General features: G+C 54.3%; 53 protein-coding genes and 5 pseudogenes (1 of these 58 cut by a window edge). 26 read left to right on the top strand and 32 right to left on the bottom strand.

Features of this window, described 5'->3' with window-relative positions:
• Nucleotides 1-143: 143 nt before the first annotated feature.
• The 3 genes from LIX15_RS31025 to LIX15_RS31015 all read right to left on the bottom strand — a co-directional run bounded on the left by LIX15_RS31025 (nt 144) and on the right by LIX15_RS31015 (nt 2,717).
• Complete coding sequence (locus LIX15_RS31025) at nt 144-1,394, bottom strand: MFS transporter (RefSeq protein ID WP_227779254.1); 1,251 nt, start codon at nt 1,392-1,394, stop codon at nt 144-146.
• A gap of 51 nt (nt 1,395-1,445) precedes the next feature.
• Nucleotides 1,446-1,841 (bottom strand): VOC family protein, encoded by a 396-nt coding sequence (locus LIX15_RS31020; RefSeq protein ID WP_227779253.1) that lies wholly within the window; start codon nt 1,839-1,841, stop codon nt 1,446-1,448.
• Between the two features lie 171 nt (nt 1,842-2,012).
• Nucleotides 2,013-2,717 (bottom strand): helix-turn-helix domain-containing protein, encoded by a 705-nt coding sequence (locus tag LIX15_RS31015; protein ID WP_227779252.1) that lies wholly within the window; start codon nt 2,715-2,717, stop codon nt 2,013-2,015.
• 633 nt (nt 2,718-3,350) lie between these two features.
• Between LIX15_RS31015 and LIX15_RS31010 the strand changes: the two genes are divergently transcribed.
• The 3 genes from LIX15_RS31010 (at nt 3,351) to LIX15_RS31000 (ending at nt 7,458) form a co-directional block, all read left to right on the top strand.
• Nucleotides 3,351-5,411 (top strand): oxidoreductase, encoded by a 2,061-nt coding sequence (locus tag LIX15_RS31010; protein ID WP_227779251.1) that lies wholly within the window; start codon nt 3,351-3,353, stop codon nt 5,409-5,411.
• 263 nt (nt 5,412-5,674) lie between these two features.
• Nucleotides 5,675-5,848: a hypothetical protein gene (locus tag LIX15_RS31005; protein WP_227779250.1), complete on the top strand. Its 174-nt coding sequence runs from the start codon at nt 5,675-5,677 to the stop codon at nt 5,846-5,848.
• Nucleotides 5,845-7,458: a sodium:solute symporter family transporter gene (locus LIX15_RS31000; RefSeq protein WP_227779249.1), complete on the top strand. Its 1,614-nt coding sequence runs from the start codon at nt 5,845-5,847 to the stop codon at nt 7,456-7,458. The genes LIX15_RS31005 and LIX15_RS31000 overlap by 4 nt, the downstream gene beginning before the upstream one ends.
• A 194-nt stretch (nt 7,459-7,652) precedes the next feature.
• On the opposite strand, the pseudogene LIX15_RS30995 reads toward LIX15_RS31000, so the two are convergent.
• The 4 genes and pseudogenes from LIX15_RS30995 to LIX15_RS30980 all read right to left on the bottom strand — a co-directional run.
• A pseudogene (locus LIX15_RS30995) lies at nt 7,653-8,189 on the bottom strand (transposase); the annotation flags it as partial.
• A 77-nt stretch (nt 8,190-8,266) separates the two neighbouring features.
• Nucleotides 8,267-8,887: a helix-turn-helix domain-containing protein gene (locus LIX15_RS30990; RefSeq protein WP_227779248.1), complete on the bottom strand. Its 621-nt coding sequence runs from the start codon at nt 8,885-8,887 to the stop codon at nt 8,267-8,269.
• Between the two features lie 19 nt (nt 8,888-8,906).
• On the bottom strand, nt 8,907-9,326 hold the full coding sequence (locus tag LIX15_RS30985; RefSeq protein ID WP_227779247.1) for an ester cyclase: 420 nt from the start codon (nt 9,324-9,326) through the stop codon (nt 8,907-8,909).
• 137 nt (nt 9,327-9,463) lie between these two features.
• Nucleotides 9,464-9,778 carry a hypothetical protein gene (locus tag LIX15_RS30980; RefSeq protein WP_227779312.1) on the bottom strand — a complete coding sequence of 105 codons (315 nt, stop codon included), beginning with the start codon at nt 9,776-9,778 and terminating at the stop codon, nt 9,464-9,466.
• A 113-nt stretch (nt 9,779-9,891) separates the two neighbouring features.
• On the opposite strand from LIX15_RS30980, the gene LIX15_RS30975 reads away from it, so the two are divergent.
• From LIX15_RS30975 to LIX15_RS30965, 3 genes are all read left to right on the top strand, one after another.
• Nucleotides 9,892-10,311 carry a VOC family protein gene (locus tag LIX15_RS30975; RefSeq protein WP_227779246.1) on the top strand — a complete coding sequence of 140 codons (420 nt, stop codon included), beginning with the start codon at nt 9,892-9,894 and terminating at the stop codon, nt 10,309-10,311.
• 271 nt (nt 10,312-10,582) lie between these two features.
• Nucleotides 10,583-11,551 carry a nucleoside hydrolase gene (locus LIX15_RS30970; protein WP_227779245.1) on the top strand — a complete coding sequence of 323 codons (969 nt, stop codon included), beginning with the start codon at nt 10,583-10,585 and terminating at the stop codon, nt 11,549-11,551.
• 96 nt (nt 11,552-11,647) lie between these two features.
• Complete coding sequence (locus LIX15_RS30965) at nt 11,648-11,875, top strand: hypothetical protein (protein ID WP_227779244.1); 228 nt, start codon at nt 11,648-11,650, stop codon at nt 11,873-11,875.
• Nucleotides 11,876-12,144: 269 nt separating this feature from the next.
• On the opposite strand, the gene LIX15_RS30960 is transcribed toward LIX15_RS30965, so the two are convergent.
• The 5 genes from LIX15_RS30960 to LIX15_RS30940 all read right to left on the bottom strand — a co-directional run bounded on the left by LIX15_RS30960 (nt 12,145) and on the right by LIX15_RS30940 (nt 17,190).
• The gene (locus LIX15_RS30960) at nt 12,145-13,683 is read right to left on the bottom strand and encodes an aldehyde dehydrogenase family protein (protein ID WP_227779243.1); all 1,539 of its coding nucleotides are present in this window, start codon (nt 13,681-13,683) and stop codon (nt 12,145-12,147) included.
• A gap of 55 nt (nt 13,684-13,738) precedes the next feature.
• Nucleotides 13,739-14,536, bottom strand: coding sequence for an ATP-binding cassette domain-containing protein (locus LIX15_RS30955; protein WP_227779242.1), 798 nt, complete (start codon nt 14,534-14,536; stop codon nt 13,739-13,741).
• The gene (locus LIX15_RS30950) at nt 14,529-15,539 is read right to left on the bottom strand and encodes an ABC transporter permease (RefSeq protein WP_227779241.1); all 1,011 of its coding nucleotides are present in this window, start codon (nt 15,537-15,539) and stop codon (nt 14,529-14,531) included. The genes LIX15_RS30955 and LIX15_RS30950 overlap by 8 nt, the downstream gene beginning before the upstream one ends.
• Before the next feature lie 30 nt (nt 15,540-15,569).
• Entirely contained in the window at nt 15,570-16,724 is a 1,155-nt protein-coding gene (locus LIX15_RS30945) for a sugar ABC transporter substrate-binding protein (RefSeq protein WP_227779240.1), read from the bottom strand.
• 253 nt (nt 16,725-16,977) lie between these two features.
• Nucleotides 16,978-17,190, bottom strand: coding sequence for a hypothetical protein (locus tag LIX15_RS30940; protein WP_227779239.1), 213 nt, complete (start codon nt 17,188-17,190; stop codon nt 16,978-16,980).
• Between the two features lie 373 nt (nt 17,191-17,563).
• Between LIX15_RS30940 and LIX15_RS30935 the strand changes: the two genes are divergently transcribed.
• The 5 genes from LIX15_RS30935 to LIX15_RS33920 all read left to right on the top strand — a co-directional run bounded on the left by LIX15_RS30935 (nt 17,564) and on the right by LIX15_RS33920 (nt 20,175).
• Nucleotides 17,564-17,800 (top strand): hypothetical protein, encoded by a 237-nt coding sequence (locus tag LIX15_RS30935; RefSeq protein WP_227779238.1) that lies wholly within the window; start codon nt 17,564-17,566, stop codon nt 17,798-17,800.
• 296 nt (nt 17,801-18,096) lie between these two features.
• On the top strand, nt 18,097-18,264 hold the full coding sequence (locus LIX15_RS30930; protein ID WP_227779237.1) for a hypothetical protein: 168 nt from the start codon (nt 18,097-18,099) through the stop codon (nt 18,262-18,264).
• 80 nt (nt 18,265-18,344) lie between these two features.
• A complete protein-coding gene (locus tag LIX15_RS30925) occupies nt 18,345-19,310 on the top strand; it encodes a CPBP family intramembrane glutamic endopeptidase (protein ID WP_227779236.1) in 966 nt (321 codons plus the stop codon).
• Nucleotides 19,311-19,474: 164 nt separating this feature from the next.
• Nucleotides 19,475-19,819 carry a ZIP family metal transporter gene (locus LIX15_RS33925; protein WP_438267247.1) on the top strand — a complete coding sequence of 115 codons (345 nt, stop codon included), beginning with the start codon at nt 19,475-19,477 and terminating at the stop codon, nt 19,817-19,819.
• A 149-nt stretch (nt 19,820-19,968) separates the two neighbouring features.
• Nucleotides 19,969-20,175 (top strand): hypothetical protein, encoded by a 207-nt coding sequence (locus LIX15_RS33920; protein ID WP_438267246.1) that lies wholly within the window; start codon nt 19,969-19,971, stop codon nt 20,173-20,175.
• 280 nt (nt 20,176-20,455) lie between these two features.
• Here the strand turns inward: LIX15_RS33920 and LIX15_RS30915 are convergent, their stop codons facing one another.
• Complete coding sequence (locus LIX15_RS30915; RefSeq protein ID WP_438267249.1) at nt 20,456-21,700, bottom strand: epoxide hydrolase family protein; 1,245 nt, start codon at nt 21,698-21,700, stop codon at nt 20,456-20,458.
• 409 nt (nt 21,701-22,109) lie between these two features.
• Nucleotides 22,110-22,175: a hypothetical protein gene (locus LIX15_RS33085; RefSeq protein WP_265338475.1), complete on the bottom strand. Its 66-nt coding sequence runs from the start codon at nt 22,173-22,175 to the stop codon at nt 22,110-22,112.
• 1,419 nt (nt 22,176-23,594) lie between these two features.
• Between LIX15_RS33085 and LIX15_RS30900 the strand changes: the two genes are divergently transcribed.
• Both LIX15_RS30900 and LIX15_RS30895 read left to right on the top strand, forming a co-directional pair.
• Nucleotides 23,595-26,621, top strand: coding sequence for a glycoside hydrolase family 2 TIM barrel-domain containing protein (locus LIX15_RS30900; RefSeq protein WP_227779234.1), 3,027 nt, complete (start codon nt 23,595-23,597; stop codon nt 26,619-26,621).
• Between the two features lie 46 nt (nt 26,622-26,667).
• Nucleotides 26,668-28,299, top strand: coding sequence for a beta-galactosidase small subunit-related protein (locus tag LIX15_RS30895; RefSeq protein WP_227779233.1), 1,632 nt, complete (start codon nt 26,668-26,670; stop codon nt 28,297-28,299).
• A gap of 1,751 nt (nt 28,300-30,050) precedes the next feature.
• On the opposite strand, the gene LIX15_RS30890 is transcribed toward LIX15_RS30895, so the two are convergent.
• The 6 genes and pseudogenes from LIX15_RS30890 to LIX15_RS30865 form a co-directional block, all read right to left on the bottom strand.
• Nucleotides 30,051-30,494: a universal stress protein gene (locus tag LIX15_RS30890; RefSeq protein ID WP_227779232.1), complete on the bottom strand. Its 444-nt coding sequence runs from the start codon at nt 30,492-30,494 to the stop codon at nt 30,051-30,053.
• A 183-nt stretch (nt 30,495-30,677) separates the two neighbouring features.
• Complete coding sequence (locus LIX15_RS34140) at nt 30,678-30,809, bottom strand: PIN domain-containing protein (protein ID WP_486327148.1); 132 nt, start codon at nt 30,807-30,809, stop codon at nt 30,678-30,680.
• A gap of 207 nt (nt 30,810-31,016) precedes the next feature.
• Nucleotides 31,017-31,598 carry a DUF7437 domain-containing protein gene (locus LIX15_RS30885; RefSeq protein WP_227779231.1) on the bottom strand — a complete coding sequence of 194 codons (582 nt, stop codon included), beginning with the start codon at nt 31,596-31,598 and terminating at the stop codon, nt 31,017-31,019.
• A 182-nt stretch (nt 31,599-31,780) separates the two neighbouring features.
• Nucleotides 31,781-32,278 (bottom strand): annotated as a pseudogene (locus tag LIX15_RS34135) (DUF8154 family protein).
• The gene (locus LIX15_RS30870) at nt 32,268-32,948 is read right to left on the bottom strand and encodes a nucleotidyltransferase domain-containing protein (RefSeq protein WP_227779228.1); all 681 of its coding nucleotides are present in this window, start codon (nt 32,946-32,948) and stop codon (nt 32,268-32,270) included. Before LIX15_RS30870 ends, LIX15_RS34135 begins: the two are co-directional and overlap by 11 nt.
• A 409-nt stretch (nt 32,949-33,357) precedes the next feature.
• Nucleotides 33,358-33,558, bottom strand: a pseudogene (locus tag LIX15_RS30865) (DUF8008 family protein); the annotation flags it as partial.
• Nucleotides 33,559-33,713: 155 nt separating this feature from the next.
• Here LIX15_RS30865 and LIX15_RS30860 point away from each other — a divergent pair.
• The 3 genes from LIX15_RS30860 to LIX15_RS30850 all read left to right on the top strand — a co-directional run bounded on the left by LIX15_RS30860 (nt 33,714) and on the right by LIX15_RS30850 (nt 36,361).
• Nucleotides 33,714-34,439 (top strand): helix-turn-helix domain-containing protein, encoded by a 726-nt coding sequence (locus tag LIX15_RS30860; RefSeq protein ID WP_227779226.1) that lies wholly within the window; start codon nt 33,714-33,716, stop codon nt 34,437-34,439.
• A gap of 58 nt (nt 34,440-34,497) precedes the next feature.
• Entirely contained in the window at nt 34,498-34,641 is a 144-nt protein-coding gene (locus tag LIX15_RS30855; protein ID WP_438267248.1) for a hypothetical protein, read from the top strand.
• A gap of 121 nt (nt 34,642-34,762) precedes the next feature.
• The gene (locus LIX15_RS30850) at nt 34,763-36,361 is read left to right on the top strand and encodes an N-acyl-D-amino-acid deacylase family protein (protein WP_227779225.1); all 1,599 of its coding nucleotides are present in this window, start codon (nt 34,763-34,765) and stop codon (nt 36,359-36,361) included.
• A gap of 159 nt (nt 36,362-36,520) precedes the next feature.
• On the opposite strand, the gene LIX15_RS30845 is transcribed toward LIX15_RS30850, so the two are convergent.
• On the bottom strand, nt 36,521-38,119 hold the full coding sequence (locus LIX15_RS30845) for an N-acyl-D-amino-acid deacylase family protein (protein ID WP_227779224.1): 1,599 nt from the start codon (nt 38,117-38,119) through the stop codon (nt 36,521-36,523).
• Between the two features lie 191 nt (nt 38,120-38,310).
• On the opposite strand from LIX15_RS30845, the gene LIX15_RS30840 reads away from it, so the two are divergent.
• On the top strand, nt 38,311-39,843 hold the full coding sequence (locus tag LIX15_RS30840) for a M81 family metallopeptidase (RefSeq protein WP_227779223.1): 1,533 nt from the start codon (nt 38,311-38,313) through the stop codon (nt 39,841-39,843).
• Nucleotides 39,844-40,176: 333 nt separating this feature from the next.
• Here LIX15_RS30840 and LIX15_RS30835 read toward each other — a convergent pair whose 3' ends face one another.
• From LIX15_RS30835 to LIX15_RS30805, 7 genes are all read right to left on the bottom strand, one after another.
• Nucleotides 40,177-40,614 (bottom strand): hypothetical protein, encoded by a 438-nt coding sequence (locus LIX15_RS30835; protein ID WP_227779222.1) that lies wholly within the window; start codon nt 40,612-40,614, stop codon nt 40,177-40,179.
• Nucleotide 40,615: 1 nt separating this feature from the next.
• Nucleotides 40,616-41,755 carry an ABC transporter ATP-binding protein gene (locus LIX15_RS30830; RefSeq protein ID WP_227779221.1) on the bottom strand — a complete coding sequence of 380 codons (1,140 nt, stop codon included), beginning with the start codon at nt 41,753-41,755 and terminating at the stop codon, nt 40,616-40,618.
• Complete coding sequence (locus LIX15_RS30825; RefSeq protein ID WP_227779220.1) at nt 41,748-42,836, bottom strand: ABC transporter ATP-binding protein; 1,089 nt, start codon at nt 42,834-42,836, stop codon at nt 41,748-41,750. Before LIX15_RS30825 ends, LIX15_RS30830 begins: the two co-directional genes overlap by 8 nt.
• The gene (locus tag LIX15_RS30820; RefSeq protein ID WP_227779219.1) at nt 42,837-43,775 is read right to left on the bottom strand and encodes an ABC transporter permease; all 939 of its coding nucleotides are present in this window, start codon (nt 43,773-43,775) and stop codon (nt 42,837-42,839) included. It abuts the gene before it with no gap.
• 1 nt (nt 43,776) lies between these two features.
• On the bottom strand, nt 43,777-44,760 hold the full coding sequence (locus tag LIX15_RS30815) for an ABC transporter permease (protein ID WP_227779218.1): 984 nt from the start codon (nt 44,758-44,760) through the stop codon (nt 43,777-43,779).
• A gap of 47 nt (nt 44,761-44,807) precedes the next feature.
• The gene (locus LIX15_RS30810; protein WP_227779217.1) at nt 44,808-46,541 is read right to left on the bottom strand and encodes an ABC transporter substrate-binding protein; all 1,734 of its coding nucleotides are present in this window, start codon (nt 46,539-46,541) and stop codon (nt 44,808-44,810) included.
• Nucleotides 46,542-46,655: 114 nt separating this feature from the next.
• The gene (locus LIX15_RS30805; RefSeq protein WP_227779216.1) at nt 46,656-47,156 is read right to left on the bottom strand and encodes a hypothetical protein; all 501 of its coding nucleotides are present in this window, start codon (nt 47,154-47,156) and stop codon (nt 46,656-46,658) included.
• 183 nt (nt 47,157-47,339) lie between these two features.
• Between LIX15_RS30805 and LIX15_RS30800 the strand changes: the two genes are divergently transcribed.
• The 6 genes from LIX15_RS30800 to LIX15_RS30775 all read left to right on the top strand — a co-directional run bounded on the left by LIX15_RS30800 (nt 47,340) and on the right by LIX15_RS30775 (nt 53,907).
• Nucleotides 47,340-48,131, top strand: coding sequence for a DUF8054 domain-containing protein (locus tag LIX15_RS30800; protein WP_227779215.1), 792 nt, complete (start codon nt 47,340-47,342; stop codon nt 48,129-48,131).
• A complete protein-coding gene (locus LIX15_RS30795; protein WP_227779214.1) occupies nt 48,128-48,565 on the top strand; it encodes a hypothetical protein in 438 nt (145 codons plus the stop codon). Before LIX15_RS30800 ends, LIX15_RS30795 begins: the two co-directional genes overlap by 4 nt.
• Before the next feature lie 462 nt (nt 48,566-49,027).
• Nucleotides 49,028-50,620 carry an N-acyl-D-amino-acid deacylase family protein gene (locus LIX15_RS30790; protein ID WP_227779213.1) on the top strand — a complete coding sequence of 531 codons (1,593 nt, stop codon included), beginning with the start codon at nt 49,028-49,030 and terminating at the stop codon, nt 50,618-50,620.
• Nucleotides 50,617-51,747, top strand: a complete 1,131-nt coding sequence (locus LIX15_RS30785; RefSeq protein ID WP_227779212.1) for a mandelate racemase/muconate lactonizing enzyme family protein — start codon at nt 50,617-50,619, stop codon at nt 51,745-51,747. Before LIX15_RS30790 ends, LIX15_RS30785 begins: the two co-directional genes overlap by 4 nt.
• A gap of 55 nt (nt 51,748-51,802) precedes the next feature.
• Nucleotides 51,803-52,858, top strand: a complete 1,056-nt coding sequence (locus tag LIX15_RS30780) for a DUF1611 domain-containing protein (protein ID WP_227779211.1) — start codon at nt 51,803-51,805, stop codon at nt 52,856-52,858.
• Nucleotides 52,855-53,907, top strand: a complete 1,053-nt coding sequence (locus LIX15_RS30775) for a dipeptide epimerase (protein WP_227779210.1) — start codon at nt 52,855-52,857, stop codon at nt 53,905-53,907. Before LIX15_RS30780 ends, LIX15_RS30775 begins: the two co-directional genes overlap by 4 nt.
• Before the next feature lie 40 nt (nt 53,908-53,947).
• Here the strand turns inward: LIX15_RS30775 and LIX15_RS30770 are convergent, their stop codons facing one another.
• Nucleotides 53,948-54,109, bottom strand: a complete 162-nt coding sequence (locus LIX15_RS30770) for a hypothetical protein (RefSeq protein ID WP_227779209.1) — start codon at nt 54,107-54,109, stop codon at nt 53,948-53,950.
• 214 nt (nt 54,110-54,323) lie between these two features.
• Here LIX15_RS30770 and LIX15_RS30765 point away from each other — a divergent pair, with 214 nt between their 5' ends.
• Complete coding sequence (locus tag LIX15_RS30765; RefSeq protein WP_227779208.1) at nt 54,324-55,829, top strand: serine hydrolase domain-containing protein; 1,506 nt, start codon at nt 54,324-54,326, stop codon at nt 55,827-55,829.
• Between the two features lie 456 nt (nt 55,830-56,285).
• On the opposite strand, the pseudogene LIX15_RS34130 reads toward LIX15_RS30765, so the two are convergent.
• The 3 genes and pseudogenes from LIX15_RS34130 to LIX15_RS34120 all read right to left on the bottom strand — a co-directional run.
• Nucleotides 56,286-56,516 (bottom strand): annotated as a pseudogene (locus tag LIX15_RS34130) (DUF8008 family protein); the annotation flags it as partial.
• Nucleotides 56,465-56,629, bottom strand: a pseudogene (locus tag LIX15_RS34125) (hypothetical protein); the annotation flags it as partial. The pseudogenes LIX15_RS34130 and LIX15_RS34125, both read right to left, overlap by 52 nt.
• On the bottom strand, nt 56,625-56,792 hold the full coding sequence (locus tag LIX15_RS34120) for a DUF8008 family protein (RefSeq protein WP_486327147.1): 168 nt from the start codon (nt 56,790-56,792) through the stop codon (nt 56,625-56,627). The gene LIX15_RS34120 and the pseudogene LIX15_RS34125, both read right to left, overlap by 5 nt.
• Nucleotides 56,793-56,959: 167 nt before the next feature.
• Here LIX15_RS34120 and LIX15_RS30750 point away from each other — a divergent pair, with 167 nt between their 5' ends.
• Nucleotides 56,960-57,175, top strand: coding sequence for an apurinic/apyrimidinic endonuclease family protein (locus LIX15_RS30750; protein WP_227779206.1), 216 nt, complete (start codon nt 56,960-56,962; stop codon nt 57,173-57,175).
• Between the two features lie 202 nt (nt 57,176-57,377).
• Nucleotides 57,378-57,671: the 5' portion of a hemolysin family protein gene (locus LIX15_RS30745; protein WP_390184703.1), read on the top strand. Its footprint extends 1,092 nt past the window's final position; only the first 294 of its 1,386 coding nucleotides appear in the window; the start codon lies at nt 57,378-57,380; its stop codon lies beyond the right edge, outside the window.

Here is a 57,671-nt window from a genome sequence, read left to right as displayed (position 1 = left end):
TAAATTACCTGAGCGACGAACTGATGAGGACTACAGAAATCAACAGACAGATACACGAACGAGGTATGCAACAATTCTCTTGAAAATAGACGACGAGATATCTCCTGAAGGTACACCAGTATCACAGGAGCACCACCATCACTTCATTGGGTTGGTCGGTCGGCAGGGTTTGGTTCAACCTCGGGTTCGGACTCGGTCGGTGGCGTAACGTACACCGTTGCGAGAGCGAACGCTACTGCCCCACCCGCCAACACCACACCGACACCGAGAAACGTCGCACCAAGCCCGACGGTCTCGCTCACCGGACGTGTCACGATCGGCGAGAGGAACTGCCCGATGAAAATCGCGCTCGTCAACCCGCTAAGTGCCCGGCCGCGAACGGCTTCTGGAGTGACCGCCGCGATCCACGTATTGAGATTTGGCAAGAGAAATCCGATGCCAGCCCCTGTAAGAGCCAATCCGGCGAGGATACCGAGCAATGTCTCACTGATCCCGATGACGACGTATCCGACGCTCATGAAGGAAAACGTGAGCGCGACAAGTGCGATCACGCCTACAGAGCGTCGAATGCGCCCGTAGAACAGGGACACGACCCCGCCGCTGAATGTCATCGTTGCCAGTGCAGCACCGACCAGTGTCGCGCTCGCTCCTGTTTGCGATTCGAGATAGAACGGAAGTTGCACGGGGGTCATGTAGAAGATGAGCTGGCCGACGAGTCCGAGCGCGAAGATGAGCGCGAGCGACCCGAGCGGGAAGCGAGCGAGTGTGCAGCGGAGCTCGTCGATGCTCGTCGGGCGGTCTCCGGTTGGTTCTCTACGGTCAGGCTCCGGCAACGCGAACGCCATTGCCGGTAAGAGGAGCAACGCGACCGTGTAGACGAGGAAGGGAACCCGCCAGTCGATATCGGCAAGCACACCCGCGAGCGGTAACAACATGACGCCACCAAACGACGTGAAAGCGGCCTGTCTCCCGAGGACCGTCTCGCAGCGGTTATCTTCGTAGTAGTCGGTAATCAGTGCGGTCACCGTCACCATCACACCTGCGACAGCCAACCCTAGCACAGCTCGGCCGGCGAGAATAGCCATCAGCGAATCGAGAACGAACCCCGAGCCACCGGCGAGCGCGTAGACCATTGTTGAGACGAGCAACAACCACCGACGGCCGTATCGGTCGGCGAGTGCACCGATGACGGGCGCTCCGACCGCGATGAACAGTCCATGCATGGTGAGCACGAGCCCGACGAGGACCACTGCGTTCGGTGCAGTCGTAAACTCCCGCTGAATGGCGGGTAACGCTGGGGCAATCGTCGCCCCCGCCATGATGGTCAGCATGCTGGCGAGCAACAGCGTCGCCTGGGCGAGTCGGGGGTGGGGAAGCGCCGACTCGTGGCTCATCCGGCGGCCCTCAGCTCGCTGAATCCGTGTTTGTGAATCATCTATCGATCCCTACGATTCCACCGGTGGTTCGAAGAGTTCGACCACGTTGCCGGCTGGATCTTCGAGCAAGATCTGCTTGCCACCCTTCCCGGCTACAATTTCGTTCCGGAAGCTGGCTTCCTGGTCTTTCAATCGCTCGACAGTGGCGGCCAAATCCTCGACCTCGATTTGGAAGCGGTTCCACCCCCCGGGCTCGGGGAGGGTTCCGTCAGGCATGGCCTGACCGCTTCCTCCAACACCGGGGGCATTCAGCAACAGGCGAAGCCTGCCGCGTTCGAGCGCCGCGAATCCCGGTGCTGGGCGCATCTGCACCTCGAACTTCAGATGGTCAGTATAGAAGTCGACCGCCGCATCGACATCGTCGACTATGTAACGAACAACGACCGTGCTCATGGTACTCTCCATTGCATACTCGTTTTTGGTTGGAAGATCGAATCAGGGTATCTCTCCTCGCGGAGTGTCTTTATAATGAGAAAATCACAACCACCCGTGTGGAGCGTGCTGTGCGTATACAAGATCAATTCCACAATTTACGTAGGCCATTCTGCAACCGCATTTGCGGGCACTCGCCTTCTGCTATTGGTGGTCTGTGGAATTGGTATTCCGAGGAGCTATCCGTTCGTTCGTGATTGCGGTTGCAACGATCTCTCGCTCCGCCCGGCGAAGACGGTCGGACATCGACCGCCGGGAGATGCCGAGGCGGTCGCTCAGGTCGGTAAGCTTCGTTCCTCGCGGGAGATCGTAATATCCCTCTTCGTACGCGAGTAGTAGTGCCTCACGCTGTTTTGGCGTCAACCCAGCGAGAGACAATCCCTCGCCCTCGGGGTCTGTCGTCGGTTGATAGAGCCCTTCGAGAGTGAACGATATTCCCCGTTGATGGCAGGCTTCGCGGTACTCCGTGAGGGTGGTTCGATCGGGGAAGCGAGCTCGCATGAGCCAGCCATCCCTCGTAATCATTGCATGGATCGGCGTCGTGCCGCGCTTGATAAATTCCTCGGGAATTGCGACCTGCACCTCGATCGGCTCGGCCATTCGAAGTCGATACAGCCGCCGCTTTGTCGCGGCTTCAAGTAGTGTCCATGCCGCAATCGACGCCTTAGCGTCAAGTGCCGCCTCGACAGTGTCGTAGGACTCTGCTTCGATCCAGCAGAGGAGCACCGAGTGATCTACTCCCACGACCTCATCGAGTTTGATGCGGGCATTTGGGATGGACGCAGCAAGGCCGGTCAGTGCGAGAGACGATGAAGAGAGGCGAAATTCGGCGCTCAGATCCGGGTTCATACTCCTCCGTATACGCGTTCGGACAAAGATGTTCATGCTGTACCGCACGAAGTCAATTCCTCCACAGTCACTATTCTAGCCATTGCTGAAGAGTAAATAGAGGGAACAAATCAATCAAGCGAGGATAATTTTGTTTCGGAGAGGACATAGCAGCGCTCTCGGGGTTAAGCTAGAACCTATAATCATCCGAATCTTATGGAGAATACTATAGCTTGAAATATAAAAAACTTGATTGGATTGGTGTTGGATCGCTTGCCATTCCAGACAACAATATTTGACCTAGTTGCCTCCAGCTACTACGATTACGCATACCTGAGAGACGGAATACTAACTGTGCCTGCTACTGTCAGTCGGATGTGTAATTTGTCCCATCATACTTCTTATAATATTCTTTAAATTATAAGCTCTAATTTGGTAACTTATTTTCAGAGGTATTGCACTCCACGTCCGATCTCAAACTCGGAGTGTAGCTATCTGTTCATGCATTGAACGTATCTTTCTCCAGTCAAAAGATGAGACTGCACAGGTGATAGTCACCTCAGAATGCACGATTTCAATGGTTCAACGAACACAATGAATAGATTTCAGGATCCACAATCCTTATGATTGATGGGGTGAGATTCCATGAGAACGATGAACAAGGAACAAGCGATCTTAGCCGATACTGATCCGAACGAGTACTCGTTCACGCACCTGTTCGAACCAACGTCTATTGGGAACGTCGACCTCCGGAACCGGTTGATGATGACAGGTCACACGACGAACTACGCCAGCGGGAAAGAGATCACCGACAAGCTCATCGATTACTATGTCGAACGGGCCAAGGGGGGAATTGGCCTCATTGTGATGGCGTATCTCGCCAACCATCCTTCGACGATGAGTGGGAGTGCAATCTGTGGTTGGGACGACGAGACGATGGTGCCACAGCTCCAACAGCTCACCGATGCAGTGCACGATGCCGGGGCGAAGATAATCTGCCAGAACCTCCATTACGGACGGCAGATCACGAGTCTAAAAAGCGAGGAGCCGGTGCTTTCCGCAAGCGACATCCCAGGGCCTGTCAACGGAGAAATGCCACACGAGTTGACGGGTGAGGAGATCGAGGAGATCGTTGATGCGTACGCCCACACGTCGAGAGTCATTCAGAAGAGTGGATTCGACGGCGTCGAGATCCATTCGGGATATGGTGGATACTTCCTTTCGCAGTTCATCTCCCCCTACTCGAACGACCGCGACGACGAATACGGTGGTAGTTTAGACAATCGACTGCGGATCGTCCGGGAGACACTCGAAGCAACACGTGAACGGGTCGGTGACGAGTTCGTCATCGGACTCCAAGTCAATGCAAAGGACTTCGCACCCGGTGGTATGGACGTCGACGAGTATCAGGAGGTCGCGAAGCGACTCGCTGCTACCGGACATGTCGACTACCTCGTCGTGAAAGCCGGAACCTATCTCAGACAGGATTACATCATCCCAGACATGCAACATGAGCAGGAGCTGTATGCACCGCTGGCACAGGAGATCGGTGAGAGCGTCAAAGCCGAAAATCCGGATGTCACTATCGCTACAGTGGGTCGGGTCACTGATCCACGAGATGCCGACCGCCTGCTGGCAGCGGATAGCATCGACCTCGTTGCGATGACTCGTGGCCATATCGCCGATCCGGCGATCGCGAAGAAAGCCCAAGCGGGTCAGCTCAACGAACTCATCGAGTGTATGGGCTGTAACCAAGGCTGTATCGAGCGGATCTACAACGGTGCGGAGTGTCGGTGTGTGCTCAATCCGGCGACTGGATTCGAGAACGAACTCGGTATGGACACACTTCCCGAGACGGACGAGCCTCGCTCGGTTCTCATCGTCGGCGGTGGTTCTGGTGGCATGAAAGCGGCAGAGGTCGCCGCGCGGATGGGTCACGATGTGACCCTCTACGAACGCGACGAGCAACTCGGTGGGCAGGTTAGAGCAGCAAAGGAGATCTCCAACCGAGGTGAGTTCGAGAAACCGCTTCTATGGCTCGAAGAAGCTCTGAGCCGTGAGGGTGTCACCGTCAAAACCGGTGTCGAGGTGACTCCAGAGTTAATCGAGGATCGTGATCCTGATGCGGTGGTCATCGCGACGGGAGCTTCTCCGCCAGAATTCCCACGAGGCTATCAGAGCTTTGGGATTCGGCGAGAAGATGTTCCTGGATGGGATGAAGCGACGATCCTCACAAGTGCAGAGATCCTTGGCAACGGGAGCGGCACTTCGACCGATCTTGGCGAGCGGGTCGTCGTCATCGACGACGGTGAAGATCATTGGAAGGGAATCGGTACGGCGAAGACGCTTGCTGAAGGCGGCCATGATGTTCATTTCGTAATGCCAGGAGCCGATCCGGGAGGCGATCTCACGGGGCCAACCAAGTCGAAGCTTCAGGCGGATCTGTTTTCTCTCGACAATCCGGTTGATCTTCACATGTTCGCAACAGTGAGTGAGATCGAGTGGCCTGACGTCGTCCTCGATGAACAAGGTCAGGAGCAACGGATTTCAAACGTGGACACTATCGTCCTCGCAGGATTTCACCGTGCAAACGACGATCTCTGGCATGCGATCGATGGTCGGTCGGTTGAACTGATCGGAGATGCTGCAGCCCCACGAACCATCATGGAGGCGATCCACGAAGGCGAACGGGCTGTACGTCGGATGCTCGGCTGAGAGATTCGAGATCGCGCTGATACTGCTCCATAATTCGAATGCGAAACTGGGGGCACCAACAGACTACTGAGAGAAGTTGGGAGCGAATATGTCTTGCTCACATGCTTTCTCGGTTACATCCTCCAAACAAGTAATAAATAATACAACTTTGATAGTATTTATGATGAATGATTAGGAAGTACGTATCGTATGAGGACAGCTAGACTATACCGTGATAATCAACACCAGGAGTCAAACGGGACGATCTCACGGAGGGATTTGCGATGATACCGATGTACCTATTGGGGTTTCCATCTCCAGTGATCGAGGTTCTTGTAATTCTCGTCTGTTTTGTCCTCGGATTCGCGACGTACTTCGGGCTACGGTTCGAAAGTGTTGGAATTGAGGAGTATCGGCGTGAGGATGACGATGAAATCAGAACGGGAGTGAACGAATGATTAATTTAGTGTTTCCCCTGCAGTCGTGGGGCGGCAATCTCGGTATTGAGTACAACTCGCCAGCCGCGGTCATGTTCCTCGTAGTGTTTTCGCTGCTGATGATCGGAATCGGTATTGTGGCTGCCCGGTTCCAAACGGATCAAGAGGAGTACTTCGCAGCTGGTCGACGCGGTGGGATCTTCGTCATCGCCTTGTCCATGTTTGCCTCTATTCAAAGCGGATGGGGGATGATTGGTGTGACGGGAACCGGATCAGTCATCGGCGTCGAATACCTGATCCTCGTTGCTGTGGGTACACCACTAGGGTTCGTACTATCCTACTGGTTGCTCGGTCGGAAGATGCGTATGCTCGGCGAGCTACGCGATGCAATAACGGCGCCCGATGCGATGTATCACCGATTCCAGGACGAACGTGTCCGTCTCCTCGGAGCTATATCGGTGCTCTTGGGTAGCATGGGCTACCTCGCTGCACAGTATGCAGCACTCGGTATTATCGGCGCACTCATCCTCCCGGTCAACTTCTTCGAGGCGCTGTTAATCGGTCTCGCTATCGTTGGGTTCTATACTGTCATCGGTGGAATGCTTGCAGCGATCTGGTCTGATGCGGTACAGGGAGTGATGATGATCGTCGGATCACTTCTTTCATCGTACTACATTATCACAGGGTTCCCGGGTGGTGTTAGCGGGATGATTTCGTCCATCTCGACTAGCCAGCCGGCTTTCTTCGACTTTACCCTCCTCGGAATGGACGGGCTTGGGGCGCTTGGGCTTGTTCTCTCAGTGGTAGTCATTCAGTTAACAGTTCCTGGACAGCCTCACGCTACCACGAAGTTCTATATGATCAAGGACGTTTCGCTACTGCGCTGGGGTGCACTCATCACTGCAGCCAGCTACATGCTGACCGCGTTGTACTGGGTCGCTGCCCCGTTCGTACGCGCGGGAATCATCGAGGGGACCATTCCTGATCCAGGGAATCCGGACGCGACACTCCCGCTCGCACTCGTTGAGTTCGCTCCGGATATTGTCGTTGCATTTGTTCTAACTGCAGTCATCGCTGCCATCATGTCGACAAGCAATGGATTCCTCAATATGAGCTCAGCGGCGGTGGTTCATGATTACTTCATCGGATATCGAGACAAGGATCTCTCGGATCGCCAGCAGGTTCTGTATGGACGGATCACTACAGTGGCCATCCTGATTGCTGCTGGTGTGCTCGCTGCGACGTTCCCGGGCCTTATTTTCGTGCTTGGGGCCGCGGGCTGGGCAATCTTTGCGGCGGTCATCTTCCCATGTGTCGCTATCGCCTATAATTGGAAAGGCGCAACTACCGAGGGTGCACTCTGGGGCGGGGGTCTAGGTCTCGGTCTTACGCTCGTTCTGGCCTACGGTGTGGAGTACCTCGGACTGAGTCTTCCGATGGGGATCCTAGGTGGCCAGTTAGCAACCGTGATCGGTGTCCTCGTGTTCGTCGTCGTCTCCCTTGTCACCTCGACGAACAGCTATGACGACCTCAATCGGGACATGCAGGAGATCTTAGATCTTGGACGAATCCGTGGAGGAGACGTATCGTCACCAGCGATCACGATGAGTAATCACCCAGACGACGACTGATCACGGAAAGTTCGTCGGTGATTTATTGGTCGCAATCTCGAAGAAAGATGCAGTCACTGACCGCCCGTTTCAGTTGCTGCTGGAGGATACTCGTCGCCTCGACGAACCATCTTAAAAAACCTACTCGTGAAACGACCGATATCGGTCTGTCACGGAGTGAAATCAATAACCCCCATCAAACTCGACACTCGGTTCTAACCGATGCCAGTCTGTTTTAGCAACGTGAGAACCGTGTTTGCCGTCACAATCGGCGCATGCTCGTACTCGTCAATCAGCTCAACCTGAACGAGCAGACCGACGGCTCACCAAATCGGGTACAATCGACAGGCGAACGCGAAGTAGAAGAATCGTAAAAAGAAGGTCTTCGACGTTGTAGCGGCCATGAACCGCTTGATACTCCGATAGCCGCTTTCGATCTCCCAGCGATGAACATACTCGCTGAGATACCCCTCTCCTTAGTTCGACATGAACACTGAATACTGATGATGAACAGTGTGTTCGGAGTCTTCCTTCCGGCGGTAGATCAGCGTCGTCTCGTGTCACTCGTTGCTGCCGAGATGGAGTTGTTGCTCAGTTACGTAGTGATCCTGATTCCCCTGGAGGAGACGTTTCGCTTGCGCTTTCTCGCAGGTCCGCATCCGCTTTAGTACGACGTACGTGAATCCACGCCAGCTGATTGCGTCAAGAACGTGCTGGCTGTCGAACTCACGGTCCATCAGCACGTTGTCAACGAGGAAAGTTTGGACACAGCAACATCGACTGAGAGCGACCATGGGTTAATAGTGAGCCCTGACGACAGGGGTCCTATTCAGCAAAAAGAATAGTAAGTGGTGATGATATGGCCCTCTACCCGCTGGAGGATTCGACTGACAACCGATTTGTTCACGTCCAAAAGTTCAGCGAGATCCGTCAACGTACACCGGCGAGGAGACTCGTAATATCCGTGTTTAATTGCTAGTTCGACAACCTCCTGTTGCCGAGCAGTGAGCTCATCCGACATTCCGTCTCTCCCCGAGATCTGGATGAGTTGGTATTCTATCTCCGCCGCGTCCAGTTCGTCACGGAAGGCAGTGAGTCGCTCCTGAGAAGCAGTGAGGTCGCCGACAAACCATCCATTCTCCAGGCGTAACGGAAATGACGGGACAATCCCTGATTCGGCCATTGCTCCGTGTGGTGCTGGCGTCGGTGTACTCACCTCAAAAAGGACAGTCTCATCTGCTGCGTGTCTGATTTCAACATCGGTTAGCCGAGGGAGAGCTGAAAGCGTCTTTTGAAGTGATGGCAGCGAGATCGTTGACGTCTCGATGAGCACCCGTAATTTTCCAGCGGTCGGCCATCCGCCAAGAACCACGAACTCAGTTTTTGGGTGGCGCTCTGATAGGGCAACGAGCGCCTCGTTGGACTTGAGTTTCAGTGTAGCCTGTGGCATAGCTCCAACCGACTGTTATTCACATGTCTCCCATGTCAACTCCCAATTGTTGCATGAGTCCGACCTGGTCGCTCTGAGTCCACGTCTCAATGAGTTTCCCATCCTCAAAGCGATTGATTTCGATAGCTGTAAGTTCTACCTGTCGCCCAGTCGGCTCGATATCAGACATTGGTCCTTGATGAGTCCCTGTCATTGTCCATCGGATTGCAATCTTCTCACCAGCAGCGATCATGTCTTCTATCTCGAACTTCATATCGGGGAAGATCTCGCGCGTTCGGCTCGCAAGTGCGGTGTACAACTCAGGTCCCTGCATTTCCGTAGCCAGTTCGCGGTCGTGGATGATGTACTCTTCGTGTACTAATTCGTCCGCTGTATCCAGGTTTGAACCGTTCCAGATGTCTTCGTACAGCCGAGTGAGAGCGTCCTCGGATGTTGGCATAACTCATTCTATTACCACTATTAGCATGGACATTGTGGTCAACATGTTGCCATTGGTGTGTGGAGATGGCTCAGTTGCGAGCCAGGCTATTTTAACGGGAATGATCACCGACGGACTGCGGGGTAAACGTGATGATATTAAGTGGAAACGTTCGTCGTACTCTGAATCGTCAGGACTGAAAGGGAATCATCAACAGTGGCTATCAGCCTTCCCGCGTCGGTCTTCACCACCAGCTCGGCCTGGAGAGGGTGCTTGTGAACTGTATAATCAGGCGTCGGAAGTTCCCAATCGTATGTTTCTGTGACGGCAATCCCCAACTCACGAAGGGCACTGGCAATCTGTGTATCGTCTGAAATTGATGGCCAACCCATCCACTCCGAGCAGCCTGATGCCCTTCCATTGATTATTACCCGCGGGTGGCCTAGGTCATTCGTGGGGTTTCTAGATATCATCGGCCCGCTCAGCTATCCAGAAGCAAATCCTCTTAACGGTAGCTATAGGTCGCATCCAGACGAATCTATACTCAGGGTCAGAAACTCATCTGCCAAAAGGATATCATTCAGTCATGGAACCACGAATCAACGTCATTACATTAGGAGTTAGCGACCTAGAACAATCACTCAAGTTTTACCGCGATGGCTTGGGATGGTCGACGGAGGGCATCGTTGGCACTGAATTTGAGGGCGGCGCTGTTGCCTTTTTCCCGTTAAACAAGGGCTTGCAGCTTGCTCTCTATCCGAAACAGCAGATTGTGGAAGACGCGAATGTCGACGAAACTCCATCGAGTCCTGCGGAGTTCACCATCGGCCACAACGTCGCGTCGAAAGAAGACGTCGATGACGTGATCGAAACAGCAGAGCAAGCAGGGGCGGAAATCACCGACCCGCCGCGTGACCGTGAATGGGGCGGATACTCGGGTCACTTCAAGGATCCAGACGATCACCTCTGGGAAGTGGTCTGGAATCCACAATTCGAGATAGAGTGAATGCACACCATTGACTTTGCAAAATTCGCGTTCTTACTGAATGGCCGATTCGACCCAGCTCACAACGGAATAAAGCCACGCATCAAATCACCCCTTCGAGCTTGTGCCGAGTTGAGATTACACTGCGAGCGCGAAGTCACCGATGATGTGTTTCTTTGGCTGTCGGCAGTATTTTGCCCACTGTTTTCGCTATTCGATTGTATATGTCGTGTCATCGTCCGCGACGAATCTGGTCAGCACTTACTTGAAAGGCCTGTCCGTACTCGTTTTCATGAACGAGGACACGCGACGGGTGATTATCGATACCGATACGGCGGGCGACGACACGCAGGCACTCCTCCTCGCAGCGACCGCCAACGACATCGAAGTCGAGGGCGTTACCATCTGTACCGGAAACGTCGAATTCGAGTACATGGTGGAGAACGCTAAGTACACGCTAGATATGGTAGGCACCGCCGAAGACGTTACCGTCTACGAAGGCGCACGAACGCCGCTTGTGAAGACGCACGAATACGCCGATTACGTTCACGGCGAAGGCGGACTCGGCGGCAACCTGTTCCCGGATACCGGAATCCCCTCCGGCGACCGCCACGGCGCGGACTACATCGTCGAAATGGCCCGCAAAAATCCGGGTGAAATCACGCTCGCCTGCATTGCGCCGCTGACGAACGTCGCGCTCGCACTTCAAAAAGAACCGAACCTGAACGAATTGCTCGATGAAGTGTGGGTGATGGGTGGAAACGTTAATTGCCTTGGCAACGTCACTCCCGCCGCGGAATTCAACTTCTGGGTCGATCCCGACGCCGCGAAGCGGGCGATCCGTGAGCTGGATATCGTTCTCTTCGATTGGGGGGTCACCGTCCGAGACACCGTATTCGATGCCGAACTACTGGCCGAAATCGACGACGGTCCTGATACCGAACTCGCATCGTTCTTCACGGAGATAACGGCTCCCGTCCGCGAGTTCAACAAGGAGTCACAGGGACGGGACATGACGACGCAACCGGACGCGGGCCTGATGGCGGCGCTCATCGAACCGGATCTCATCGAATCGGCCGTGACGTATCACGTCGACGTCGACGAGCGCGAAGGACTGACTCGCGGATACACCTTAGTGGACGAGGACGACATCACGGACGGCGAGGCCAGAACGACCGTGATTGAATCGTTCGATACCGCCGCGTTCCACCAGATGTTCAAGGACATGCTGTTCGAATCGTCGCCGACAGCATCCCTATAATCGGACCGACTCGACAGTCCAGCGAGGGAGAACGGCGCGAGCGAATCTTCTTCGACAATGAGACACTCCATCACGTCCTAGATAGCTGATTCTGCATTGGAAAACGGCTTCGACGCGCTCCTGTTGGTCAACGGCCACGACGGGAATGCGTCGTTCGTCGATGACACAATCAGCACTATCGGCGTCGCACATCCAGACCACGAAATCCTCAGCCTGGCGTACTTCGATCTCGCCACATCGTTCGTTGACGACATCCGCGAGAGCGATATCGGCGGGATGGCGCAAGGTGGAGAGTTCGAAATTTCTCTGGTTTTATATCTTTAGCCCGACCCCGTTCGCGAAGACCGCATTGAAGGTGAGTATCCCGATGAACTATACGAACAGGCTTCAGTCGACTTGGTGGAAGGCGGCCCACTGTCCGTTTATCGACCGTTCACGGCGTACTCGTCGTCAGGCGCGATCGGTGACCCCAAATTTCGAGTGCAGACAAAGGAGAGCGGCTTTTCGACCAGCTCTGTGATGCGCTGACAGAAATCCTCCAGGAGATTCACGAGCAAATGACCGCCGAAACGTGACTCACCGATCAGTTTGGGCTATTCTCTCTCATTCTCCCGGTTGAGTGGTGACGCGGCGTTCTCGTAATCGACGGCAATCGTCTTGACTTGCGAGAGTTGTTCAAGCGAGTACTTCCCACCGATTCGACCATTGCCACTGTTTTTGCCACTGTACCCCCCGAACGGTGTGTGAATCTCCCAGTATGCACTGCTATCGTTGATGTTGACAATACCGGTCTCAACACGCTCAGCGAAGTAGTACATTAGTTCGATGTTACTGGTGAACACACTCGATGTGAGTCCGAGGTCGATTTCGTTGGCAATCGCAATTGCTTCGTCGTAGCTACTGAACGTGATGATCGGTGCAATTGGCCCGAACGACTCCTCCCAATTCACCGTCATCTCAGTCGTTACATCGTCGAGAACCGTCGGCTGGTAGTAGCGATCCGTCGGCATATTGTCCGCCCGACCACCTCCTGTGACGACCGTCGCACCCTGTTCGGTCGCGTCTTCGATGTGGTGATCCATCTTGTCGGCAACACCATCGTTGTTGAGCGGCCCGAGATCGGTTTCTTCTGCTGTGGGGTCACCGAGTGTCAACTGTTGTGCGTGGTCGGCAATGTGGTCGACAAATTCATCGTGGACATCTTCGTGGACGAGGATACGCTCGCTTGCTGAACAAATTTGGCCAGTGTTGTTGAAACACCCAGAGGATGTGCATTCGACCGCTGCGTCGAGGTTGGCGTCATCGAGGATTATGACGGGGCCATTCCCCCCGAGTTCGAGAAGCGTCGGTTTCGTTCCAGCGTCTCGTGCAATCGCTTCGCCCGTCTCGGGACTCCCTGTGAATCCGATCACATCAGTACCGTCGTTGACGACGAGTTCGTTCCCAACGACCGGCCCTTCGCCAGTGACGAGATTGAGTGCGCCATCAGGCAATGACGTGTCCGAGAACACCTCCAACAGTTTGATCGCAATGACTGAGGTGGTTGGCGCCGGCACCCAGACGATACTGTTGCCAGCGGCAAGGCCAGGTGCGATATACTCTGCTGGGATGTTCAACGGGAAGTTCCACGGGGTGATGACGCCAAGGACGCCGTGTGGTTTGCGGATGGTGTAGATGTGCTTCCCGGAGTCTTCTGATGGGATCACGTCTGTTTCATCGCGTTTGACGTCCTCAGCCGCGTTACGGAACTCCTTTGCACAGAGGTCGACCTCCACCTTCGCTTCAGTGAGTGGCTTTCCTTGATCTCTTGTCAGCCATTCGGCGAGCGAGTCACGGCTCGATTCGATGGTGTCGGCAAGTTCGTGACAGAGTTCAGCGCGTTCGAACGCCGTCATGAACTCAAGGTCTTCTTTGACCTCTCGTGCCGCATCGATTGCTCGTTGGGCGTCCGTTCTCGTCCCGGCAGGCATTTCGCCGAGGGCCTTGCCAGTTGCAGGATTCGTGACTGTGTAGGTCTCACCGCTTTCGCTTACTGTCGGTTCACCAGCGATGTACATCATAAACGACATCGATCCGTCTTCCAAATCGGTCGATGACACGCTCCCTTCATCAGTCATGGTTCGTGTTACCATCACTCGTTGCCAGATATAAGCCCTCTGGAGAAATAGGGCACAATCCACAACGAGCCTACGACGACGGAGTTCCGCTGGTAAGCAAGTCAGTCACCGTCTCCTTGTCCGTCTGTTCTGGGTTGACGGTCGCTACCAACTGTCCACGATACATCACGGCAATGCGATCTGCGAGATTGAATACGTCCTCTAAATTGTGACTTACGACGATTTGCGTGTGCCCCTCCGCTTTCAGCCGATGCATCGTGTCATGAACCAACTCGGCTCCTGCGACGGAGAGGGCACTCGTCGGTTCGTCAAGGATGAGGACTTCCGGGTCAAACAAAAGCGACCGCCCCACTGCGACGAGTTGGCGTTGGCCACCGGAGAGGAACGCCACCTCTGTGGTCGGGCGAAGATCTTGCTGCAGGAACTCCAGTATCTTGGTCGTATTCTCGTACGTTTGGCGCCAGTCGATGACGTCGACCGGTCCGATATCGAGTCGTTTCGGAAACTTCCCGATGTGGATGTTCGTCGCGATGTCGAGATCGTCCATTAATGCCAGATCCTGATAAACAGTCTCGATACCCCGCTCGCGAGCCTCACTTGGGTTCGAAAATTGCACTTGCTCGCCGTCAAAGATGACACGACCGGCAGTCGGCTGGTAGACGCCCGAAAGCATGTTCATCAGTGTCGATTTTCCTGCGCCATTATCTCCAACGACCGCGAGGATTTCGTTCTCGTAAATCGGCAGCGTCACATCTTCGACGGCGATCACCCGTCCGAACTGTTTGGTAACGTCCTCGAAGCGGGCTTTCTCTATCTGGTCGTCGCGCACATCCGTTGTGGTCGTTTCGAGACTATCGTCCTTAGTCACGTGGTTTCACCTGCCGTGAAAGGATTCGTTCGCGCAGCCGACGCCGCGAGCTGTACAGCAAAATCGCACCGAAGAGGACGAGGCCGTTTACCAGCGTCACCTGTTCAGGCGGGGTGCCGCTGATATTGAGTGCAGCCTGAATCACTCCGAGGAGTAGGACTCCACCAAGTGCACCGGTGACCTTGCCACGTCCACCGAAGAGACTGACACCACCGATGACGGCAGCAGCGAACGCTGGGAAGACAAGTTCGTCACCGATTGTCGGCGGGACGACACTGATGAAACCGGTGAGCATCAACCCACCAGCAGCGGAGAGCACGCCACTGATACCGTATACCGCGATTATCATCCATTCGGTGTTGATACCGACTGCCCGCGCCGCCTCCTTATCACTCCCGACGACGTAGATGGCTTGCCCGAACGTGGTGTATTTCATCACGAACCCGACGAGGACGAATGTGAGCACGAGGAGGCCGACCGAAATCTCGGGGGAATTCCCGATTTCGACGTACCCCTCCGGCAAGCCGGTGACGGTAATCGTACTCAAGCTCAGCTTTGCGCCTTGGAGAATGATCAAGAACGCGAGCGTCTGGAGGAATGGATTGATACCCACCTTCCCAACCATTACCCCGTTCATAAGCCCGACGGCCAGCCCGATTGTAAGAATGACGAGCACACCAACGAACGGATCAGAGACGAGAGCCCACTTGTTTGCCGAGACAATGAGTCCCGCCAACATCGCAGAGAACCCGGCGATCGACCCGACGGACAGGTCGAAGTGACCGGAGATGAGACAAACTGCTTCCGCGAGTGCAACGAAGCCGAGTCCGACCGAACCATGGAGAATGAACTCGAACGAACGAAAATTCGTGAACGTCCGCGGAACGGCCAGCCAAATCGCTAACGACATCACCAGCAGTATCGGCCAAATCATGTTCTCGAGCACCCGCAGTAGGAACTCGTCGATATCTACCGAGCGTCTAACGACGTTGATCGTACTCATGAGTATGGATCTTCGAATCGGAGGGGGTCGTCACTGGATCGACGCGTCTGGACCCCAGATGTTCCCCCACAAATACGGTGCGTCTGCGTTTTCCTCGGTGATTTCGACGTGACTCGTGACGAACTGGCGGTGGTTAAACGCTTGTCTGATGGTTGCTGGTGACCAAATCGGCGCTTGCCAGAGTTCGACACCGCGGTGCTGAGCAGGTTCAATGGTGACCGTCTGCCCGCCCCCACCGTTTGCGGTCGTTGTAGTTTGATTGCCTGTTCCAGTGACTGGCTCTTTCGTCGAGGTCACAGTCGACCCTTGCGACGGGAGTGCCGATTCACCCTGGTTGACGAAGCGTTCGAGATACGCCAGCGCGAGTGGGCCGTAGTAGTAGTTCGGCTGGTCGACGGCTCCATCAATGAATCCCTCCATGATCATCTCGTGAGTGTTTTGTGACCCATCGAGTTGCGTCATCACGATGTGACCATCCTCTCCACGCGGAACGGCTAAATCCATCTCCTGGAGCGCCGACAGAGCGCCAAGACTCATCAGGAAGTTCGCCGAGTAGATCGCGTCCGGTGGTTGGTTGGCGTTGATCCACTCCGGGGTACGCTGTTTGGACGTCTCCCGTACCCAGTCACCGACGACCGTCCCGGCAACAATGACGTCATCAGTTTGTTCTATGAGGTTCACGAACGGCTCGTGTCGGAGACGAGCAATATCGCGGCCTGGTGGTGCGCGTACTTCGAGTACTTGGTACTGGTCTTGGTTCGGTTTCTGTTGTCGGAGATTCTCGACTAACATCTCACCGGCACGGCGTGTCGCGGCTTCGTCATCCCACGAGAAGTGCATCTTGTCAGCACCAGTTGCAGCATCAATATCGACGGTGAAAACGGGGACGCCAGCATTCGTCGCTTCCTCAACGACTGATCCAATTGCCTGCGAATTAAATGGAATCAGGACGATTCCGTCGTAATTCTGGTTGACCATCTGACGGATGTCAGTAATCTGTTTCTGACTCTCACCGCCGGTGGTGAACAGGTTGTAGTTGAATCCCTGGTCTTGCGCGTAGAATTGTGTCGCTTCGACAACCGCGGTTACCCACGCTCCGGACGTGAAATGTGTCGAGAGACCGACTGTGAGCGATCCGTCCTGGCTCGTGTACCCCGAAAGCCCCGCCATTCCCAGAGCGGTCACACCACCAACGCCTCTTAAGTACGAGCGTCGACCTATGTACGACCTCTCTTTGTTTTGTGACACCATACAGGACGAACTACCGCCTACGGAATGATAATAGTCAACTATTATCATAGAACTGTTTGCGGAGTAGTTCAAAGAATCGTCACTATAATATTCCTTTCACCAACTTTATTTCTACAAACCTTGACTGTTTTGGACTCGGGGAGTCTCACTAAGGGAAACAGTTAGACACGAAGATCCCAGCAGTCCTTCAAACAGTGGAGAGTGAAATGTTTGCAACTCGGTGGATCGAGACCGTGTCTAAGGCTGCGGAGGTCGTGAGCTCGACGACATTCTCGTCTGTAATACGGTCGATATCGATGACTATGAGGAGATCGTCGAATGCGAACACGCGAATATTTGCACAGCGGGTGGGCTCGTCGTCAGTCTCTTCAACGAGTCCAGCTGCCCGTGCGGGTTTCATGACCTAGAGAGCAAGGCCATCGCCGGAGCATTTGATTGTGGTGGGCATTGTAGGTTAGTATATTATACTAACCTAAGAGTGTTCGCCTCGTCAGTCGCGCTCTTGGTGCAGCAGTGTTGATGAGAACATGGCTTCTCCCACTGCATTCAGTTTCACTTCCGCTCTGGTTGGCTGAAGACTTTATCCATGGCGTCCAAAGAATGGAATGCAGTGAGCATATCCCAGTAAGTGATGTGGGGGTCTTGTGTTCATCCCAAAACCCATCCTCCCCCATATCGCGTGCTCATTCCCCTTACTACAACGCACGAGATAGCGGCACGTATAAACCCCGACCGAGGATTTACCTGTGAAGTGGTTGAATTTGAGAGTACGTATGGGTCCAAATGGGAAATCACCACTCACCCCACTTGCGCAAGACGCTCTTGAGGCACTCGCGAGGAGACTCCCAGATGAGAGAGAGCTCACCTACGAGCACGCCTATACGATTTTGGATGAGGAAGAGGATCTGGGACAACCCGCTGCCGAGGATATCATCGAACGACTCTACATGAAGGGCTATCTCTACGAGGTTGAGGGGAAGCTCCGGCTCACTGATTACGGGGCTGAATAGCGAGGTTACTCTTTGGTAGTAACTTTCTCGAAGGTCCCGAGGATGATACTGAGTGGCCTCGATGTTTGGTATCTCGAAAGTGATGGTGGTAGTGAATGTAGCTTGAACTAACGTAGTCCAGTCTACACAATCAGCCTCTTTATAATTGACCAGTTCGGTATTCTGTTCTGAGAGCTGGACCGTCTCGAAGAGTTGCCGAGCTGTATTCGATGCTTTCGCGACGAGATTCGACGAGCCGTCGTCAACGCTCTCTTCAGCCTCTTAATCTCGCACGAGATTGATTAGTCGAGATATCGATGCCCGAACTCGTGCGTTCTTCTCCTCATCTTGTCACGGTTCTTCGCGTTCTGGAGCATGATACCGATCGGATGGCTATCAATCCAGATGTCTTCGATTTCAGCGTCCAACGGCGACTCTGCACCTCGCAATTCGATGGCGGACTGCTGGCCTTGCTGTGTGTGTAACCGAATCGTATCGACTGTAACTCTTCGTCGGACAAATACCACTCGGGGTTTGACAAGCCGCCTCGTCGTAGACCCTCGTAGTGCGCACTTCGATAAAGAATGTCTTTTGGAACGCGGCGGACCGACGCCTGCGTCTCCCGTGGCGGTTCGTCGTCGCCGCAATCGTGTTCGGAATCGTCTCGCTCGCGGCGGCGTTTTCGCTTCGTCCGGTGTTAGTGTCCGTCTTCGTCGGACTCCAGTTCGCGTCGTTCGGGCGTCTCGGCACACTGCTGTTTCAAACATCGCTCCAACTCGTCGTCGTGGTCCTGTTCACGTACCTCGTCGGGCGGTTCATCGACCGGCGTCGATTCGCCGACTTCGGCCTTCACCTGTCGCGGTCGTGGTGGCTCGACTTCGGGTTCGGTCTGGCCCTCGGTGCGGCGCTCATGACCGCGATTTTTCTGATCGAACTCGCGCTCGGATGGATTCGCGTCACCGGGACCTTCCAGACGGTGTCGGGCCTGTCGTTCGTCCTCGTCTTCTGCACGTCTGTCCTGCTCTTCCTCTTCGTCGGCATCAGCGAGGAATTGTTGGTACGCGGCTATCTCCTCACGAACCTCGCCGAGGGGTTCCGATGGCTATCCGGCGACGCTGCGGTTGCGATTGCGACGCTCTGTTCGTCGGTCCTCTTCGGTATCGGGCACGTGTTCAACCCGAACGCGACGCTCACGAGCACGTTCGTCATCGTCCTCGCCGGAATCATGCTCGCCTTTGGCTACCTGCTGACCGGCGAACTGGGGCTTTCTATCGGGTTACACGTCTCGTGGAATCTCTTTCAGACGAGCGTCTACGGCTTTTCGGTCAGCGGACTTCGTCTCCCTGTGACCGTCGTCGCGACCGAACAGGTCGGTCCGCGCGTGTTTACCGGTGGACTGTTTGGCCCCGAGGCGGGTCTCCTCGGCGTCGGCGCTATCGTCGTCGGAACGGTAACCATCGCGTGGTGGGTTCACTCCCGCGAAGCACGGCTCTCGCTTTGTTCGTCCGTGTGGACTCCGGAACTCCGCTAACTACCGCTGAGTATCGCTGCTACAACGTCGCTCGTGGGAGGTTCGGTACTGTCTCGAAGAGGAGATCGCTGCTCCAATCCCATAGTTGAAACTGGTCTTCTCAATGCATATGGGATGCGCTACTAAGAGTTCTGCTCGCAGGCTCCGGGCTCCTACTCGGCGCAGTGGTCGCTGTCGTCTTCGACGGTCGCTTATCCCATCGATTCATTGCTGCTAATATGGGCTTCGACGGAGGCGTGCTCATTGCCGTGCTAACCATCCATCTGATGGAATCGGCATATGATGACGGCGGCCCCATGGTGGCCTCAATGGGCTTCTTATTGGGTGCAACTGCATTCAGCACCATCAACTTGCGTCTGGCGCAGAATGAGGCCAGGCACCGCAATCGCTGCGGCGAGTGCGTCGAGCAACCATCCGAGGCGGAGCACGAAGGGAGTGGACTGGCGATCGCGGTAGGCGCCGCCCTCGACGGTATTCCGGAGTCCCTCGTGATTGGGTTGTCGCTCTAGCCGGAGAGGAAATTGGCCTTGGACTGGTCGCCGGTTTCTTCCTCTCGAACGTCCTGCAAGGACTCTCAAGTCCTTCCGGCATGAAGAAAGCGGGCCGTTCCAGCAGATACATCTTCAGCCTCTGAACCGGGATTCGGCTGATCAGCGGAATGGCGGCGGCCGCCGGTTACCTCTTGCTAGGCACTGGGGACCCGGCAATTCTCGCCACGATCCTCGCATTCGCGGCGGGCGCGGTGTTGGCCATGCTCGCCGAGTCCATGATTCCGGAAGCTTTCGCGGATGCGCAACCGTTTATCGGGCTGATTACGGTAGTCGGCTTCCTTGTAACATTCCTCATCATCAGAATATATGCCTAGGCCGGGCATCAATTCGGAAAAGTATCCGATCAAGAGTATCGGCGGCTGCTCTTGAAGAGGAATCGCGTGGCGAAGACGACCCACACAAGCGAGGAAATACTTAAAACCCCTAGTCAAATTGTCGTTTCTCCGAACCGGTCGTGCGCCGGATCGATACTCGCCACAACCGTTAGCGGGCCGGCTCCCATGCCCAGTGAAATCACTTGTTCTGTTGTGGCATCGATGTTATCGTGTCTGGCGAAAGAATACGGGAACGTGCTGGGCTCGACGTTCTCTCTGACTAGCGGAGTGGTCTGAATCCCGCTTGGACCTCGGACGTGAACCGCTCTGGTACTTCCCAGGCCGCAAAGTGCCCGCCTTCGTCGAGCTCGTTGTAATAGATCAGGTCGTGATACGCCTGCTCTGTCCAACTCCGCGGGGCTGGATGGATCTCGTCAGGGAAGATGCTCACGGCAGCCGGGATGGAGACGTCGACAGCATCGAAGAAGCGGCCCTCTCCTTCGTAAAGAGTATCCCAATAGAGACGAGCCGAAGAAATCCCCGTGTTCGTCAGCCAGTAGAGCGTGATGTTGTCGAGGATGTCGTCTCGGGTGATGGCGCCGAACGGTTGCCCGTCGAAGAGGCCAGCGATTCGCTCGTAACTACGGATGTCGTGGTCAAGCATCCACGCTGCTAGGTCGATGGGAGAATCCGCCAATCCGTAGAGCGTCTGTGGACGTGTCCCCATTTCGATTGCATAACCTATGTCCTTCGTGAAAAACTCGTTCAGCCGCTCGTACGCCCGACTTTCGTCGGCCGAGAGATCAGATGGTGCCAGATCGCCGCGCACAAGCGCCTTTGACACGTCGGGTGGAACAGTAGAGGGCATATTGGAGTGAATGCCGAGCAATTCCGGCGGTTCCTGCATAGCCATCACGTCGCAAATAGCCGCCCCCCAATCACCGCCTTGGGCTACAAACTCCGAATATCCCAGGCGCTTCATCAGCTCGACCCAGGCACGCGCGATGCGACCGGGATCCCAACCGGTCTCGGTCGGTCTGCCTGAAAACCCGTAGCCCGGCATTGACGGAATCACCAGATGGAACGCGTCCGATGCACTCCCCCCGTGCGCCGTGGGATCGGTCAGTGGGTCGATGATCTTCAGGAACTCGAGGATCGAGCCGGGCCATCCGTGCGTGAGGATGAGCGGCAACGCCTCTTCATGGTCTGAACGAACGTGAATGAAATGGATATCTAGTCCGTCGATCTCGGTCATGAATTGCGGCAGGTCGTTCAGTTTCGCCTCGCACGTGCGCCAATCGTACTCTGTCTCCCAATAGCGCGCGAGTTCCTGAATTGTAGCGAGCTGGACGCCTTGCGATTGATCTGTGACGGTTTCCTCGTCGGGCCACCGCGTGGCGGCGATGCGCCGACTGAGGTCGTCAAGTTCCTCTTCAGGAACGTCGATGCTGAATGGTTCGATTTCAGGTTCGTTGGACATGTGAATTCTCCTTGGATTGGTTGATTGGCGACAGAAGGAATGGATCGTATCGGCTTTGGCCGAACAGTTGCTTCTCCCCACCGCCTCTGCATCACCGTAAGCCCTCCTCCTCTAGGGGGAAGGCGACGTGTGACCGGGTCGATGCCACCGCAGGCCGGAAGAGCGACCCAGGGGGTGGTATCGTCTCTCTCCCCCCAAGGAAGTAAAAACGACATCCAAGGCAATAGATGTCACTGAAAATTATATTTCAACTAGCTTTTGGTATAGTCGGTGATTTGTCACAGGTTTGTTGAGTGCCTCTGGAGCGTTTACGGTTTAATGCTGATGAAGCGATGTTGATTGTAATAGAATTGATAATCTAAAACCGGCAAGCAAAGACAGGGCTCATGGATCCTGTTTAACACCTCCTCTGAATTGCTCGGATTGCTCGCGGCTGAAGAGTACGCACAACCCGTTATACGACCGTCACAGGCACAGGGGATCGACGGACGACCGTTTTTGCGACGTTTCCAATGAGAATCCGTTCGACCAGGTCGCTTCCGTGACTTCCGAGGACGAGCGTATTGAACTCCGTTGCACACGTGAATATCGCTTTCGTCGGCTTCCAACCTTGACGACGGTCTCGAATTCGGTGTCGTAATCCGCAGTGATCTCACGGGCACGATCGAACACTTTCTCGGCGCGTTCTTCAGCAGCCGATCCGGGATCATCCGCGAGTGCGAGACTCGTTGCTTCTCCCAGGAACGTCGTTGCACCTACGACGTGAAGAACAGTCACTTCTGATCGGGTCTACTTCGCGTTCGCCTGCCTGCTGTACTCGATCTGGCGAGCGGTTGATCTGCTTGTCCAAGTCGAGTTAACTGGTGAGTACGAGCACGCACCGATCGTGACGGCCGACAATACGCTGACGCTGCTGAAGAAGGAGACGGGGATTGGGTAGAAAGCCGCTCAGTCCGAACGAACGACGAAGCTCTGAGTGGCAACGCTGGTAGCAGACTCAGAAATTCCCCGGCGTAGTTGTCAGTATGACTGGAATGGGCGCTCAAGAGCTGATTTGAAGCAGTTTCCCATCGCCGATCCCTCGAAATCACGCATCACGGCACCGTTAAACCCCTGTAGTCTCATCTTCCAGTTTGTGCAAAAGTTGAGACTGATTCGTCCAATTCATGAGCGAACGTATTCGAGGAATCTAAAGATCTATATGAATTGAGATGAAATCGAAAACAAGATCATCATGAGTAATATAATCCTGCGATCATATGGCCACCTCGCGCTCTTCTTAGGCATTGTCGGAGCTGGATTTGCGATCATGGTTATTGGGCTTAATCCTGATAAACTCATTTCGTGGGTCGCTGGCATAGCCTGTGTCGTCCTTGGTATCATTGGATATCGTACGATACTAAATAATTAATATATTCAATACTATCTCGACTCGATTAGAAACCGTACAAATTTTCTATTCTGTTTTCTGGCTGTAATCTCAACTTTTAGTTTGTGCAGAAGTTCCGGTTGCTACTCGCAATGCATTGATGACTGTTAAATGAGATTCACAAAGTCCACTGCTCGGAAAGATCTGAGTAATCTGTGATTGGGTTCCCCAATGTTTTGTTCGAAGAACAACTCTGAGACCTGGTTTTGCCTTTAAATGTGATAGCCGCGGATCTCAGTATCCTCGCCGTGTTAGTCTTTGAGTTCTTCTTTGCCAGCTTTGACTCGTGCACTATCGCCAGTTTGGCTGTCTCTTCGTCGATGATAGACGAAAAGCGGATCTGGGATATGATATCCAGTCAACCAGCGCTTTAACGGACGTTACAACCGATATTCTCTCAGCTTCCCAATTATAAATAAATTCGGCAATGAATTATTATTATGGAGATAGTAATGTTTAACTTCGATAGTTTCGAGTTAACTATTGGCATAGAGCCACAGAACTCTACACATGAGTGAAACTAATCCGACCACTGACGATTCCACAAGACGCTCGACGCTCAACGTGTTGCGTCGGACGTTCCTGGCGACCGGTAGTATTGCACTCCTCCCCGGACTGAGCGACCAGAGGACGGCATCAGCAACGACTTCGGTGATCCAATCTATGACGCCCGGCGACGTTCCCCTTGACAAGTACATTGAGAACCCCGAGTTGGTTGAAGAGAACCAGGAACCTGGGCATGTCCCCACGATTCCGTATCCCTCGGTTAAATCGGCGCTCAACCAAGACCGAGTGAACAAATCACCGCTCCAACGGTGGCGACAATCCCCGCATTTCGAGTCACTGAACGGTGACTGGAACTTCCACTGGGCGCTTAATCCAGCGAACGCGCCCAGCGAATTCGACGGAACGGATTTGTGGGACACCGTCACGGTTCCCCGAGTCTGGCAGGCTGATGGCTTCGGCCACGCGATGTACCGCAACATCACTCTCGACCTCTACCCGTACGACCCGCCGAACGTCCCCAACGACATCAACCCTGTCGGAACGTACCAACGGACGTTCACGGTGCCAAATAGCTGGACGGAAGGCCGCCGGACGTTCCTCCGCTTCGACGGCGTGAAATCCGCGTACTTCGTGTGGATTAACGGCGAATATGTCGGCTTCGACAAAGGATCGATGACGGCTGCGGAGTTCGACGTAACTGACAATCTCCAGCCCGGCGCGAACGAAATCGGCGTACAGGTCTTTCGATGGTCCGACGGAAGCTACTTGGAGAACCAGGATATGTGGCATTTTGCGGGAATCTTTCGCGACGTCTCACTTTACTCAACGCCGAACGCTCACCTCCGCGATTACTTCCTCCAACCCAGTCTCGACAGCAACTACAAGAACGGGGCGCTCCACGTGGACGCCGAAATCGCGAATTACGGCGACAGCGCGGACACGTACGAGCTTCAAACCTACCTCTTTGACCCCGACTATCAGCCCGTGAAGACGGCGTCGAAAACCGTCGACGTGCCGGCGGACGATAGCGCTGGCGTCTCCTTCTCGATCGACGTCGCCTCGCCGGCGAAATGGTCTGCAGAATATCCGAATTTGTATCGCGTCGGGTTCGAACTTCGCCAGTCTGGATCGCAGTCGGCCACCGAAGCCCAGCTCGCAAAATTCGGGTTTCGCAAATACGAGATTATTGACGGTCAGATCCACGTTAACGGTGAACCGGTCAACTTCAAGGGCGTCAATCTCCACGAACACCATCCCAAATTCGGCCGCACCATGGCCGAAAACCTGCGACGCGAGGAGTTCGAGCGTCTGAAGCAATTCAACGTCAACGCACTTCGGAACTCGCATTATCCGCGCGGCCCCGAGTTCTACGAGTTCGCGGACGAATTTGGCTTCTACGTGTGCGACGAAGTCAACGCCGAGACCCATCAGAACCCTGACCTCGTCAATGAGTATCCGGCGTTCCACACTCAATTTATGAATCGCTTCAGGCGAATGGTTCAGCAGTGGAAGAACCAGGCCAGCATTTTCATGTGGAGTACGGGGAATGAAGCCGGTCTCGGCCCAGCACACTTTCACATGGCCGAATACATCGAGGGTGGCGATGTGGACGGCGACGGCGATGCGGGTGCGGGCGTCGATCCGACGAGGTTCTTATACCATCAGGCGAACAACGGCGGCGTTGCTCCCTACGCAGACGTCATCGGACCACGGTATGTCAGCCCGTCCGACCTCGTCGACATTGCCGAGGATGAAGATGAGCAACGCCCGGCTGTCATGGGCGAGTACAACCACGCGATGGGCAACAGCCTCGGTCTCGTTGAGCGGTTCTGGGAGGTCATTGAAGAACACGACCAGTTGCAGGGCGGTTTTATCTGGGACTGGGTGAACCAGCGACTTGACGAGGACTACACTATCACACCCGATGCCACTGAATACGGCAACGACGGTGTTTTCCACGGTGAACCTACGGTTGTCAACACGGATGCGGGAGACCCCGCAATCGAGCTTTCAGGACTCGACGACTGGATTGAATTCTACCGCGACCCGAGCCTTGACATCACCGAACCCGGGCTAACGCTCGAGGTTGAGGTTCAGCCCCGGCAGCCGTGGACTGGCTCGGACGCTTTCCTTACGAAGGGTGATCACCAGTACGGGTTGAAAATGAGCGACGAGTCGACACTCCAGTTCTTCATTTACGACCCCGAAGAGGAATGGGTTACCGTCGAATCGACTGTCCCCGATGATTGGTACGGGAACTGGCATCACGTCGTCGGCGTCCACACCGGGAGCGAATTACAGCTCTACGTGGACGGGAAGCAGTTAGCATCCACCCCACACGACGGCAGCATCAATCATAACCCACAGCCGGTCAACGTCGGCCGGAATGCAGACAAACACCGGGCAAACTGGGACGGCTGGCTCTCGAATGCCCGATATCGACGGGCAGCCATCCACGACCGTGGCTTTGTGGCCGATGAACTCCGATTAAATCGTTCTAGACCTGATGAGAGTACCGTGCTCTGGCTCGACTTCGAGGTGTTCGAAACCGACGGAACATTCCGTTCGTACGGCGTCGATCCATTCTGTTGTAATGGTCTTGTCGACGCAGACCGTGTGCCCCAACCCGAACTCTGGCAGTTAAAGAAAGCTCATCAGCCAATTCGGTTGCGCGGGGCCAACCTTACCGCAGGCCTCGTGGAGGTCACGAATCACTACAACTTCACGGATCTCTCTGCACTCGACGTGCACTGGGAGCTGTGCGAAGGTGGTGACGTCCTCCAGCAGGGGGCACTTGATGTCGCACTCGAACCAAACGACACGACCACGGTCGAAATCCCCTTCGACCAACCAGAATTCGAACCCGGCGCGGACTACTGGCTGGTCGTCAGTTTCCACCTCGCCGAGGATACATGGTATGCCGATGTGGGCCATGAGGTTGCCTTCGAGCAGTTCGAAGTGCCGTTCGACGTCCCAACTCCCACACTTGAACTAGTCTCAGAAATGTCGACTATCTCGGTGAACGAATGACATCACATCTGACGATGAACGACACATACAGCACACGGAGGAAGCCATGAGCCCATCAGACACAATTACGGTCAGTGGATCAGGATTCGAGTACACGTTCGACAGGGTGAAGGGGAGGCTCACGTCGATGAAATGCGACGAGGAGGAACTGCTCGCGAGCGGCCCCCGGTTGAATGTCTGGCGGACGCCAATCTCGAACGAGAACGTCGACTGGGGGTCAGCCGAGGTCGAGGAGTGGCGTGATGCTGGGCTCGATCAACTCGAACACACGGTCGAGTCGGTCTCGGTCGAGTCGATCGCCGACCAGGTGACGCGCATCCAATTCGAGACAACAGTCTCCGCTCCCGGTAAGGACGCGTCGTTCGCGACTAACTACCTCTATCACGTGCTCGGAACCGGCGACATCCTGCTGGGAGTCCGCGCGACACCGAACGGCGCCCTAAAGCAGGCGATTTCGAGCTGGATCGGTCGCATGGGCGTTCAACTCAGGCTTCAGGATTCACTCCGGCAGTTCAACTGGTACGGGCGCGGGCCGCAGGAGACGTATCCCGACCGGAAGACCGGGACGAAAGTCGGCGTCCACAGCGGCACGGTTGAAGAACAGTACATCCCCTACGTCCGCCCGCAGGACTACGGGAACAAGACGGACGTCCAGTGGGCGACCCTCACAAGTAGGAGCAGCGGCCTCGCCGCGTTCGGGCATCCGAGTCTGAACGTCAGCGCCCACCATATATCTCCTGAAAACCTCGACCGGGCGCTGTTTAATTACCAAATTGAGGACGGGGACACCGTAACGCTCAATCTCGACCATAGTGTCACTGGCGTGGGCGGAACGCCGATCCAGACACTCCCTGAGTACCGAGTCGTTCCAGACGGCCCGTTCTCGTTCGTGGTTGGTCTCCGTCCGATAACTGATGAGGAGTCACCGATGGAACTCTCGCGTCGCAATCTACCGTACGCGTTCGCAAGCGTGGATACGTTTGGCGATCTTACGGTCGATTTTGACGTAGACACCGGGCAGCTCGACGTGAGCGCGGTCGTTCGAAACACGAGCGGCGATCCGGCGGAAATCAACGTTCCGCTGAAAATCGACGGCGAGGTGGTCGCAACGGAGACGGTCTCGCTGCAACCCGGAACGAAAACCCGCGTCTCCTTCGAGCGGAACATTGGGGTCGCCGGAATCTTCGAGGTGACCGTAGACGACCTCCCACCGCGCTTGCTGACGGTGCCACAGATTTCGCTCGCTGGCAAGTGGTTGTTCCATCGCAGTGATAATTTGTCGTGGAAAGCCCCGGGTCTCGACGACAGTGAGTGGGAAACGGTCACGTTACCCGCTAACTGGGAAGACCACTCTGATCACACCGAGAATCCGGTTTACGGGTGGTTCCGTAAGCACTTCACCGTGCCAGCGGAGTGGAAAGGGCACGCACTTGAAATCCCGGTCGGAAAGATCGATGACGTGGACGAGACGTTTCTCAACGGGGCGAAAATTGGGCAAACCGGAACGTTCCCGGAGAACGGTTACGAGACCGCTTGGTCGCAGACCCGGCGCTACACGGTTCAGCCGGAGAACATTAACTTCGGCGGCGAGAACGTGCTCGCGATTCGCGTCTACGACGGCAGCGGTGGTGGTGGCCTCTACGGTGGCCCGCTCGGCCCAATAACTGCAGCGGATTGAAATTTAGCTTGAGGAACTGACAACATCGAATATGTAATATTACTACATTTTATCACCCACTGTCTCAAGACCTGTGAGGAGTATACGAAATCGACGCGGAGTATGGTAGCACTGGAGCGAGCGGCTGATTTGAGATTGGGGCGTACCCTTGGCCAGAGTGTGTCATATGTAATGGTTGACGATACGAAAGACTCGCGAGAGCGAGTGATGTTGGCAAGTGAGGGACTGAGTGAGTACGATGTTGGGTTGTATCGGGAGTTGGTGGTTCGTGCGGCAGCGAGGGGGTATCGCCGCTTAGATGGCGTGAATCGGATATTGAGGAGGAGTTAGGGCAGTATACTGAGTCAAGTTTGTCGTCGTTCGGTTAAGCAAAGGCAAAGGTATCTACCGTGAGTAGCTTACGATCAGTCGTCATGTGAGTACACCACGTGTCCGATGAATCTGGTGCTACGTAGGACAGTAAGTGGAAAAACGACTATGATGGACTACTTTACTCATTAGCAAAGTTGATCTGGCCATTCTTAGTTGAGCATGGGTGCCCGAGTCCGAGGTAGCCGTCTCAAACCAATAAAAAAGGTAGATGTGGTTTGTAGGTGCGCCAACACCTACGTTCGATGAATCACGGATGTGGATCTGTAGTTGGGTGTGTACCGCAGGCTTATCCATTGGGACGTTGCTGATGGAACCAAACGCTGCTTCCGTCATCATCCGTTCCAATGAATTGCGCTATGTCGGTACAGCAGTATATAGTCTATTTTCTTACATGGGATAACGTCAGTATACAGTGTTTTTTCCATATACTGTGTGAACAAACGTAGATGCGGCAATAATTACAAAAATTTAGCCACAATATTTATAAAGTGTAGATTCGATAGAAAAATGTCGGAGGTAGTTATCACCTTCGACAGTCACGAGGTGTCATGAGACGTGGTTCGATGTGATGGCTGACTCACCCAAGTTATGGAAACAGCACCGTCTGTTTCCTCTCGAATGGAGTCTTCAACACAAGACTCCACACGTCTCCCTCCTGTAATCGATATACAGTGTAACACCAGTGGAAACCGTTATTTTTAAACGGCGACAGTTGCTATAGACATTGTCGAAGAAAATTGCCTTGGAGGGCGGTAACTTCGACGTTCTGTGACATGCACGGGTATGAATTTCCCCCCATGTCTTCTGTTTCATAGATTAGATACAGTGTAACGTCAGTATATGGTCTATTTCCTTATACAGTACTCTTCTAGTATACTGTGTAAACGAACCTGTATAGTAATGGTAATAACCACGAGATTTGGCCCCAATATTTACAATAGAGCAAGGACGATTGGAGAATGTCGAAGGTTAGTTATCGGCCTTCGATGTCAACTGTAGGTAACTAATAGACGTGGGACGCGTTCATGGTGACGCCAAATTAACTCTCCACGTCTTCTGTACGAATCCATGGAACAGTGTAACGTCAGTAGCTGCTTCACGTCTGTTTTCGTGGTTAGAATAATATACTAACTACAGTACCACGTGTTAGGGGCAGTCTCGCTACCCAACGGGAAGAGAATGGGCCATGCGGATAACGTCACGGTGATGAATGGATGATTCTTTCGCTCGGCGAATCGTTCAGTTGTTTGGACGTGAACGGATACAACTACAGAGTAGTCGAGTTGCACATCGTACGCCAGATCCCGAAGATCGTCAACTCTCTCCTCGATCACGTACTTCTAATCAAGGTTAATCACAAGTTGGAAGTATCCTGAATGTCAGACCACATGAACTGGAACGTCAGATAGGCCAAGGACACGCTTCGTCGTCGAACCAATGAGTGGCTTGTCAGGATCTGACCGTCCCCGTCTTCCCATCACTACTAGATCGACATCATGCTCATGGACATACTCAACTATCTCTTCTTCCGGGATTCCGGATTTTATGACGGCAACACAGTCGACTCCGCTTTCTTCGGCTTTTTCTTCTACTTCGTTTACAAATTTGCGTCCCTTTTTCTCTAGTCGCTGCCGTGTTTCCTTGATGTCGCTCGGGACTGCGACGAAAGCTGCGTCCCCCATGTCCATCACGTACAGTGCGTGTACTGTTCCATTGCTCTCCTTTACGAGTTCTACTGCTTGTTCGGTTGCGCGTTTTGCCGCTTTGCTCCCATCCGTCGGCACCAAAACGTGTTTGTAAGATACTACCCCCGTTTCGTCCATAGATACTGCTTCAACCCAATGTCTAATGAAACAACACTCATAATTTCGACCGTTGTCTACTGAATCGAAAAGATGGTGCTTTTCAAAAACGACGCGCCGGGTCACTCATCTGTCGTTCTCGTGGCTGTATTTGCTTTAATTCGAACAGTAGGCTGTTCTCCACTGAATTGTTTTTCTTTGTCCTCACCGAGAGAGTTCATCAGCGGGTCGAGCATCAGCATTCACGATGTATCGCTCGACGCCATCCATTGCTTGAGATACGATTGAAATTGTATACCCGAGTGGATCAGCGACGTGTGCCCATCCCTCTTCAATTGCGGTCTCAATTGGTGGTTCCTCAGTGTCTGCAGCGGGACCACGATCTTTTCACAGACTCGCTCTGGAAGGAGAAACACAATCTCGTTCTGGCGGGCAAACGCTCTGACGTGCTGATAACGATTGTTTGTGGTTAACCGAGAGCAATGAACATCCCCGAATCGGCGATATGAATGTCGATCACGTGTCGTCGGATGTCTCCACAGTTTACTCGTCGTCTGGCCCAAGATTTGGTCCCGCTGCACCGGGTTCTTCGATGTCGATGTAATCGCGAACGACAGGACGGAGAGCCTGGAGAATGATCTCTGCAGCAAGGGGAGAGATGTCCAAATCGCGTGCCATCAATCGGTGGGTTACCTCACCACGCTCACATGCAACTGTATAGGTGAGTGCTGTCGCTAGACCGGCGATGCCGTGGCGGGTGATGTATGTCTCGATATCGTCGTTGGTAGATTGGCGGCTCACAGCGTCAACCAGCATCGGGGTGATCGTATACTCACGCGTTCCATCTCCAGCCGAGATCGTGAGATCGATTGGATGAGCAACGTATGTTCGGGGGTGCTCGTCGTCGGTCGCTTCGATAACGCCCGTATCAGCCAGCCGCTTCACGTATGTGTAAGCTGTCCCTTGCGGGAGGTCCAATGCGTCCATGAGTTCCTGGACGGTCGCTGGACCCTGTTGAGAGAGATATGCGTATAGTTGGGCTAATCGTGGCTCTTCGAGGAGATTTGCGATCGAGAGGAAATCTCGAATCACATCGCCATTGGCGTGGGATGCAGTGTGTGACATTAGTGTTGATGTTGTTTACAGCTTACAGATAATCGGTAAAGAGAGTTTGGATTGGTGGAGTCGTGGATTAGGGACAGTCTCTCTGGGATCAGCTACTGAAGGCATATAGATGAGATGTGTTCATCCCATAGCATGCGTTGCGCCCCGAGAAGTTCAAAACGATGCGTTGATTCGTCGATAGACTACGTCGAACAGACGCATTCGTGCTGTAACGACGCAAATTCTCGGAGATACTGGTGGAGATCCTCTGCCAAGTGGAGCATTGCATCAGCCTGTTCTGCACTGGCAACCGTTTCACGATAGTAGACTTCTGCCCGATTTTGCTGCCACAACTGGATCAAGCGTGCTGCAAACGAATCGCTGAAGAGGTTGACTTCTGCGCCACGTTGGTACACAGCGGTATGCTCGTGTCAAAGATCTTCACCTGCCGCTTGTCCTCGATGGAGGAGATAGAACTGGATACTCCGTTCGATGGCGACGAAGGACGCTTCGATGACAACGGTGTAATAGCCGTTTTGCGAACGAAGTGTTCGCGCAGCTTCGAGTAACCGGCAGGCCTTCCGGAGCTGAACGAGCGCTTCGTCGGACACATCCAAATCCGTTTCACTCAATTGTCCACGCGTATCCTGAAAGGCCTGTTCTGCTGTGTCGAGGGCGTCTTCGACGTAGCTACCGTCCATTCGTGAGCACCTCCGATTTGAGCGCCTGAAGCACCTCGGAATCAACGAGAGTGAGACTGGACGCAAAGATATCGCGCAGGCGGTCGCCATATCGGGGTGCTGTGTCCGTCGACTCCACGAGTACCTGGAATTTGAACCGGTCGCCGTCAAATCGTTGCTCGCTCAGTTCCGAGGCAATCTCGTGGGCCGTCTGCTGTGCACGCGCTTGTTCGTCGTCAACGAGGACGAAGCAGTCGATGTCGCTTCGTCGATCAGCCTCGCCTCGAGCGACACTGCCGAAGAGAACAATTCCTCTGACATCGGCGAGTTCCTGCGTTATTCGATCAACAATCGTTCGCACAGGATCACGAAACTCTGTCTGTGGAATTTGGAGCAATGGGTCATCAGGATGAGAGAGTCGCTTTCGGTTGATTTGAACGAGTTTCCGATTGCCATCGTATGTAATCGTGATGAGATCTGTCTCGTCGAGGAGATCGACAGCGTCCGTAACACTACTTGCGCTCTGGTCGGTCACGCGGCGGAGGTCGCGAACACTGAATGCGGTGTGTGGATTGGCGGCAAGGAGATCGAGGATATCACTCGTTGCAGCATGCCGGAAGAGTCTCCCATTTGCGACAGGGAGCGAAAGCTCGATTGCAGTCCCAGTCAAGTGGTCGCTCTTAGCTACCATGGTCGCTCTTAGCGACCAACTAACTTGTAATTTCCTGTCGAACCAGCTTAAAGCTACTCTCGATTTCCCACCTATACGAACGATGGCTCATAGCGTGGTCGTCGATTTTTGTTCACAACGTCCGTCGACGACCTCCATCTGGTGAGCTACTGCAACACGGGGTATCGAACAGTCTCCTTTGCGACTAGTGATTCGACCACGTGTTTCCAACCACAGATACGGTGGCCGGTGCAACCTCTCCCCTCCCGCTGGTTCCTTGCCGATAGACGCCGATACAACTGCCGTACTCACGAGTAACCGTACGACGTCTGCCCTGAACTGTATCAATTCGGGGCGTCCAATTCCGCGTTCGTGGAGGGATTCGTGTCAGAGGTGTCGCCCTCTCAGGTGTGATTTCGTCCCGGCCACGCTACTCTCCGGCACCCTCGTCTATGGTCGGACTATCGTCTGTGTTCTTGTTCGCGACCTCACCGGGCAGTTCCACATTGGCTTTCAGGATGAGACACGTTTCCTGATAGCTCAATCCGTCCTTGGAGCGCTGGCGTTTGGTCTTCCCAAGCCGGTTTTTCGTGAGTTCGTGCATTGCATCCATTGTCCGGCGAGCGAGTTCCTGAGAGTATTTTTACGATCCTTAAGATGATATCAAGAGCTACGGTGGCCGCAATTCCATGAGAATTTTGTAGCGCTCTTGCGGTCTCGTTAAAAGTTTCATTGCTATCTTGCTCGACCAACACGTATTTACCAGATAAAATGAGATAGGATACCATGGAACATGCAAGTAAAGATACTAGACACAATGACCTCCATTCGTCACAGTTGACGTTGCGTATCTGGCATCCTAATTGCTGGACTCTTCAAACAACGGCAGCAACTGATGCGGGTCTTATTGCACACGGTGTGTATCACACTGGAGGCGTGACGAACGCACGCTGTACCGCGTATGCCGACTCTCGAAAGCACATCAATAGTTTGATAGACGAGATTAAGTCGTCACCGCTTACAACCGAGATCCAATGTGTTCAGGAATATTTCAATCTGCGTGCACGGGGAAATGCCGCCGCGGGCAATACCACCGAAGAACTCCTCGTTAAGTATGAGAGCTGTAACAGCATTCATGATGCGTTCATAGAACGTGGATTTATCCCGGAAGAGGAAATTCGCGTCCACGACGGTAGGGAGTATTGGACGGTAATCATTACGCAAGATCGTGCAGAAATCAGCCGTCGACTCGACGAGATACGTTCAGAGATGAACGCTGAAATATCGATTGAGGGAATGAAGTCACCAGACACTCATACTCAAAATGGTTCCCCGGTAGTAGAACTTTCCGAGCGCCAGCGCGAAGTGTTCGAACTTGCACAGCGGCGGGGGTATTACTCGTGGCCACGAGAAACGTCCGCAAGCGAGCTTGCCACCGAAATCGACATCTCGAAGACTACACTTCTCGAACATCTCCGGAAGGCTGAGGTGAAGCTGCTAAGCTCGGTTTAAGTCTCGTCGGTCGAAGTTTGAGCAGGCAGCACAGGTAACTGTTGGAGAAGATGAGTATATACGCCTCGTTAGCGGTGCTGGCCATGATGCGAACTATCTGAACACAATTTGTCCGACGAGTATGATATTCGTCCCGAGCGTCGATGGTATCAGCCACGTTGAAGAAGAGTACACTGAGTGGAAGGACATCGTGCTGGTGTGAACGTCCTCTACAATGCAGTGCTAGAGAAGGCAGACGAGTAGGCTACGGTGGGTAGTCGCGGTTTGTAACTCCCTCTCATTATTGGGGGCGTGTTTTTCGTTCTTCTCAATAAATACCGCGTATGACTATTGACCTTCTCTTAGAGAGAGCGAAAATAGTGGACGGTACCGGTGCCCCATGGTTTCGTGGTGCGGTCGGCGTTACAGACGATAAAATTTCTCACATAGTCCGCGAAATTGATCACAATCTCGACGCCGACGAGATTATAAATCTTGAGGACGCGGTGGTTGCGCCCGGTTTCATCGACACTCACAGTCATTCCGATATCGAACTGTTCGAGGATCCCACGCTCGCACCCAAACTCCGACAAGGTGTGACAACTGAGATTCTGGGACAGGACGGTTTTTCGATGGCACCGATGCACCGCGACGGTGGCGCCGAAGAATGGCAGAAACAGCTCGGGGCGCTCGCTGGGCGCTCTGATAAGGAATGGACATGGGGTTCGACTGCAGACTACCTTGAAGCGGTTGAGGAGAACGGCGTCGCTCCGAACGTCGCAATGTTGGTGGGTCACGGTACAGTACGATACAACGTGCTGGGGATGTCTGACCGCGCCCCTACCGAAGCAGAACTAAACGAAATGGCCGACTTGGTGACCACCGCACTCGACAGTGGCGCTATTGGCCTCTCTACGGGTCTCATTTACACGCCCTGTACGTACGCCTCCACCCATGAAGTCCAGACGCTTGCATCCCAACTCGCGCCATACCAGCGCCCGTTCGTGGCACACATCCGAAGTGAAGGTCGGTGGATTTGGGAGGCGCTCGATGAATTCATCGATATTGGTGCCGAGGAAGACGTTCCGCTCCATCTCTCGCATTTCAAGATGGGTGGGCCGGTTCAGCACGGAAAAACGGAGCAGGCGTTCGGTATCATCGAGGCTGCCCGCGAGCGGGGAGTGGATTTCACTGCCGAGCAGTACCCCTACACCGCGGGGAGCACTATGCTCTCGGCGGTGTTACCGCCGTGGGTTCACGCCGAAGGTCCTGAAGGGATCCTCGAATACTTGCAGGATGAGGACGCTTGTGATCGTATCCGAAAGGATATCGAAGAGTGGCGTATCGACGGTTGGGAGAACATCGGCGCGCTCTCGGGATGGAACAACGTGGTCATCGCCAACGTACCAAGTGAAGAGAACAACCAATACGAGGGGATGAGCGTCACCGAAATCGCAGCTGACCGCGGCACCGATGCGATAACAGCCATTGCCGAACTACTGGTTGAGGAGAATCTAGGCGTGAGCATGACGCTTCACATGCTCGACGAGGACGACGTGCAAGATATCCTCGGATACGAACGAGTCTGCATCGGGTCGGATGGCCTATTCGGTGGTAAGCCCCATCCCCGCGTCTATGGCACCTATCCCAGAATCCTCGGTAAGTACGTCCGTGAAGAAAACGTTATGACATTGGAAGAGGCAATCCGGAAAATGACCTCGCTCCCGGCCCGTGCGATGGGTTTGGACGAAAAAGGGATCATCAAACGCGGCATGGATGCCGACCTCGTTGTCCTCCGGCCCGAGGTCGTTGAAAGTCGCGCGACGTTCGAAAACCCCTCTCGCTATCCGAAAGGTATTGATCACGTTCTCGTTAATGGTGAGTTCGCGGTACGAGACAATGAGGCAACTGGTGATCTGCCAGGGAAGGCAGTCACGAAGTAGCCGGTCGAGCGAGAACCCGAGCAGTCAAAATCGTCTCTCAGATCGGAGCCAATTTGTGTTTAGCCAAGCGGATTCTGTCTAATTGATTGTGACCGCGTTTTCTTCTACCACCTTACCGAAATCAACAGTACTGCCGTAACAGAATTTCATCGTAATCTATCATGCCCGAATTACGTCACCAGGAGTGGCGCTGGTGGTCTCGCTGTCCTTAACTACGAACTCACCGTTAACAATAACGTGTTGGACACCACGAGGATGCTGTCGCGGACGGTCATACGTTGCAGTATCGGTGATAAACGCGGGATCGAACACCACGAGGTCAGCATCCATGCCGGGTCGGATTACTCCCTTCGAGTCGAGATCCATAACTCGTGCAGGCAGTGAGGTCATCTTTCGGATCGCCTCCTCAAGTAAGAGAACTCCCTCCTCACGGACGTACCGTCCGAGGACGCGGGGGTACGTGCCGTATGTTCGCGGGTGGGGCTCGGCTCCGAACAGACCATCCGTGGCGATACTCACTCGCTCGTACTGCATGATTTTACGCACGTCGTTCTCATTCAGCGTGTGTAAAATCATCGAGGGTGTGAGGTTCTCATCGTACAGCAGATCGCAAACGGTCTCGACTGGGTTTTGGTCGCGCTCATCGGCGATAGCGGCGACGCTTGCGCCTTCGTAGTCCGTCCATACGTCAGTGTTGAGGTTCCGAACGTCAATATTTTCCCAGCCGGTGCGGGGTCCCTGATTCTCCCAGCCATCGATACGCCACTCTTCGATATCCTTTCGGATACGCTCCCGGCTCTCATCATCGGCGAGATATTCAAGCGCTCTGTCTGGCCCGTCGGCGTGAACCCATGGTGGCAGAACCGCTGATAGGAGCGTGTTACCGGCGAGATACGGATATTGTTCGGCGGTGATGTCGACGCCGCGTTCGCGCGCCGACTCAAGTAGATGGTTTGCGCGGTCAGCGTGTCCCTTTTTCGCGCCTCCGATGACCTTATAGTGTGAGAGATGGAGCGGAACGTCTTCCTCGGCACCAATATCGATGAATTCATCGAGTGCTTCCCACATCATGTCCCCTTCGCTTCGAATGTGCGCCACGAATGGACGTCCGTACGGAGCAAGTTGGGCGGCCAGCGTCTGAACCTCGTGGGTAGAGGCGTTCACCTGCGGCGAATACACCAGACCAGTTGAGAAGCCAATGGCACCGTCATTGAGCGCAGTAGTCACCAAATCAGCCATTTTGTTTAGTTCTGCTTCGGTAGGGGCGCGGTCAGACATCCCCAGCACGTTGTATCGTACCGTGCCATGACCCACCAACATTGCGACGTTCGGAGCGACGCCGTTCTCCTCAATTGCGTCGAGATATGAGGCGGTATCGCCCCACGACCAGTCGAGTGTTACGTCACCAGCGAGACCTGAGAGGTGGCGTTGCCATTCTTTGGCACCACCGTCGCGATGCATCGGCGCCATCGAAAAACCGTCCTGTCCCAGAATCTCTGTCGTAATCCCTTGGTGTATCTTTGGTGCAAGTGAAGGGCTATCGAATAACTGGAGGTCAGAGTGACTATGAGTGTCGATGAAACCGGGCGCAACCACTGCGCCCTTGACATCAATCATTTTCTGTGCATCTACGTCACTCGTGTCGCCCCGGATGATATTCGATATTTCGCCGTTCTGCACCGTTACGCTCCCGCAGAACCACGGTGCGCCCGTCCCGTCCACGATTTGGGCGTTCTTTAACAGTAGGTCGATATTCATCGGAATACCTCGAAGAACGTCGTTTGTGACTTTCGCATATGCTTTTCATTCGCGTAGGGTATGTTAACAACACACCTTATCATTAGAGGTATTCGTTCGTACGTGAGAATTATCTGGAAAATAAATTTGCTCAGTTGGGACTGAGCATGAACGGGTGTTACTTTAAACAAGTTTAGTAGGTAGTTGTTCACATGGCAGACAAAACCGTTCTCGTGGGGAACTTTGCCCATGAAACAAACACGTTCTTAACCTCCAAGACAGGCAGAGATTTGTTTAAGGAGCGCCGCGAGTACTTCGGCGACGAGATCCCCAAAAAGCTCCAAGGAACTAATACGCAAGTTGGCGGTGTCATCGACGTGGCCGAAAACAACTCCGTGGAGCTGATTCATACGGTTGCGGCCACTGCGACACCGAGTGGACTCGTCGAAGCCGACGTCTATGAGTTTTATTGTGAGCAGATTCTCGACGGAGTTCGAGAGCACGCCGCCGACCTAGATGGCGTGATGCTGTGTCTTCATGGTGCTATGGTGCCCGAAGGACTGGATGACGGCGAGGGACCGTTGATTTCGAGCGTACGAGAAATCGTAGGCGAGAATGTTCCCATCGCGGTGACGCTTGATCTCCACGGAAACATCACCGACGAAATGGTTACTAAGTCGGACGTTCTCATTGGCTTTGAGTCATACCCTCATACGGATATGGCAGACACCGGTCGCACTGGGATGCGTGAACTCATCCGGACGATTCAGAGCGACATCGACCCAGTGATCCACATTGAGCGCCCGCCCGTTCTCGCTATGGGTCCCAAGCAAAATACCCGGGAGGGACCAATGGCTGATGTAATGGCGAAAGCCCGTGAGTACGAGGAGCACGACAACATCGTCAAAGTTAGTGTCTTTCCCGGTTTTCACCAGGCCGACATCCCTTCAATGGGGTGGTCAATTCCGGTCATCGCCGACTCCAATTCCGATGCGGCACGAGAGGTTTCACGCGAACTCGCCGAGTATATTTGGGACCGCCGCGAAGACTTTGTCAGCGACTATCCTGAACCGCCGGAGGCCGTCACAGAGGCAAAGCGGCTTGCTGCAGACCTTGACCCAGAGGACGGATTCGTCCTGATGGCTGACGTGGGTGACAACCCTGGTGGTGGCGGTGCGGCGGACGGTACGACGGTTCTCCGTGAGATGATCGACCAAGAACTTACGAATGCTGGATTCGCTATTGTTCGCGACCCGGAAACGGTAGCTCAGTGTGTCGATGCGGGTGTCGGCGAGCGCACGATTGTGAATCTCGGAGGCAAGACCGACGATTTCCATGGCGACCCCATCGCCGATCTCAACGTGTACGTAAAGGCCGTCACCGATGGTGAATTCCGCAACACCGGACCGATGGGAACCGGCGGCGAGAACCACCTCGGGCGGACAGTGCTCGTTGAGTGCGGCCAGGACGATGGTGTCAGCGTCATTGTGACTGAGAACCGGATGCAACCTCTTGACGCTGAAATTTGGCGGCACGTGGGTATCCAACCCGAACGTCTCAACGTATTGGTCGTCAAGTCCACGAACCACTACCGGGCTGACTACGAGCCAATGTGTTCAACAAACATACCCATCAACAGCATCGGTCTCGTAGCGATGGACCCACGAAAGTACGAGTTTACGCGAATTTCGCGCCCTCAGTTCCCGCTTGACAAAATGGCAGATGACACGTATCCAAATTGGTGAATTTCGGGAGAAAAGATGGCCGAGTTTCAGTAGATTGGCAGTCTTTGGCTACTTCTATCTGTCCAGATTAATCTATTCGAGGATATGTGATTCGAGACAAAATATCTAGGCAAATTACCCAACCACCTTGCGGTCGCTCATCGAAACATCCGTGCATCGTCACAGCATTCCCTCTCTGTCAATATGGATAAATATCGTTGAAACGACCACATCTGTAAAGGCGACTGAGAAGCCTCTTATAATTCTGCGATCGCCATTGTCACTGATCGCTTTCAATGGATTATATTCTGGAATATAGATCCGTAACATAATTTAAAGTGAATCACAGTCTTTCTACCGTGTTACTTCGGCGTACGTATTCCGAATAATATAGCTAATTAAAGTTCCCATGAGGAGGAGAGTCATCGCCAAAAGCGCGAACAGGAATGTTTTGCGAAGCCCTGATAGATAAAGCGATCGCTGAATCAGCACGGTATTGTACCATCCGACGAGCGCTGGGAAGGTGTAGACCACGAACCCGATGACGAAGGCTATGAGCGATGCGGCGAAGACAATGAGTAGGCGATCGAGCATCGACCGAGTGACGTAGTCAATATATGCGCCGAGGAGAATGACACTGACCAGAGTGTACCGAGGAAGTGGAAGCGATGAAATAGGATAGATGAGAACATACCCGATCCAACAGCCGGTGATGAATCCTATGAGAAGTGCGATGAATGCACTTTCGCGACGACCTGTGAGCAGGTGATTCCGCGTGACATCGTCGCCCACGTCAGTCGCTTTCCGCGTTATGGCTGACCTCTTTGTTGGGTTCCTCGCTGAGGCTTACCTTCCGGTGGGGATTCTGTTTAATGTCGTCGCGCACGTCTTCGCGCTCACGTAGTTGCTGTTCGAACCTCTCGGCATCGTCAGCTTCGTAGTAGGCGTGACACGCGACATCGCGGGGATCGCCCTCATACTCAACTTCACAAAGATGTGGGTCGATATAGTCGCAGATAGCTTCACGCTCGGGACATCGGCCCTTAAACCGGCAGCCAGACGGGAGGTTTATCGGATCGGGAATAGACCCCTGAATTTCGACGTGCTCGCGCTCGCGGAAGGGGTCGGGCTCGGGAGCTGCCCCGAGTAGCGCCTTCGCGTAGGGGTGCGTTGGGGTTTGAATGACCGTCTCTGTCTCCCCGAACTCAATAATGCGACCTAGATACATGATGCCGATACGGTCGCACACTTGGCGCAGCAGCGATAAGTCGTGGCTAATGAACAGGATGGTGAGGTCGAGTTCCTCGTTGAGTCGTTGGAGCAGGCCCAACACGCCCGCTCGGATGGACACGTCAAGCATCGAAACTGGTTCGTCGGCTAGCAGGAAGTCGGGTTCGAGCACTAGAGCTCGCGCAATAGCGACCCGCTGTTTTTCGCCACCCGACAGTTGATGAGGGTAATTTTCCAAATATGCCTCGACCGGTTCGAGTTCGGCGCGTTCGAGGGCCTCAACCACACGAATATATCGCTCGTCGGGGTCACCGATGCCATGAATCTTGAGCGGTTCGACCACGGTATCATACACCGTCATTCGGGGATTGAGGCTTTCGAAGGGATCCTGGAAGATTATCTGGACATTCCGGCGGAACGCCTGTAGCTCTGCTCCAGTGATGTCGGTCACTTCCTTGCCTTCGAACCGAATCGTTCCATCGGTCGGTTCGAGGAGTCGGATGAGCGTCTTGCCAGTCGTGGTTTTTCCACATCCAGACTCGCCAGCGAGGCCGACAATTTCACCGCGCTCGATTTTGAGGTCGATACCGTCTACCGCACGGACGTATTCGGGTTCGCCGAATAGGCTATTAAAAAGTCCCTGTTGCTGGCCGAAATACTGTTTCAGCCCCTCACATTCCATAATGATGTCACGATTAGTCATGGGTCATCCCTCCAGCAGCCGCTGATTCATTGCCAGTGTCCCGCAGTTGCGCCCACGTTTCCCGTTCTTTCGCATCATGTCGCATCTGTTCGACGCGTTCGTGATGATAGCACGCCGAGAAGTGGTCGTCGCCTACCGACTCTAACGGTGGGTGCTGTGTCGCACATTCTTGAGTGGCGAACGGACACCGCTGCATGAACCGACAGCCACTCGGGAGATCCGCAATAGACGGCGGACTACCGGGGATAGAAATAAGGTCTTGTTGCTTTCCTCGAAGCGACGGGAATGCGTTCTGTAGCCCGAGGGTGTAGGGATTGTACGGACTCGCGAAAATCTCCCTAAGATCGCCATACTCCATCAGTTTTCCCGAATACATCACGCCGAGTCGATTGCATGTTTCGGCGATGACGCTGATATCGTGAGAAATAATGACAACTGAAATACCAAGTTGGTCTCGAAGCTCTTTAAGCCGCTTGAGAATTTGATCTTGAACGATTACGTCGAGCGCAGTTGTCGGTTCGTCGGCGATTATAAGATCAGGGTCAAGTGCGAGTGACATCGCGATATATGCTCGCTGTTTCATCCCTCCAGAAAATTGGTGGGGATAGTCATCCATCCGATCGGGGTCGAGGCCGACAATTTTGAAGAGCTCGGCTACACGTTCTCGCGCTTCGGCTGTCGATGTGTCCCGATGGGCCTGAATCGCCTCGATTATCTGTGAGGAAATACGATGGACAGGGTTGAGCGCGTTCATCGCTCCCTGACTGATGAGTGAGATATTCTCCCACCGGAGGGTGTCCATCTCACGTTTGTCGAGATTGGTGAGTTCGACACCCCGAAATTGAATCGATCCGGAGACAACCTCGCCGTTCTGTGGAAGGAGACCGAGGATAGCTTGAGCCACCGTCGATTTCCCACAGCCGGATTCACCGACGAGACCGAAGATTTCGTCCTCGCCGATTTCAAAGCTAATCCCATCAACTGCGGTAAGGTCTCCGTCGCTTGTCCGATAGTTCACGACGGCGTCCTCGACCGCCAGTAGCGGTGCATCTTCGTCGAAGTTGGAGTTTGATTGATTCATTTACTGCTCCTGAAGCTGTGGGTTGACAACTTCCTCGTAACCCCGTCCCACGAGGTAGGCTCCTGTCACAACGAGCGTAATAGATAGTCCTGGTGGAATCACCCACCACCATGCGGTACCGAACGACTGGGTGACAAACGCTCGCTGAAGCATCACGCCCCACGAGGGAACCGACGGGTCGCCGAATCCGAGGAAGGCGATGCTTGCCTGCGCGACGATAGAGTATCCCACTGCGATGGCAGCGTAGAGCGCCGACAGCGGAATAACGTTCGGGAGAATGTGGACAGTCATGATGCGGAAGTCGCTCGCTCCCGCAGCCCGCGCGGCCTCGACATAGGGGCGCTCGCGCACTGTCAACACTTCAGACCGGATAACACGGGCGGTTGAAAGCCAATATAATAACGCAATGCCAAGGATGATGTTCCACACGCTTGCGCCAAGTACCGTTACTAGAACGATGACGAACGGGATGAATGGAAGACCATAGAGGATGTCCACGGAGCGCATTACCACTTCGTCGACCCAGCCGCCATAATACCCCGCAATAACACCGATAGTCGTTCCGATAACTGCGACCATGAACGCACCCAGTAGACCAACGAACATTGCGATCCGAGCACCCAGCAACAGTTGTGAGAGCACATCATGGGCGGCCTCAGTCGTCCCAAGCGGGTTGGCCAGCGTTGGTGGCTGGAGGCTAGCCCATGAACCATCTGCAGCGTAAATACGCTCGTACGGCGCGTACGGAACGATGTAGGGTGCTACCAAGGCGACCAGAATGTAGAAGGTGATGATAATTAGACCCGCAACTGCCATCTTTGACTGGACGAAGACACCGGCTTGCTCGCGGGCAGTTCGGCGGAGGTTCTGGAGAAATCGCCGCCATCCTTTCTTAGTCTCAATGCGTCTCTGTGTCGATCGAGAGGTTTCCTCACTCATCTTAGGTTCCTCCAAGTTTGACCCGTGGATCGAGGTACGTATATGCGATGTCGGCTATGAAGTTCATCGTGATCACGATGAAAGACATGAGTGCGAACGCGCCCTGCGCGACTGGGTAATCGCTCCGAAGCGCTGCTTGTACCATCTCACGGCCGAGACCGGGCCACGAGAACACAGTCTCGATAAGCACTTGCCCACCAACCGCGAATCCGACCGCAATGGCGAACGCCGTCACCACTGGAAGAATCGCATTCCGAACCGCGTGCTGGAACAAGATGCGTCGGTTCGTCAGTCCCTTGGCACGCGCCGTGTCGATGTAATCTTCCGAAAGTACTTCGAGCAGATTATTTCGCATTAGCAGGAGCGGTAGTCCGGTATAGTAGGTACACAGTGTGAAAACCGGGAGTGCGAGGTGATAGAGGAAGTCGACACTCAGGAACTTATCGGCAGTCCCTGAGTAATTCGCGGTGACTCCGCGCATCCCGCCGAGTGGGAACATTCCTAACTCGAACGAGAATATATAAAGGACAATCATTCCGGTCCAGAACACAGGTGTTGAGCGGAGTAAGAGAACAACCAGCATGCCAGCACGCTCTTTTGTCGTTCCGCGGATCCACCCAAGTTGGGCGCCGAAGAAGATGCCGAAAGCGTACGAAATAGTGAACGCAGTCAACATTAGTGACATTGTGTTGATGAACCGGTCGCCAATGATGTTGGTCACTGGTCGGCTATAATAGAACGATTGGCCGAAGTCTAACTGGACAACCTGAGCCATGTACAAGAGATACTGTTTCCAGAGCGGTTCGTTGAGTCCAAACTCCTCTATGACGCGGCGTTGAGCTTCTGGCGACATACGCGGACTCATGATTGCTGACATTGGGCCACCCGGAACCATCCGGAAGAGGAAGAACAGGATAGTGATTACTGTAAATAGTGACACCACCATCAGTGCTAAGCGTCGAGCGACGTATCTTTTATTGACCATTTTTATTTCTAATATTATATTAATGGAGGAATTGTGGAATAGGTTAGCTACGCACCGGTTTTCCCTTCAGGATAGTAGAGATTCCCGTCATTGTCCCACACATACCCGGCATCTTTTAGGATTTCAATGGCTCCATTTACACCGTTCTCGAAGTACGGTGTGTCGGGATTATGCCAGAAATTAAGGGTTTCGTTGATCGGTGAATGTGCTTTGTTGCCAAAGCCGTCGTTGAGTTCCTCTATAATGACTGTTTGGGCACCGGTGATGAGCGCATTTGCAGCTTGTCGGAAGGCAACATCATCGAATGGCGGTTTTTTGGTATTGACCCACGTTGCCTGTCGGCAGTCGTCGGAGTTTTCAACAAGCGTGAGGTGTCCGCTATTCTTGACTGCGTCTTGGAGCGATGCAGGACTACCGAACCAGTAATCAAGCAAGTCGTAGTCACCGTTTCGCATTGCTTCGAGTTCGGCGTCGCGGGTTGAAAGTGGCCGCTGGATGCGGGTATCGATATTGGGTGCAGCGAACGAATGATTTTTGAATGCAGGCATCTCAAAGCGTGAACCTTGATCCCAGTTGCCCCACTGGAACGGACCACTCCCCACAATAGGTGTGCCATTGGTTATTGACACCTTCCATGGTTCAGACTCGTTGCCTGTCTCAGAAAGTATTTTCTCCCAATAATGTTGGGGCAGGATTGGCGTTAACCCAAGTGTGATCGCGATGTACGGTGCGTACGGATCGGTCAGATTGAATCGAACCGAGTGGTTACCGGTTTTCTCGACGCTTTCAGTCGTGTCGACTACATAGTTGACGTAGGCTGGTGGCTCAGTCTCTAAGATGAGGTTAAATGTGTACACTACGTCATCGGCGGTCACAGATTCGCCGTCGTGGAATGTCATACCCTGCTTAAGATTCACATTGAGCGTGGTATCATCGGCCCATTCGAAATCCTTCGCTGCCCACGGTTTCATTTGTTGCTTGGGGTCTGCTCGGAACAGGAAATCATGCATGAACCGAGTCGGCGTCCAATTTCTACTCGGACCAACCGCATTGATGTGGAGCGGGTTCAGCTGATCCGAGGGATCCCAATTATTGGTGACGATAGTTTTACCCTTATTATTCTTGGGTTTTATTTGGGTATAATTCCAGATATTTCGCATTCCAGTGACGTTCACCACAATTGAGTCTTCCTCAAATCGGTCACTGTTGTAGGCATACGGGTAGACGTTGTAGAGATACTGATTCTCAACCCGCTGCTCACCCAAAATTTTCTGGGCCTCATGTACCAGTTTTTGTCGGGCATCTTTGTCATTCTCTTTTCGCTGATTTTTGGCGATCTCGTTGTAGCGGTCGTGGTTGAATCCGTAGTCGTTTTCTGCTCCTCCTTTGGCAAAGCGGTTGACGAGAATAGTATCAGGATCCCCGTTGTTTGCGCACCAGTTGTAGGTAGTTAGATGGAAATCTCCCTTGTCCTCACGAGAAGTAAGCACCGTGATTTCGACTGCATCGGTCACAACGTTCGCGCCAAGTTGTTCCCGGAACTGCTTGTCCACGAGGCGATTAGCCTGATAACGTGCGGGGTGGTATTGTTCAGTATTGCTAACGTGATTGATTTTGCCGATTTTTCGCTCCTGAGGCAAGTTTTCTTCTACCTTCTTCTTGGCAGAATTACCGCTTCCGTTCGGGTTATTTTGGTTCGCACAGCCGGCTATACTCAGGGTAGCGATAGACGCCCCAGCAGCGCCCATTTGTCGCATGAATTCACGACGTTCTGTTTCCATGGCTAGCAGTTTCGAATTTTATAGCTTATAGACACCCCCTATCTATGTGGGGGGTTAACACAACTCTTTACGATAGTCCAAAATTATGTAACGGAGTGAAATACTGTTTATATTTCAGGCGATATATGCATTCAGAATAGTCATGTTTGTGCCAAGGCCTTCGACCGCCTCGTTATGTTTTTTAAGCGCCTCTCCCGCTCGCTCGAAGTGTGGCTGGGGGTTCCCGCATACTGCCTCCTTTCCATTGGCCTCCAACGCGTCGAGGTTAGTTTCGACAATGTCGAGCGCTCGAATCATCTCAGCATGGAACGTCTGGAGATGTTTGTTGTGCTTTCCGAGCTTATCGACAGTCTCGTCACGGTGTTCGACCGCCTGCTCAACGGTCAGAAATTCCGTGTACTCAACTAGTTCCTCGATGTTTCCTTCCTCACTGTCAAGCTCACGTTTGAGTTCATTGAGGGTCTCGCGCTCGGCGGCAAGGATATCGTTGGTCTCGGTGAACGACTTGATTTCTCCGTCATCGTACTGTTGTAGCTCCCGGCGGAATGCCGCCCGACGAGCCTCATCGTCCTCACCGACTTGTTCGGCAATTTGAATAATGGTCTCTAATCCCATGGAGGGGAAGGTCTATCGATGTGCTTGAATCTTCCCCCTCCTGAAATCAGGGGTATTTAGGTGAAGGCGCCAGCGACAATCGGTAGCGGGTGAACTCCATCGTATTTGACATAGATGAAATAAATTTGATTTCCGTACATTTGAGGTGGATAATGTTTTACGCATTCCCTCGAAGAGTATGATGTGCGTTTCCGTAACCCACGCTATACTGGCACGAACCGCTGTTGGCCCTGCACCGCAGTCAACGCGATATTGCTTGGATTGGGGATAGCAGCACTCTATGCGGTCGGTAGCACCATTCTCGCAGTCGCAATGTTCACCATCGGTGGGGCAGTCATCATGCTACACGGATACCTAATTCCCGGAACCCCGCAGCTAACACGCGCGCTTCCCGAGTCGGTGCTCGGTGCATTCGGCAAGAACGAGGTCGAGGCGTTTTCGTCCAACTTACCGGCAACCAAGGCACTACTCGCAGTAGGCCTCCTTGATGAGGATTACCGGCTTCCGGCCGAGGTTGAAGAGCGCATTCAAGCCACTGCGGCTAAGGGTGTCAACGACTCCGACGTCCTCGAACAAGCGATCGTGAAGAAGTTCGACGATGTAGTCGAGGTATCGGCGCGGCGAAGCCTTGGCGGCGGCGAAAACTGGTTTGCCTTCGATACCGACGAGGTTGCAGTTCGCCAGTGGGAGGCCCGGGCGGTGGCCGCACTTGACATGGCAGTAATCGATCTCCTTGCCGAGCGTATTCCCGACTGGGACGACCGTTCCGCCGCGGATCGGACGGCGATGGCCGCGATTTTGCGGTATGGACTACAAATGTGTCCGGCCTGTGGCGACGAGTACGTTGAACCAGAGGGGCAACACATGACCTGTTGTGGTGGTCGGTCGCTTGTCGGTGAGCGACAGTGTCCAGCATGCGACTACGCGCTAGTCGACCGAAATGACTTACCGACCGACGCGGAGGTTTTAGCGTGAGTCGGCGGGTCGTAGCGTCTCTTCTAGCTATCGCCCTGCTTTCAGGAGCAGTTATCGCCGAGGCTGAACAAAACTACGCTTCAGTCACCAGTCGTGACGAGACGTCCGCCGGGATCGCGGACACCAACATTGAGAATGGCGCTCTTGTGGCCGACCTCCGAGTGAACAGTTCGATGAACGAACCCCTCCGAATTCAGTATGTCCATCTGACGGTGGCTCATCCCGGTTACAACGACAGCGCGAGCACACCCTTCAAAGGTCAACGGTCACTTTTGCCTGGTGAGAACGACCTTAAAGTGGACATCCCTGCACGACAAGTTTCTGGCAATTTATCGGCTGGCGACGCCGTGACCGTCTATGGCGAAATCGTGGTCTCGGTATACAACGGCTACGAGTTCGACATTCCTGTCGAGAGGACGGAGGTGACGCTATGAGTGACCGAAATAAGCCGCATGATAGACGCAAAGAGAGAAGCGTGCACGATGTTAGTGCTAAATGGGACGGATGGACCCACCCCGCAACTAGCCATAGCGATGAACATGAGCGACCGGGGGAGGATGGTGATACCAGCGATAATAGTACGAGTGGTTACGTTTCATGGAAATCACCTCCTTCTGAGCGTTCGCGGACTCCCCGTGAGGCGGTACGCACTCGCTTCAATCTCACCGACCGACAGTGGTACGTGGTCGAGACACTACTGCTGTTTGCGCCCTACCCTCTGTTCGTGATCATGTATCTCATGTTTCCGATAGATGGAACAGTCTTTCTCGTCAGTACTCTGTTGTACTCATTGTTCGCCATGTACGTAGGCATCTTCTCGTGAGCGAGGTCGGACCCTTTTGTGACCGACCTTGTTAGGTTCCGGACTTTAGGTAGGGGCCCGCGATTGGCGAGCCATGGGACACGACATCCTACTCAGAGACGGTCGAATTGTGGACGGTACCGGGTCACCGTGGTATCGTGGCGACGTGGCTATTACGGACGGTCGCATCGTTGAGGTCGGACACTACGAACACGACGCCGACGAGATTATCAATCTTGACGGTGCGGCAGTCGCACCGGGATTCATAGATATTCATACTCACTCCGACTTTACCCTCCCAGCGAACCGCGAAGCTCACAGCAAGGTCCGTCAAGGTGTGACCCTCGAGGTTGTAGGGAATTGTGGCACTAGTGCGGCCCCGCGGTACGGTGCAGCCGCCCAAGGTGTCGACGACTGGTTCGAGAGTAACGCCCTTGGTGATACCGTAGACGCCGACAACTGGGAATCGATGGCGGAATATCTCGACTACCTCGCGACGGGCATCTCACTCAACGTTGCATCACTCATCGGTCACGGCAACGTCCGGGCGGCGGTCGTAGGCTATGACGACCGAGTGCCGACCGAAGATGAACTTGTCGAGATGCGGGATATCGTCGCCGAGGCGATGGAGGACGGCGCAGTCGGCCTCTCATCAGGACTGTTCTACCCTCCTGGATGTTACGCCGACACCGCTGAAGTGATTGCACTGGCGGAGGTGGCCGCTGAGTACGGCGGTTTCTACGCTACCCATATGCGCTCAGAAAGCGACGATCTCATTGAGAGCGTTAAAGAAACGCTGGAAATCGGTCGTTGTGCAGACATCCCTGTTCAGATATCCCATCACAAGGCAATCGGTCCAAATAACTGGGGGAAAATACGCTATACGCTCCGACAAATGGAGCTCGCGCGTGAACGCGACGGCGTGGACGTGCAGTGTGATCAGTATCCATACGTTGCTTCCTCAACTACGCTCGGAGCGCTCCTTCCCAACTGGGCCCACGACGGCGGCGACGACGCGTTGCTCGAACGATTACAAGATGACGTTGATCGCAAGCGAATTCGTGACGAATTGGTGGCCGACGAAAAGAGCACGTGGGACGGCATCCTCGTGACGAGCGTCCGGAATTCTGACCTAAAACATACTGAGGGGAAGACTATAGCCGAGATCGCGGCTCAGGACAATAATAATCGTGATCCAGCCGATATCCTGCTTGATATTGTACTCTATGACGAGAACCGCACGATGCACGTCAACTTCGGCATGGACGAAGACGACGTACGAACTGTCATGCGCCACGAACTCACGATGATCGGAAGTGACGGATCGTCGCTAAAACAGGATGGGCCGCTCGGCGAAGGGGTTCCCCACCCACGAAATTACGGAACTTTCCCACGTGTCCTCGGCCACTACGCTCGCAACGAAGAGGTCGTTTCGGTCGAGTCGGCGGTTCATAAGATGACTGGGATGCCAGCTTCGCGGATGGGACTCGCCGACCGAGGTGTGCTGAAGGCAAACGCGAAAGCCGATATAACCATCTTCGATCCCAAAGCGGTCGCTCAATCGGGCGACTTCCTGGATCCAGCGAACTATCCTGACGGCATCTCTTACGTGTTAGTCAATGGCCAGTTCGTCGTTCGAGACGGCGACCATACGGGTGCTCAACCTGGGGAGGTGGTAACACTATGAAGGTAACTGGTGTTGAGGTCATCCCGGTCTCCGTTCCCTCAGAAACCACCTACGAGACCAGCCTTTCGCTAGCAACTGCCGGCGAACAGACCTATGACCATGTAATCGTCCAGGTCGAGACCGATACAGGCGTGACCGGCCTGGGTGAAGTTGCTCCGCTTTCGTCGTGGCCCCATGGTCTCTCGCAGGGCGCGATCTGTGTCTTAATTGAAGACACACTTGCGCCATTGGTTGAGGGACGACGACTCAATCATATTCCCCGAATCATCGAGGACTGCCAGCAGGTGCTCTCTGGCGAGCCGTTTCCGCTTTGTGGCATAGACATGGCACTTTGGGATGCCCTCGGGAAGGCTCGCGGCCTCCCCGTATATGATCTGCTCGGTGGCCCCACGCGTAGCAACCCAACTATCGACCTCCACTATTCCATTGGTATCAAATCACCAGACGAGGTGCGTGCCGACGTGACTCGTGCAGCTGAGCAGGGGTTTTTGGCATTCAAGGTAAAAGTCGGTAACCCTGACTTTGAAGCTGAGCGCGACGCAATTATGGCAATCAGTGACGCGATTCCCGATGCTGGAATCCGAATCGATGCGAATCAGGGGTGGTCCGTCCCCGAGGCACTCCGAAAGATTCCAATACTCGACGATGCGGCGGGTGGTCTCGTCCTCGTGGAACAACCCATCGACTACGATGATATTGCGGGTCTTACCCGGGTTCGAGACGCTGTTGCGCCACCAATTCTAGCTGATGAAGCCTGTTTCGCCCCACGAGACGTCGCTGCGCTCGCACAGGCCAACGCCTGTGATATCGTCAACATCAAACTCGCGAAAACGGGGGGTCTCAATCTGGCTCGAGATGTGGCGACCGTGGCCTCTGCCCACGGCATGCCGTGTTTTATGGGAAGCATGCTTGAACTCGGCGTCGGTGCCGCAGCCAACGCCCACTTTGCGGCGGCGTGTCCGACCGTGACGTATCCGACGGGCATCCTTAACATTCATGCTAAAGACTCGCTTATCAAGGAGCACGAGCGGTGGACGCCTAACGGCGCAACGTTTACGCTTCCGGATGATCCTGGATTCGGCGTAACCCTCGACATGGACGCCATCGCCAAGTACCGTGTCGAGTGACCAACCATAGGAGGGTATAGGGTTTTCGTAGGGTGTGATTTAGTTTAATCAAGCCATGAATTTACGAGACGAGTTTGACGTGCCAGTTCCGGCGATGGTGCTCGCTGAGGGTGAATTCGGACGAACTGGTGGAAAGACCGCGAACGGTGTGGTGATGCACAGCGAAATATTTGACACGCGGGTCGTTGTTGACTCCAAGACCGCAGAAGAGACACTCGCCGACGTACTTGGGAGAGCCGACGCACCTGACATTCCTATTGTGGAGTCGGTTGACGAAGCTGTCGAGCGAGCACCCGAGGTAGAGGTCCTCGTCATCGGGGTCGCACCCGCTGGTGGTCAACTCCCCGAGGCGTGGGTGACAGAGATCGAGACAGCCATCGAATACGGTTGCGATCTCGTTTCAGGCCTCCATGTTTTCCTCGGCAATGATGAACGATGGTCGTCTTTAGCCGCCGACCACGGCGCGCGAATCTTCGATGTTCGAAAACCACCTGCAGATGATGAGCTGCGCGTGGGCGACGGGTCGGTAGATGATGCCTGCGCAGATGTAGTGCTTACGCTCGGTACCGACTGTGCTGTAGGGAAGCGAACGACTACGTTTGAACTCTACAAGGCAGCTCGAAACGCAGGTCTCAATGCTGGATGGGTGGCAACCGGTCAAACGGGTATCATGGTCGGTGCACACCAAGGTGTGGTCATCGATCGTGTCCCTGCTGATTTCACTGCAGGCATGGTCGAAGACCTTGTCTCGAAAGTCGCCGAGAACCACGATTTGGTGTTCGTCGAAGGGCAGGCGTCGCTCACTCACCGAGCGTACTCGAGCGTGACGCTCGCCGTTCTCCACGGCACGTGGCCTGATGTGGTGGTGCTTGCGGACCAGCCTGACCGCGTTCAACGGAGTCACTTCGAGCGCTTCCACGTAGACGGTGTCGAAACCGAGAAGCGTGCCATTGAGAGCCTCTCAGACGCGACCGTGGCTGCGGTTTCGACGTGGGGCGACCCGGCCACAGAGGAGACCGGGTATGACCTCCCCACCGCGAACATCTACCAGAAGGGCGGAGCTGCGGAGCTACTGTCCATGGTCAAACAGAGCTTGGAAAGCAGCGCATGAGCGAGATTACTAACGTGGCGGTCGAACCTCTTGACTTGCCATTGTCGGAACCGTTCGAAATCTCACTCGGCATTCAGTACAAGGCGTCGAACGTTTTAGTCACCATCGAGACCGCTGACGGTGTTACCGGCTACGGCGAGGGCGCGCCTGTCCCGACAGTCACGGGCGAGACACAGGGTACGGCACTCTTGACCGCCGAGACGATGGCCGACCTCATAACCGGGGAAGACACCGTACACTACCGAAGACTCGTGGATAAGATTCGGTCGGCGTTTCCGGGGATGGCGTCGGCGGCATTCGCTGTTGAAACCGCAATTCTCGATGTCTACTGTCGCGAGCGTGATATCGCGCTCTCGGAGCTGTTCGGCGGTCCGCCGACGCCGGTCGAGACCGACCTCACGATTCCCATCGTTGACGCCGATACAGCCCGTGCGAGTGCGAGGAATGCCGTCGCCGACGGCTTCGATCATCTCAAGATTAAGACCGGAAACAATGTCCACGAGGATGTCGAGCGCGTAGTCGCGGTTCATGAGAGTGCGCCTGACGTCCATCTGAAGGTGGACGCGAACCAGGGCTGGACGCCCAAGGAAACCGCGTGGTTCACAAAGGAAGTCGAAGAGTGCGGCGTCTATCTCGACCTCATCGAACAGCCAGTTCTGAAAGACGACATAATGGGACTTGCACGCATCCGTGACCGCGTGGACACGCCTATCGCGGCTGATGAGACGGTGTTCACCTCCGAGGACGCAATCGAAGTTGTGCGCCGGAACGCTGCCGACATTATAAACGTGAAACTCGGTAAGGCGGGCGTGCTACAGGTCGCCGATATCGTCTCTATCGCGAAGGCCGCAAATCTTGATCTCATGCTAGGGTGCATGCTCGAAAGCGCAATCGGCATCCACACCAGCGCCCACGTCGTCGCTGGGACTGGTGCGTTCTCATACGTTGATTTGGACGGAAATCTTCTGCTCGCTGATGACGTTGCCGACGTGGATCACGGTTCGACCATCGACATCGATGGTCCCGGACACGGCATCACACCAGAATGAGTCTACCCTCGTTACACCAGCCTGGATATACAGGCTATGGTTACGTGACGTCCTCGCCCGCCGTAAACGGCGGGGCTTCCCTTCCACAGCGGGGAACCCGGCCGGCCCGGTTCGGTTTCAGGACCGTCTCTCCCGGCGTCGGCGGGGCGGGTTTCACCCCTCGACCGGGAGCGTCCTGTGGCACCGTCACGTGTGCTCCCATCCGCAAGCGAGTCATCGCCGCGCGGTTTCTCAACGCGGCTCTCTCCCAAGCGGTCGAACCTCGCGGTTCCGTGCCGGCTCCGGTCACACCTTTTGACCGGGCTCGCGGAGCACCGCAGACATGGGTGGAATGCGGTCCATATCCCTCGGCAGCCAACCGAATGGGATGTGGCAGAACCCGTGAAAACACGGACGTCGAGGTGTGTACTAAGCGTTTGGGTTCCGCCCCGGCCACCGTCGGCAGTTGTGTCCCTGTTGTCGGATTCACGCCCGCCCTTCACGGCGGGATTCTCTCCTCGAAAAAGATAGCCCCTAATGAACGAACACCACCACGAAATCACAAAATGACTGAAATAATGACGGAGAAAATAGAGACGTTTGTACATAACTGGCTTTCGGACAGTCAGGTTCCAGGTGCCGCGCTCGCGATAGTCGATCAAAATGGCATCCGGTACTCGAATGGGTTCGGTGCTCGCGAATTGAAGACAAACGCGCCTGCCACCGACCGAACTCTGTTCGGAATCGGTTCGTGTACCAAGTCGTTCACGACGCTAGCGATTATGCAGTTAGTCGAAGCAGGACAACTGGAGGTTGAAGATCCGGTTTCCAAGTACCTTCCCCTTGCCGACGATTATCCGGGACCACCCGTCACTGTCCTCGATCTAATGACCCACTCATCTGGGATTCCAAGCGATGGCATGGCGGTCGTTCTCATTCAGCGCTACTCCGGTAGCGGTGAAGGGTCAACGGTGCCACCACTCAGCAGTCGGTCAGACTTCGAAGCACATGTCCGTGGGTCCGCCGCCGCCCGCGATGACGGCGACCGCTTCTTCTACTACAACTCTGGTTACACACTCCTCGGCGAAATTATTGAAGCCGTCACCGGGCAGGAATACGCGGCGTACATTGAATCAGAGATTCTCGAACCGCTTGGGATGGAACGATCGACATTCGAGAAGAACGCGTTTGAGTCCGAAGACGATCGGATGACACCGTACTACAAAGACGACGAAGTTCTGACCTCTGCTTCGTTCCCGTTTGACGAGTGTATGTATGCTCCCGGTGGCCTGTTGTCCTCGGTCCGAGATCTTAGTTCGTATCTCCAACTCCAGATGAACGGTGGTTCGTTCAACGGCGAGACGCTCGTAAATGAAAGTTCCATCACCGAAATGCACGACCGACATGCGACCCGCCGCGTCATGCTTGATGGCACTCGGCAGGAATACGGCTTTGGTTGGATGATTCAGGATTTCCTCGGGGACACGCTAGTCGGACACGGTGGCTCGGTCGGCGTCTCAAACGCGTATGTTGGATTTCTCGAAGACGCCGGTATTGGGATTGCACTACTGTGCAATGCCGGCGCAAATCCACATCCGATGTATGTGGCTCCTGCCATTCTCGCCATCCAACAGGGCGACGATGAGACCGCCGTTCCGCAATTTGCGCTCCGAGAGAAGTTCGCGCGGCTAACTAGGACTTACGAATCGTATCGAGGGATTATGAAAGCAAAAGTCGAGAGCAACGGAGGCACTCTTTCGCTGTTGCTGTCGAGTGGTGGACGAACGCGAGAGTTGGTCTTGGTTCCAGAGTCGCTCGACATTGCCGACGGTCAATTTTACACTGTGACCGAACACGGTGACCGCGTTTCCGCGACGTTCGAAGAGACCTCGAATGGATATGATCTCTTTTTCGAACGCTGGCGACTCCACAGCACGGAGTAGCAATAATTCCTACCAGTTGCAGTCGGAGATGACCCCCTTGCATTTCTTGATGCATCATCGTCCTTTCTGGTTCGAATCGAACCCCGATGGACGGTAATTGTATCAAGTAGAACGTTCAGTCCAAACGGAGGGATAGTATCGAATTCTTTTGCGAAGCTCTCCAGAAAATACTTCAGAAGTTCGAGAGTACACTTTCATCGAGTTGAAGTAGTTCCCGTTATGAGTCGATTCCCAATGGGGAAAATACCTTCACCGACTGTATCTCGAAATAGATCTCTCGATCAGCCCTCACTGAACTATTGCATCTCATAAGTTAGAACCGTAAAAACATCGTCATATTTCTGCACGCTAGCCAATTTCAGGGGCGGGGTGGTGATCCTGCGCGACAATAGTGGCGCGCCCGATCCGAGCGTGACAGGAGCAACGCTGAGAATAATCTCGTCGAGTAGACCGTGATCATAGACCGAATTCGTCTGTGAGGAAGCTGTCGACGAGACGTATCTCCTGGTAGCTCAATCCGTCTTTGGATAATTGGCGCTTGGTTTTCTCGAGACGTCCATTCGAGAGTTCGTGCATCGCGTCCATGGTTCGGCGAGCGAGTTCCTGTGAGTATTTCTTGCTCACGCTGAACTTTTTCAGGCGAATCCACTCGGCAAGGTCTGAGGTATCGAGATAGGAACGAATCTCGCGACTCCCCTTCGACTAGAGTAGCGACCGGCCTCACCGCGTTCACGCCATGCCTTGCTTGCGAGTTCGTCGGGCTTACGGTTCGTGACGGACGCAAGCATTCCGTCGTCATAGCGGGCTAACCGCTAGATCGGCAGTAGGTCGGGTCAAATGGGCGACTGCACCACCGCGACCAAGGGCATCATTCTCACCCGGGAGTCGGAAGTAGGTATTGCCGTCATCTTTCGTGATGCGCTCGAGCGTGTTTCCCTCGACAGTGATGCGTTCTTCTCCCACGTTGTCAGCGAGCAAGTGTGCGCCTTTTTCGAACACGCGGGCTTAGAGTTCGTCGATGCGTTCATCACAGGCCAGAGTCTTGCGGGTGATTGCCTTTCGATGGGCTTGTGCCGCGACCGAAGGAGCTAGTATGGCGGGACACTTACTACTGGTACTGATCTACTCTAATGACACGCTATGGCTATGCGGCGATGAATATCACGCTTCGCGAAAAAGGTGTGCGGACGAACCGTGGAATGCGGAAAACGACCTTCGAAGAGCGTGGTCTCACGTATGCTGGCGAACTCGCCGAGCAGAACTGCCGTGATCTCAAACGCATTATCGAATGGAATCTTGATCACGATATCCACTATTATGGCTCTGTTGAAACCATCAGACCTTGACAGGAAGTGCGTGACACATACAGAGCTTCTCTTCAGCAGAACCCGATGCTGATGCGCCTACTAAATGTCGGAGCCCATGTTCGCAGGCAGTCGGCAGAACGAGGAGGACAGTCGATGGCCTCTAGATCCACAGAACCAGTTCACTACTGACAGCAGTCAGTCACCCGCGAAATCATTAGATAGTTTTAGTCGATGGAACGAGATGCATGAATATGGACACGCTACAATCGAACGGCAGTACGTTCCGGGGGTACCGATGGTAAACGTCGCGCTCTCAGCTGCACAAATCGTCTTATCGCTGTTTCTCGTGGTGCTCAACGGCTTTTTTGTCGCAGCAGAGTTCGCCTTCGTTCGGATTCGGGGAACGTCGGTTGATCAACTCGTCGAGGAGGGGCGGCCCGGCTCGGGAACGCTCCAAGAAGTGATGACGAACCTCGACAACTACCTCGCCACGACGCAACTCGGTATCACCATCGCCTCGCTCGGGTTGGGATGG

The sequence above is a fragment of the Haladaptatus pallidirubidus genome, from assembly GCF_020700235.1.
Taxonomy (GTDB): Archaea; Halobacteriota; Halobacteria; order Halobacteriales; family Haladaptataceae; genus Haladaptatus; species Haladaptatus pallidirubidus.
The sequence above is the reverse complement of the archived record's forward strand: the minus strand, read 5'-3'. Positions and strand labels throughout refer to the sequence as shown.

Bases quoted from the DNA above. Each gene is read 5' to 3' on its own strand.
- LIX15_RS30845 (WP_227779224.1), bottom strand. From the start codon at position 38,119: ATGAATATCGACCTACTGTTAAAGAACGCCCAAATCGTGGACGGGACG.
- LIX15_RS30970 (WP_227779245.1), top strand. From the start codon at position 10,583: ATGAACGAGGACACGCGACGGGTGATTATCGATACCGATACGGCGGGC.
- LIX15_RS30940 (WP_227779239.1), bottom strand. From the start codon at position 17,190: ATGAAACCCGCACGGGCAGCTGGACTCGTTGAAGAGACTGACGACGAG.
- LIX15_RS30935 (WP_227779238.1), top strand. From the start codon at position 17,564: ATGGGTCCAAATGGGAAATCACCACTCACCCCACTTGCGCAAGACGCT.
- LIX15_RS30825 (WP_227779220.1), bottom strand. From the start codon at position 42,836: ATGAATCAATCAAACTCCAACTTCGACGAAGATGCACCGCTACTGGCG.
- LIX15_RS30890 (WP_227779232.1), bottom strand. From the start codon at position 30,494: ATGGACGAAACGGGGGTAGTATCTTACAAACACGTTTTGGTGCCGACG.
- LIX15_RS30860 (WP_227779226.1), top strand. From the start codon at position 33,714: ATGGAACATGCAAGTAAAGATACTAGACACAATGACCTCCATTCGTCA.
- LIX15_RS30990 (WP_227779248.1), bottom strand. From the start codon at position 8,887: ATGCCACAGGCTACACTGAAACTCAAGTCCAACGAGGCGCTCGTTGCC.
- LIX15_RS30820 (WP_227779219.1), bottom strand. From the start codon at position 43,775: ATGAGTGAGGAAACCTCTCGATCGACACAGAGACGCATTGAGACTAAG.
- LIX15_RS30815 (WP_227779218.1), bottom strand. From the start codon at position 44,760: ATGGTCAATAAAAGATACGTCGCTCGACGCTTAGCACTGATGGTGGTG.
- LIX15_RS30810 (WP_227779217.1), bottom strand. From the start codon at position 46,541: ATGGAAACAGAACGTCGTGAATTCATGCGACAAATGGGCGCTGCTGGG.
- LIX15_RS30960 (WP_227779243.1), bottom strand. From the start codon at position 13,683: ATGGTAACACGAACCATGACTGATGAAGGGAGCGTGTCATCGACCGAT.
- LIX15_RS31010 (WP_227779251.1), top strand. From the start codon at position 3,351: ATGAACAAGGAACAAGCGATCTTAGCCGATACTGATCCGAACGAGTAC.
- LIX15_RS30790 (WP_227779213.1), top strand. From the start codon at position 49,028: ATGGGACACGACATCCTACTCAGAGACGGTCGAATTGTGGACGGTACC.
- LIX15_RS30975 (WP_227779246.1), top strand. From the start codon at position 9,892: ATGGAACCACGAATCAACGTCATTACATTAGGAGTTAGCGACCTAGAA.
- LIX15_RS31000 (WP_227779249.1), top strand. From the start codon at position 5,845: ATGATTAATTTAGTGTTTCCCCTGCAGTCGTGGGGCGGCAATCTCGGT.
- LIX15_RS31015 (WP_227779252.1), bottom strand. From the start codon at position 2,717: ATGAACCCGGATCTGAGCGCCGAATTTCGCCTCTCTTCATCGTCTCTC.
- LIX15_RS30985 (WP_227779247.1), bottom strand. From the start codon at position 9,326: ATGCCAACATCCGAGGACGCTCTCACTCGGCTGTACGAAGACATCTGG.
- LIX15_RS31025 (WP_227779254.1), bottom strand. From the start codon at position 1,394: ATGAGCCACGAGTCGGCGCTTCCCCACCCCCGACTCGCCCAGGCGACG.
- LIX15_RS30750 (WP_227779206.1), top strand. From the start codon at position 56,960: ATGACACGCTATGGCTATGCGGCGATGAATATCACGCTTCGCGAAAAA.
- LIX15_RS30770 (WP_227779209.1), bottom strand. From the start codon at position 54,109: ATGGGAGCACACGTGACGGTGCCACAGGACGCTCCCGGTCGAGGGGTG.
- LIX15_RS30785 (WP_227779212.1), top strand. From the start codon at position 50,617: ATGAAGGTAACTGGTGTTGAGGTCATCCCGGTCTCCGTTCCCTCAGAA.
- LIX15_RS31020 (WP_227779253.1), bottom strand. From the start codon at position 1,841: ATGGAGAGTACCATGAGCACGGTCGTTGTTCGTTACATAGTCGACGAT.
- LIX15_RS30780 (WP_227779211.1), top strand. From the start codon at position 51,803: ATGAATTTACGAGACGAGTTTGACGTGCCAGTTCCGGCGATGGTGCTC.
- LIX15_RS30870 (WP_227779228.1), bottom strand. From the start codon at position 32,948: ATGGTAGCTAAGAGCGACCACTTGACTGGGACTGCAATCGAGCTTTCG.
- LIX15_RS30830 (WP_227779221.1), bottom strand. From the start codon at position 41,755: ATGACTAATCGTGACATCATTATGGAATGTGAGGGGCTGAAACAGTAT.
- LIX15_RS30805 (WP_227779216.1), bottom strand. From the start codon at position 47,156: ATGGGATTAGAGACCATTATTCAAATTGCCGAACAAGTCGGTGAGGAC.
- LIX15_RS33920 (WP_438267246.1), top strand. From the start codon at position 19,969: ATGGCGGCGGCCGCCGGTTACCTCTTGCTAGGCACTGGGGACCCGGCA.
- LIX15_RS30850 (WP_227779225.1), top strand. From the start codon at position 34,763: ATGACTATTGACCTTCTCTTAGAGAGAGCGAAAATAGTGGACGGTACC.
- LIX15_RS31005 (WP_227779250.1), top strand. From the start codon at position 5,675: ATGATACCGATGTACCTATTGGGGTTTCCATCTCCAGTGATCGAGGTT.
- LIX15_RS30930 (WP_227779237.1), top strand. From the start codon at position 18,097: ATGCCCGAACTCGTGCGTTCTTCTCCTCATCTTGTCACGGTTCTTCGC.
- LIX15_RS30980 (WP_227779312.1), bottom strand. From the start codon at position 9,778: ATGATATCTAGAAACCCCACGAATGACCTAGGCCACCCGCGGGTAATA.
- LIX15_RS30885 (WP_227779231.1), bottom strand. From the start codon at position 31,598: ATGTCACACACTGCATCCCACGCCAATGGCGATGTGATTCGAGATTTC.
- LIX15_RS30775 (WP_227779210.1), top strand. From the start codon at position 52,855: ATGAGCGAGATTACTAACGTGGCGGTCGAACCTCTTGACTTGCCATTG.
- LIX15_RS30900 (WP_227779234.1), top strand. From the start codon at position 23,595: ATGAGTGAAACTAATCCGACCACTGACGATTCCACAAGACGCTCGACG.
- LIX15_RS30895 (WP_227779233.1), top strand. From the start codon at position 26,668: ATGAGCCCATCAGACACAATTACGGTCAGTGGATCAGGATTCGAGTAC.
- LIX15_RS30840 (WP_227779223.1), top strand. From the start codon at position 38,311: ATGGCAGACAAAACCGTTCTCGTGGGGAACTTTGCCCATGAAACAAAC.
- LIX15_RS30950 (WP_227779241.1), bottom strand. From the start codon at position 15,539: ATGAGTACGATCAACGTCGTTAGACGCTCGGTAGATATCGACGAGTTC.